The organism is Streptomyces sp. NPDC037271, from assembly GCF_055603605.1.
In genome coordinates, this window is sequence record NZ_JBVJVN010000002.1 from 104,760 (window position 1) to 162,207 (window position 57,448).

At 73.1% G+C, this 57,448-nt stretch carries 43 protein-coding genes, 3 tRNA genes and 1 pseudogene (2 of these 47 only partly in view); 23 read left to right on the forward strand and 24 right to left on the reverse strand.

Annotation, left to right across the window (positions count from 1 at the left end):
- On the forward strand, positions 1-121 hold the 3' portion of the coding sequence (locus tag ACZ7G3_RS05205) for a hypothetical protein (protein WP_470923310.1). It extends 44 nt beyond the left edge of the window; only the last 121 of its 165 coding nucleotides appear in the window; its start codon lies beyond the left edge, outside the window; its stop codon occupies positions 119-121.
- Positions 122-307: 186 nt separating this feature from the next.
- Here ACZ7G3_RS05205 and ACZ7G3_RS05210 read toward each other — a convergent pair.
- The 3 genes from ACZ7G3_RS05210 to ACZ7G3_RS05220 form a co-directional block, all read right to left on the reverse strand.
- Positions 308-384 (reverse strand) — tRNA-Ile (locus ACZ7G3_RS05210).
- Between the two features lie 220 nt (positions 385-604).
- A tRNA-Asn gene (locus tag ACZ7G3_RS05215) sits at positions 605-677 on the reverse strand.
- Between the two features lie 5 nt (positions 678-682).
- A tRNA-Asn gene (locus ACZ7G3_RS05220) sits at positions 683-755 on the reverse strand.
- A gap of 148 nt (positions 756-903) precedes the next feature.
- Here ACZ7G3_RS05220 and ACZ7G3_RS05225 point away from each other — a divergent pair.
- The 5 genes from ACZ7G3_RS05225 (at position 904) to ACZ7G3_RS05245 (ending at position 6,816) form a co-directional block, all read left to right on the forward strand.
- A complete protein-coding gene (locus tag ACZ7G3_RS05225; protein WP_470923312.1) occupies positions 904-1,209 on the forward strand; it encodes a YtxH domain-containing protein in 306 nt (101 codons plus the stop codon).
- A 76-nt stretch (positions 1,210-1,285) separates the two neighbouring features.
- Positions 1,286-2,740 carry a xylulokinase gene (locus ACZ7G3_RS05230; protein WP_426598749.1) on the forward strand — a complete coding sequence of 485 codons (1,455 nt, stop codon included), beginning with the start codon at positions 1,286-1,288 and terminating at the stop codon, positions 2,738-2,740.
- 126 nt (positions 2,741-2,866) lie between these two features.
- On the forward strand, positions 2,867-4,600 hold the full coding sequence (locus ACZ7G3_RS05235; RefSeq protein ID WP_470923314.1) for an ABC transporter ATP-binding protein: 1,734 nt from the start codon (positions 2,867-2,869) through the stop codon (positions 4,598-4,600).
- Complete coding sequence (locus ACZ7G3_RS05240; protein WP_470923315.1) at positions 4,600-6,528, forward strand: ABC transporter ATP-binding protein; 1,929 nt, start codon at positions 4,600-4,602, stop codon at positions 6,526-6,528. Before ACZ7G3_RS05235 ends, ACZ7G3_RS05240 begins: the two co-directional genes overlap by 1 nt.
- Before the next feature lie 33 nt (positions 6,529-6,561).
- Entirely contained in the window at positions 6,562-6,816 is a 255-nt protein-coding gene (locus ACZ7G3_RS05245) for a hypothetical protein (RefSeq protein ID WP_470923317.1), read from the forward strand.
- A 10-nt stretch (positions 6,817-6,826) separates the two neighbouring features.
- Here ACZ7G3_RS05245 and ACZ7G3_RS05250 read toward each other — a convergent pair.
- Positions 6,827-8,096, reverse strand: a pseudogene (locus ACZ7G3_RS05250) (RNA polymerase sigma factor).
- A 406-nt stretch (positions 8,097-8,502) separates the two neighbouring features.
- On the opposite strand from ACZ7G3_RS05250, the gene ACZ7G3_RS05255 reads away from it, so the two are divergent.
- Complete coding sequence (locus ACZ7G3_RS05255; protein ID WP_470923319.1) at positions 8,503-9,108, forward strand: response regulator transcription factor; 606 nt, start codon at positions 8,503-8,505, stop codon at positions 9,106-9,108.
- A 32-nt stretch (positions 9,109-9,140) separates the two neighbouring features.
- Here the strand turns inward: ACZ7G3_RS05255 and ACZ7G3_RS05260 are convergent, their stop codons facing one another.
- The 8 genes from ACZ7G3_RS05260 to ACZ7G3_RS05295 form a co-directional block, all read right to left on the reverse strand.
- Entirely contained in the window at positions 9,141-10,883 is a 1,743-nt protein-coding gene (locus tag ACZ7G3_RS05260) for an ATP-binding cassette domain-containing protein (protein WP_470923320.1), read from the reverse strand.
- A complete protein-coding gene (locus ACZ7G3_RS05265; protein WP_470923322.1) occupies positions 10,880-12,604 on the reverse strand; it encodes an ATP-binding cassette domain-containing protein in 1,725 nt (574 codons plus the stop codon). The genes ACZ7G3_RS05260 and ACZ7G3_RS05265 overlap by 4 nt, the downstream gene beginning before the upstream one ends.
- Before the next feature lie 147 nt (positions 12,605-12,751).
- Positions 12,752-12,883 carry a SapB/AmfS family lanthipeptide gene (locus ACZ7G3_RS05270; RefSeq protein ID WP_426519656.1) on the reverse strand — a complete coding sequence of 44 codons (132 nt, stop codon included), beginning with the start codon at positions 12,881-12,883 and terminating at the stop codon, positions 12,752-12,754.
- Positions 12,884-12,915: 32 nt separating this feature from the next.
- The gene (lanKC, locus tag ACZ7G3_RS05275; RefSeq protein WP_470923324.1) at positions 12,916-15,597 is read right to left on the reverse strand and encodes a class III lanthionine synthetase LanKC; all 2,682 of its coding nucleotides are present in this window, start codon (positions 15,595-15,597) and stop codon (positions 12,916-12,918) included.
- 384 nt (positions 15,598-15,981) lie between these two features.
- Positions 15,982-17,913: a DNA primase gene (gene dnaG / locus ACZ7G3_RS05280; RefSeq protein WP_470923326.1), complete on the reverse strand. Its 1,932-nt coding sequence runs from the start codon at positions 17,911-17,913 to the stop codon at positions 15,982-15,984.
- Positions 17,914-17,942: 29 nt separating this feature from the next.
- Positions 17,943-19,208 carry an NAD(P)/FAD-dependent oxidoreductase gene (locus tag ACZ7G3_RS05285; protein ID WP_470923328.1) on the reverse strand — a complete coding sequence of 422 codons (1,266 nt, stop codon included), beginning with the start codon at positions 19,206-19,208 and terminating at the stop codon, positions 17,943-17,945.
- A 144-nt stretch (positions 19,209-19,352) separates the two neighbouring features.
- Positions 19,353-20,627 (reverse strand): deoxyguanosinetriphosphate triphosphohydrolase, encoded by a 1,275-nt coding sequence (locus ACZ7G3_RS05290; RefSeq protein ID WP_470923330.1) that lies wholly within the window; start codon positions 20,625-20,627, stop codon positions 19,353-19,355.
- Positions 20,628-20,724: 97 nt separating this feature from the next.
- On the reverse strand, positions 20,725-21,501 hold the full coding sequence (locus tag ACZ7G3_RS05295) for a sirohydrochlorin chelatase (RefSeq protein WP_470923332.1): 777 nt from the start codon (positions 21,499-21,501) through the stop codon (positions 20,725-20,727).
- Positions 21,502-21,665: 164 nt separating this feature from the next.
- Here ACZ7G3_RS05295 and ACZ7G3_RS05300 point away from each other — a divergent pair, with 164 nt between their 5' ends.
- From ACZ7G3_RS05300 to ACZ7G3_RS05310, 3 genes are all read left to right on the forward strand, one after another.
- Positions 21,666-22,409 (forward strand): SanA/YdcF family protein, encoded by a 744-nt coding sequence (locus ACZ7G3_RS05300; RefSeq protein ID WP_470923333.1) that lies wholly within the window; start codon positions 21,666-21,668, stop codon positions 22,407-22,409.
- A gap of 47 nt (positions 22,410-22,456) precedes the next feature.
- The gene (locus tag ACZ7G3_RS05305) at positions 22,457-24,847 is read left to right on the forward strand and encodes a molybdopterin oxidoreductase family protein (protein ID WP_470923335.1); all 2,391 of its coding nucleotides are present in this window, start codon (positions 22,457-22,459) and stop codon (positions 24,845-24,847) included.
- 126 nt (positions 24,848-24,973) lie between these two features.
- Entirely contained in the window at positions 24,974-25,903 is a 930-nt protein-coding gene (locus tag ACZ7G3_RS05310; protein ID WP_470923337.1) for a LysR family transcriptional regulator, read from the forward strand.
- On the opposite strand, the gene ACZ7G3_RS05315 is transcribed toward ACZ7G3_RS05310, so the two are convergent.
- The 3 genes from ACZ7G3_RS05315 to ACZ7G3_RS05325 all read right to left on the reverse strand — a co-directional run bounded on the left by ACZ7G3_RS05315 (position 25,852) and on the right by ACZ7G3_RS05325 (position 28,246).
- Complete coding sequence (locus ACZ7G3_RS05315; protein WP_470923339.1) at positions 25,852-26,595, reverse strand: SDR family oxidoreductase; 744 nt, start codon at positions 26,593-26,595, stop codon at positions 25,852-25,854. The genes ACZ7G3_RS05310 and ACZ7G3_RS05315 overlap by 52 nt on opposite strands.
- 65 nt (positions 26,596-26,660) lie before the next feature.
- A complete protein-coding gene (locus ACZ7G3_RS05320) occupies positions 26,661-27,437 on the reverse strand; it encodes an oxidoreductase (RefSeq protein WP_470923340.1) in 777 nt (258 codons plus the stop codon).
- 221 nt (positions 27,438-27,658) lie between these two features.
- Positions 27,659-28,246, reverse strand: coding sequence for an NADPH-dependent FMN reductase (locus ACZ7G3_RS05325; protein WP_470923342.1), 588 nt, complete (start codon positions 28,244-28,246; stop codon positions 27,659-27,661).
- A gap of 289 nt (positions 28,247-28,535) precedes the next feature.
- Between ACZ7G3_RS05325 and ACZ7G3_RS05330 the strand changes: the two genes are divergently transcribed.
- Together ACZ7G3_RS05330 and ACZ7G3_RS05335 are read left to right on the forward strand one after the other, a co-directional pair.
- Positions 28,536-29,069, forward strand: a complete 534-nt coding sequence (locus ACZ7G3_RS05330; RefSeq protein ID WP_470923344.1) for a hypothetical protein — start codon at positions 28,536-28,538, stop codon at positions 29,067-29,069.
- 134 nt (positions 29,070-29,203) lie between these two features.
- Positions 29,204-29,833: a class F sortase gene (locus ACZ7G3_RS05335; RefSeq protein WP_426598734.1), complete on the forward strand. Its 630-nt coding sequence runs from the start codon at positions 29,204-29,206 to the stop codon at positions 29,831-29,833.
- A 54-nt stretch (positions 29,834-29,887) separates the two neighbouring features.
- Here the strand turns inward: ACZ7G3_RS05335 and ACZ7G3_RS05340 are convergent, their stop codons facing one another.
- The gene (locus ACZ7G3_RS05340; RefSeq protein ID WP_426598733.1) at positions 29,888-30,670 is read right to left on the reverse strand and encodes a sulfite exporter TauE/SafE family protein; all 783 of its coding nucleotides are present in this window, start codon (positions 30,668-30,670) and stop codon (positions 29,888-29,890) included.
- A 180-nt stretch (positions 30,671-30,850) separates the two neighbouring features.
- Here ACZ7G3_RS05340 and ACZ7G3_RS05345 point away from each other — a divergent pair, with 180 nt between their 5' ends.
- From ACZ7G3_RS05345 to ACZ7G3_RS05370, 6 genes are all read left to right on the forward strand, one after another.
- Positions 30,851-32,161 (forward strand): NAD(P)/FAD-dependent oxidoreductase, encoded by a 1,311-nt coding sequence (locus tag ACZ7G3_RS05345; protein ID WP_470923347.1) that lies wholly within the window; start codon positions 30,851-30,853, stop codon positions 32,159-32,161.
- Positions 32,161-34,773, forward strand: a complete 2,613-nt coding sequence (gene nirB / locus ACZ7G3_RS05350) for a nitrite reductase large subunit NirB (protein ID WP_470923349.1) — start codon at positions 32,161-32,163, stop codon at positions 34,771-34,773. Before ACZ7G3_RS05345 ends, nirB begins: the two co-directional genes overlap by 1 nt.
- Positions 34,770-35,135 (forward strand): nitrite reductase small subunit NirD, encoded by a 366-nt coding sequence (gene nirD / locus ACZ7G3_RS05355; protein WP_470923351.1) that lies wholly within the window; start codon positions 34,770-34,772, stop codon positions 35,133-35,135. Before nirB ends, nirD begins: the two co-directional genes overlap by 4 nt.
- Positions 35,136-35,183: 48 nt before the next feature.
- Positions 35,184-35,768 carry a TetR/AcrR family transcriptional regulator gene (locus tag ACZ7G3_RS05360; RefSeq protein ID WP_470923353.1) on the forward strand — a complete coding sequence of 195 codons (585 nt, stop codon included), beginning with the start codon at positions 35,184-35,186 and terminating at the stop codon, positions 35,766-35,768.
- Between the two features lie 82 nt (positions 35,769-35,850).
- Positions 35,851-36,618, forward strand: coding sequence for an SDR family NAD(P)-dependent oxidoreductase (locus ACZ7G3_RS05365; RefSeq protein WP_470923355.1), 768 nt, complete (start codon positions 35,851-35,853; stop codon positions 36,616-36,618).
- A 111-nt stretch (positions 36,619-36,729) separates the two neighbouring features.
- A complete protein-coding gene (locus ACZ7G3_RS05370) occupies positions 36,730-37,680 on the forward strand; it encodes an SMP-30/gluconolactonase/LRE family protein (RefSeq protein WP_470923357.1) in 951 nt (316 codons plus the stop codon).
- A 54-nt stretch (positions 37,681-37,734) separates the two neighbouring features.
- Here ACZ7G3_RS05370 and ACZ7G3_RS05375 read toward each other — a convergent pair whose 3' ends face one another.
- Positions 37,735-38,667, reverse strand: coding sequence for an oxidoreductase (locus tag ACZ7G3_RS05375; protein WP_426598726.1), 933 nt, complete (start codon positions 38,665-38,667; stop codon positions 37,735-37,737).
- 181 nt (positions 38,668-38,848) lie between these two features.
- Between ACZ7G3_RS05375 and ACZ7G3_RS05380 the strand changes: the two genes are divergently transcribed.
- Positions 38,849-39,319 carry an excalibur calcium-binding domain-containing protein gene (locus ACZ7G3_RS05380; RefSeq protein ID WP_470923360.1) on the forward strand — a complete coding sequence of 157 codons (471 nt, stop codon included), beginning with the start codon at positions 38,849-38,851 and terminating at the stop codon, positions 39,317-39,319.
- 40 nt (positions 39,320-39,359) lie between these two features.
- On the opposite strand, the gene ACZ7G3_RS05385 is transcribed toward ACZ7G3_RS05380, so the two are convergent.
- Positions 39,360-40,562, reverse strand: a complete 1,203-nt coding sequence (locus ACZ7G3_RS05385; protein WP_470923361.1) for an acyltransferase family protein — start codon at positions 40,560-40,562, stop codon at positions 39,360-39,362.
- 335 nt (positions 40,563-40,897) lie between these two features.
- Positions 40,898-43,636, reverse strand: coding sequence for a pyruvate, phosphate dikinase (gene ppdK / locus ACZ7G3_RS05390; RefSeq protein WP_470923363.1), 2,739 nt, complete (start codon positions 43,634-43,636; stop codon positions 40,898-40,900).
- 480 nt (positions 43,637-44,116) lie between these two features.
- Here ppdK and ACZ7G3_RS05395 point away from each other — a divergent pair, with 480 nt between their 5' ends.
- A complete protein-coding gene (locus ACZ7G3_RS05395; protein WP_470923365.1) occupies positions 44,117-45,880 on the forward strand; it encodes an alkaline phosphatase family protein in 1,764 nt (587 codons plus the stop codon).
- On the opposite strand, the gene dusB is transcribed toward ACZ7G3_RS05395, so the two are convergent.
- The 5 genes from dusB to ACZ7G3_RS05420 all read right to left on the reverse strand — a co-directional run bounded on the left by dusB (position 45,881) and on the right by ACZ7G3_RS05420 (position 54,715).
- Positions 45,881-47,044, reverse strand: a complete 1,164-nt coding sequence (gene dusB, locus ACZ7G3_RS05400; RefSeq protein ID WP_470923367.1) for a tRNA dihydrouridine synthase DusB — start codon at positions 47,042-47,044, stop codon at positions 45,881-45,883.
- 198 nt (positions 47,045-47,242) lie between these two features.
- Positions 47,243-51,601, reverse strand: coding sequence for a cation-translocating P-type ATPase (locus ACZ7G3_RS05405; RefSeq protein WP_470923369.1), 4,359 nt, complete (start codon positions 51,599-51,601; stop codon positions 47,243-47,245).
- Between the two features lie 9 nt (positions 51,602-51,610).
- Positions 51,611-52,402 carry a hypothetical protein gene (locus tag ACZ7G3_RS05410; RefSeq protein ID WP_470923371.1) on the reverse strand — a complete coding sequence of 264 codons (792 nt, stop codon included), beginning with the start codon at positions 52,400-52,402 and terminating at the stop codon, positions 51,611-51,613.
- A gap of 141 nt (positions 52,403-52,543) precedes the next feature.
- On the reverse strand, positions 52,544-53,158 hold the full coding sequence (locus ACZ7G3_RS05415; protein WP_426598718.1) for a LysE family translocator: 615 nt from the start codon (positions 53,156-53,158) through the stop codon (positions 52,544-52,546).
- Positions 53,159-53,332: 174 nt separating this feature from the next.
- A complete protein-coding gene (locus ACZ7G3_RS05420) occupies positions 53,333-54,715 on the reverse strand; it encodes a glycine--tRNA ligase (RefSeq protein ID WP_426598717.1) in 1,383 nt (460 codons plus the stop codon).
- A gap of 170 nt (positions 54,716-54,885) precedes the next feature.
- Here ACZ7G3_RS05420 and ACZ7G3_RS05425 point away from each other — a divergent pair, with 170 nt between their 5' ends.
- The 3 genes in view from ACZ7G3_RS05425 to ACZ7G3_RS05435 are tightly spaced (at most 20 nt apart) and all read left to right on the forward strand, a layout consistent with a single transcriptional unit that may run on beyond the window.
- A complete protein-coding gene (locus ACZ7G3_RS05425; RefSeq protein WP_470923374.1) occupies positions 54,886-55,941 on the forward strand; it encodes a metal ABC transporter substrate-binding protein in 1,056 nt (351 codons plus the stop codon).
- A gap of 20 nt (positions 55,942-55,961) precedes the next feature.
- Positions 55,962-56,729, forward strand: coding sequence for a metal ABC transporter ATP-binding protein (locus ACZ7G3_RS05430; RefSeq protein WP_426598715.1), 768 nt, complete (start codon positions 55,962-55,964; stop codon positions 56,727-56,729).
- Positions 56,730-56,740: 11 nt separating this feature from the next.
- Positions 56,741-57,448: the 5' portion of a metal ABC transporter permease gene (locus ACZ7G3_RS05435; protein ID WP_426598714.1), read on the forward strand. It continues 195 nt past the right edge of the window; the window shows 708 of its 903 coding nt (coding positions 1-708); it begins with the start codon at positions 56,741-56,743; its stop codon lies beyond the right edge, outside the window.

Below are 57,448 nucleotides of genomic sequence, written 5' to 3' on the forward strand. Positions count from 1 at the left end.
GCGGGACGTCCCGGACCGCCAGAGCCCGCCGCACACCACTCCCTCCCAGGCGGAGGGCGAGCGGGACGACGACGACACCACGGCCACCACGGCCACCACCGATGACACGGACGGCCGCTAGCCCGGCGCCCCGCAGACCCCGCAGCAGACCTCGCAGACCACACAGGGAACCCTGACCACACGGATCAAGCCCTGCCGCACTCGGGCCTCGGCGGCGGCCTCGGACTCCGCGAGGCGGGGTTCCAGCCGGACGGACCTGGCCGGCCTACCGGACCTACAGGTGAAAACGTTCCTGCGCCGGAGGCTGTGGTGGGGCGGGTGGGACTCGAACCCACGGCCGACGGATTATGAGTCCGCTGCTCTAACCGGCTGAGCTACCGCCCCATAGCGGCGTGTCGCGTACACGTGTGCGCGCCGTCTGCCGCAGCATAGCCGCTCATACGATCTGCTGCCTCGGATGGTCGGCTACCGCGATGCCTTCATGACCTTGAGGACTCCGCAGCGGGCCGCGTGGTTCCCGTGAGGTGCCGGGAGCCTGCCGGGAGTCCCGTGGGGCATGAATCCGGACATGAAAAAGGACCCCGTGGGGTCCTCGTTCACGATGCTCCCCCGACTGGACTCGAACCAGTAACCTGCCGGTTAACAGCCGGCTGCTCTGCCAATTGAGCTACAGGGGACCGAGCTCCTCGGACTGGACTCGAACCAGTAACCTGCCGGTTAACAGCCGGCTGCTCTGCCAATTGAGCTACCGAGGATTGTCTCGTTGCATCGAACGCATCCACCTGGGTATCCGCCAGGGGGCGCGCGCTCGCTGCGACACATACATTAGCGCAAGCAGGGGGGTGCTCCGCCAATCGGTACTCCCCGGCACCACAGAGCCAGAGCAAGGGAAGGGTGGCCGCCATGCGTTACCGGCTCACGTTCGTCGTCGGACTCGCGGTGGGATACGTGCTGGGCACGAAGGCCGGACGGGAGCGTTACGAGCAGTTGCGGAAGTCCGCCCGCCAGGTCGCGCAGAACCCCGCGGTGCGCAACACCGCCGAGTCGGCGGCCCAGCAGGGCAGGCACTTCGCCGACAAGGCGTACACCGCGGTGAGCGGCAAGGTCGGGGACCGGATGCCCGACTCGGTGGCCCAGCGGGTCCGTTCCCTGCGTGAACGCGGGACGAACGGCAGTGGTGCGGACGACTGGGGCACCAGCAACACCTGACGACATCCGGCGGCGGCCGGGGCTCGTGGCCCCCGCCGGGTAAGGACACCTCTCGCGGTGCGGCAGAATTTTGGGCATGGGGATAGTCGCCGGGTTGGACAGTTCGCCCGATTTCACTCGTATCGTCGTCTGCGACTCGGACACCGGCGCCGTGCTGCGCCAGGGTTACGCGCCGCATCCGCTGGAGAGCCCCGAGGGCGGGGGCCGGCCCTCAGACGTCGATCCGCAGGCCTGGCTGCTGTCCCTCGGGGAGGCCGCCGGCGGCGGACTGCTGGAGGGCGTGCAGGCCATCGGCGTGTCGGCGCAGGCGAACTCCGTCGTGCCGCTGGACGCGCAGGGCACCACCGTGCGCCCGGCCATGGTGGGCGGCGACAAGCGCTCCCAGGTGGCGGCGGCCGACCTGATCGACGCGCTCGGCGGGCGCGAGGCGTGGGCGCAGGCCGTGGGCTGCGTCCCGCAGGCCGCGCAGGCGGTGACCAAGCTGCGCTGGCTGGCGCGGAACGAGCCGGAGGCCGCCGCGCGGACCGCCGTACTGCTCCAGGCCCACGACTGGCTGGTGTGGCAGCTGCTCGGGCGGCCGGTCCGGCGGACCACCGACCGGGGCGGGGCGTCCGGGACCGGCTACTGGTCGGCGGCGAGCGGCGGTTACCGGCCCGATCTGGTCGAGCTGGCGCTCGGGCACCAGGTGATGCTGCCGGAGGTGATCGGTCCGGCCGAGGCGGCCGGTACGACGCCGGAGGGGCTGCTGATCTCCGCCGGGACCGGCGAGACGATGGCCGCCGCCTTCGGGCTGGGGATCGGACTGGGCGACGCGGTGGTGTCGCTGGGCGCGTCCGGGTCGGTGATGGCCGTGCACACCGAGGCGCTCGTCGACCAGTCCGGCATGATCACCTCGCTGGCGGACGCCACCGGCATGCACCTGCCGGTGGTCACCACCCTGAACGCCGTACGGACCCTGCGCGGCGCCGCCGAGCTGCTCGGCGTGCCGGACCTGGAGAGCCTGTCCGAGCTGGCGATGAAGTCCACGCCGGGCGCGCACGGGCTGGTGCTGCTCCCCTACCTGGAGGGCGAGCGCACACCGAACCTGCCGCACACCGCCGGCACGCTGGCCGGCCTGCGGCGCGAGTCGATGAGGCCGGAGCATCTGGCGCGGGCCGCGTTCGAGGGCATGCTGTGCGGTCTCGCCGACGCCCTCGACGTGCTGCGCGCCCGGGGCGTCGACGTACGGCGGGTGTTCCTGCTGGGCGCGGCGGCCGAGCTGCCGGCCGTGCAGGCGGCGGCGCCCGCGCTGTTCGGGACGCGGGTCGTCGTGCCGCAGCCGGCGGACTACGCGGCGATCGGCGCGGCCCGGCAGGCGGCCTGGGCGCTGGGCGTGTCCCAGGGCACGCTGGATCCGCGCACTCCCCCCGTCTGGCAGGGCGCGGTCGCGCAGGTGCTGGATCCGGGCGAGGAGCTGGCGGTGGGACAGGCCGTGCGCCAGCAGTTCGTGTCGGTGCGGGAGCAGACGCATCCGGGCGCGCTGCACGCGTGAGGCCGCCCATAAGGCCGGAAGTAGCGCGCTGTTGGGTTAATCGGTTGGGGTAACGCGGGTGGGGTGTCCGACGATGGGGGCCACGGGCAACCAACTGCCCCTGTCGTCGACCCCGAGAGATCCAGCGTGCTCATACGACTCCTGCGGACCTACCTCAAGCCCTACAGAAAACCCATCGCCCTGCTGGTGGCCCTGCAGTTCCTGCAGACCTGCGCCTCCCTCTACCTGCCGACCCTGAACGCGGACATCATCGACAACGGTGTCGTGCGGGGCGACTCCGGTTACATCCTGAGCTTCGGCGCCCTGATGATCGGCATCTCGCTGGCCCAGGTGGTGTGCAACATCGGCGCCGTCTACTACGGTGCGCGGACCGCGGCGGCGCTCGGCCGGGACCTGCGCGGTGCCGTCTTCGACCGGGTGCAGTCCTTCTCGGCCCGCGAGGTCGGCGGCTTCGGCGCGCCCTCGCTGATCACCCGGACGACCAACGACGTGCAGCAGGTCCAGATGCTGGCCCTGATGACGTTCACGCTGATGGTGTCGGCGCCCATCATGTGCGTCGGCGGCGTCGTGATGGCGCTCGGCCTGGACGTGCCGCTGTCCGGGGTGCTGGTCGCGGTCGTGCCGGTGCTGGCGATCTGCGTGACGCTGATCGTGCGGCGGCTGCGGCCGCTGTTCCGGGCCATGCAGGAGCGGCTGGACACGGTGAACCGGGTGCTGCGCGAGCAGATCACCGGCAACCGCGTCATCCGGGCCTTCGTGCGGGACGAGTACGAGCAGCGGCGCTTCCGGAAGGCCAACGCCGACCTCACCGACGTGGCGCTGGGCACCGGCAACCTGCTCGCGCTGATGTTCCCCGTGGTCATGACGGTGGTGAACGTGTCGTCGGTCGCGGTGGTGTGGTTCGGGGCCCACCGGATCGAGAGCGGCGGGATGCAGATCGGTGATCTGACCGCGTTCCTCGCCTACCTGATGCAGATCGTCATGGCCGTGATGATGGCCACGTTCATGTTCATGATGGTGCCGCGCGCGGAGGTGTGCGCCGAGCGCATCCAGGAGGTCCTGGAGACCGAGAGCAGTGTGGTGCCGCCGGTGGCGCCGGTCACCGAGCTGCGCCGGCACGGGCATCTGGAGGTCCGCGGGGCCGGTTTCCGCTACCCCGGTGCCGAGGAGCCGGTGCTCCGGAACATCGGCCTGACGGCCCGGCCGGGTGAGACGACCGCCGTCATCGGCTCGACCGGCAGCGGCAAGTCCACCCTGCTCGGGCTGGTCCCCCGGCTGTTCGACGCCACGGAGGGCGAGGTACTGGTCGACGGGGTGGACGTACGGACCCTCGACCCGAAGGTGCTGGCCCGGACCGTGGGGCTGGTGCCGCAGAAGCCGTACCTCTTCGCGGGCACGGTCGCGACCAACCTGCGCTACGGCAATCCGGACGCCACGGACGAGGAACTGTGGCACGCGCTGGAGGTGGCGCAGGCCAGGGAGTTCGTCTCCGGGCTGGAGGGCGGGCTGGACGCGCCGGTCTCGCAGGGCGGCACCAACGTGTCCGGCGGCCAGCGGCAGCGGCTCGCCATCGCCCGGACCCTCGTCCAGCGCCCGGAGATCTACCTCTTCGACGACTCCTTCTCCGCCCTCGACTACGCCACCGACGCCGCGCTCCGCGCCGCGCTGGGCCGGGAGACGGCCGAGGCGACCGTGGTGATCGTGGCGCAGCGGGTGGCGACCATCCGGGACGCGGACCGGATCATCGTGCTGGACGAGGGGCGGGTGGTCGGCGTGGGCCGGCACCACGAGCTGATGGCGGACAACGAGACCTACCGGGAGATCGTGCTCTCCCAGCTGACGGAAGCGGAGGCTGCCTGATGGCCGGGCCTGCGGGTCGCATGATGGCCGGGGGCGGCCCCGACCAGCGTTCGATGGACTTCAAGGGGTCGGGCAAGCGGCTCCTCGCCCGGTTCCGGCCGGAGCGGGTGATCCTGTACACGCTGCTGGCGTGTGTGGTCGTCAGCGTCGGCCTCAGTGTGGTCGGGCCGAAGATCCTCGGCGCGGCCACCGACCTGGTCTTCGCGGGGATCGTCGGGCGGGACATGCCGTCCGGGGCCACGAAGGAACAGGTGCTGGAGTCCATGCGGGAGCGCGGTGACGGCAAGGTCGCCGACATGCTCCGCAGTACGGACTTCACGCCGGGGCAGGGCATCGACTTCGGTGCGGTGGGCGAGGTGCTGCTGCTGGCGCTGGCGGTGTTCGGCGCCGCCGGGCTGCTGATGGCGGTGGCCACCCGGCTGGTGAACCGCGCGGTCAACCGGACCATGTTCCGGATGCGGGAGGACGTGCAGACGAAGCTGTCCCGGCTGCCGCTGTCCTACTTCGACACGCGGCAGCGCGGCGAGGTGCTGAGCCGGGCGACGAACGACATCGACAACATCGGGCAGACGCTCCAGCAGTCGATGGGCCAGCTGATCAACTCGTTGCTGACCATCATCGGCGTGCTGGCGATGATGTTCTGGGTCTCCTGGATCCTGGCGCTGGTGGCACTGGTGACCGTGCCGCTGTCGTTCGTGGTGGCCACGCGGGTGGGCAAGCGGTCGCAGCCGCAGTTCGTGCAGCAGTGGCGCTCGACGGGCGCGCTGAACGCGCACATCGAGGAGATGTACACCGGGCACACCCTGGTGAAGGTGTTCGGGCGGCAGGAGGAGTCGGCGCAGCAGTTCGCCGAGCAGAACGACGCGCTGTACGAGGCCGGCTTCAAGGCGCAGTTCAACAGCGGGATCATGCAGCCGCTGATGATGTTCGTGTCCAACCTGAACTACGTGCTCGTCGCGGTGGTCGGCGGTCTGCGGGTCGCCTCGGGTTCCCTGTCCATCGGTGACGTGCAGGCCTTCATCCAGTACTCCCGGCAGTTCTCGATGCCGCTGACGCAGGTCGCGTCGATGGCGAACCTGGTGCAGTCGGGCGTGGCGTCGGCGGAGCGGGTCTTCGAGCTGCTGGACGCCGAAGAGCAGTCCGCGGACCCGATCCCGGGCGCCCGGCCGGAGGACCTGCGCGGGCGGGTGGAGCTGGAGCACGTCTCGTTCCGCTACGACCCGCTCAAGCCGCTGATCGAGGACCTGTCGCTGAAGGTGGAGCCGGGCCACACCGTCGCCATCGTCGGCCCCACGGGTGCCGGCAAGACCACCCTCGTCAACCTGCTGATGCGGTTCTACGAGGTCTCCGGCGGCCGGATCACCCTGGACGGCGTGGACATCGCCACGATGTCCCGGGACGAGCTGCGCTCCGGCATCGGCATGGTCCTCCAGGACACCTGGCTGTTCGGCGGCACCATCGCGGAGAACATCGCGTACGGGGCGTCGCGGGAGGTCACGCGCGGGGAGATCGAGGAGGCGGCGCGGGCCGCGCACGCCGACCGGTTCGTGCGGACGCTGCCCGACGGCTACGACACGGTGATCGACGACGAGGGCACGGGGGTGAGCGCGGGAGAGAAGCAGCTGATCACGATCGCGCGGGCGTTCCTGTCCGACCCGGTGATCCTGGTCCTGGACGAGGCGACATCGTCCGTGGACACCCGTACCGAGGTGCTGATCCAGAAGGCGATGGCCAAGCTGGCGCACGGGCGGACGTCCTTCGTCATCGCGCACCGGCTGTCGACGATCCGCGACGCCGACGTGATCTTGGTGATGGAGAATGGGTCCATCATCGAGCAGGGCACGCACAGCGAACTGCTGGCGGCCGAGGGCGGGTACGCCCGTCTGTACGCGGCTCAGTTCGCGCAGGCGGTCGCCGAGGTCGACTGACCGCGCGGCCACGGACACGAGGGGGAACGGGACATGATGGCGCACGGGGACGGGAACCCGGGACAGGGCCCCGGGCAGCCGGACGCGGCACCGGCCGAGGCCGGCACCGGACGCCGGTCGGACACGGCGCTGGGACTGTGGCTGCCGATCGGGGTCGCCCTGGGCGTCAGCCTCGGGCAGCTCAGCGGCAACCTGGGCGCGGGCGTCGCACTCGGGATCGGGTGCGGCGTGGCGATCGGCGCCGGCATCGACGCCAGGAAGCGGCGGGAGGCGGGCCCGGGCGCCTGACCGTCCCGCCTCAGTCGAGGTAGCCGCGCAGCTGGTCCGCGTAGGCGTGGTCCCGGAGCTTGTTGAGGGTCTTGGACTCGATCTGGCGGATCCGCTCGCGGGTGACGCCGAAGATGCGGCCTATCTCCTCCAGCGTGCGGGGGCGGCCGTCGGCCAGGCCGTAGCGGAGCTGGACGACCTTGCGCTCGCGTTCGCCGAGGGTGGAGAGCACCGCCTCCAGGTGCTGGCGCAGCAGCAGGAACGCGGCCGACTCGACGGGGCTGGCGGCGTCGCCGTCCTCGATCAGGTCGCCGAGGGCGACGTCGTCCTCCTCGCCGACGGGGGCGTGCAGGGAGACCGGCTCCTGGGCGAGGCGCAGTACCTCGCCGACCCGCTCGGGGGCCAGCTCCAGGTGGGCGGCGACCTCCTGCGGGGTCGGCTCGTAGCCGCGTTCCTGGAGCATGCGGCGCTGGACCCGGATCACCCGGTTGATCAGCTCGACGACGTGGACGGGGACGCGGATGGTGCGTGCCTGGTCGGCGAGGGCGCGGGACATGGCCTGGCGGATCCACCAGGTGGCGTACGTGGAGAACTTGTAGCCGCGGGCGTAGTCGAACTTCTCCACGGCCCGGATCAGGCCCAGGTTCCCCTCCTGGACCAGGTCGAGCATGGTCAGTCCCCGCCCGACGTACCGCTTGGCCACCGACACGACGAGCCGCAGGTTCGCCTCGATCAGGCGCCGCTTGGCCAGGCGGCCCATGACGACGAGCCGGTCGAGGTCGAGGGCGAGCCGGCTGTCCAGGTCGGTGGCGAGCCGCAGCTTCTCCTCGGCGAACAGCCCGGCCTCCACGCGCCGGGCGAGGTCTACCTCCTCGGCCGCGGTGAGCAGCGGGATCCGGCCGATCTCCCGCAGGTACTGGCGGAACAGGTCGGAGGAGGGCCCACCGGTCTCCGTGCGGGTGGGCGGCGGCGGTTCGGGGGCGTCGGCCTCGAGGTCGGGGCCGGACGCCTCGGCCTCGGGGGCGTCGGCCGGGTCACCGGGGTGGCCGGCCGCTTCGGGGACGTCCGCAGCGGGCGGCTCGTCCGGCCGGTTCTCGGGGTGGTGCACGGCACGGTGCTGCGCGGGCATCGCGACGAGGACGCCGCTCACCGCGTCCGGCTCCGTGCCGTCGGTACCGGTGTCGGTCTGGGCGAGGGTCTGGGTCTGCACGGGGGCGACCTCCAGGATGGACGCGGCCGAGGGGGACGGCAGCGGTACTTCGGGAGCGGAGCCGGCTCACTCGCCGCTGTCCGTCCCGCACGCGTTGAACGGAGCCGCGGGTTCCAGGGACCCGTCACGACGGATCGGCCGCGCTCCGAGGACTCAGGCACCGCACCCCAGTGTGGGGTACGACACATCACCGCCACGAGGGGCGTGCGGCGACTTTTTGCGGCCGGGCCGACGGTGACCGGCCGGAATCGGAGTAACCCGAGCGGGCCCGGAAGCACGACCCGCCTCGGCGATCGGGCAGGCCGGTGACGGGGCTCACGCCGGGGCGTGAGGGGCGCGTTCACGGCTTGTGCGGGGGCTCATTTCCCACTGTCACGTAAAGACGATAACCAAATCAGCCATTTCACCGTAGAACCGGTGTCCTGTTGTGCTGCACTGGCTATTCGTTGACCCGGTGACAACAAATCACATCCCCGATCGCGAATGAGGGCCGGTTCATGACGACGGTGCTGCTGGTGCACGAGATCGCGCTGTGGAGGGCTTCACTTGCCTGCCTTCTGAGCACGGACGGTGAAATTCAGGTCAGAGTTACGACCAAGGGTGGGGTCAGAAACGCGGCCAAGGAGACCCTGCCCGATGTGTTCCTCACCGATCTGGACTGTCCGGACTCCGTTGAAGTACTCGCCGAGGTGGAGTCGCTCCGGTGTCCCGACGGCACAGGGGGAGCCCTCGTCGTCCTGGCCCGCGGGGACCGGCCCGGCGCGCTGCGCAGGGCCTTCGACGCCGGAGCGCGCGGATACATCGACAAGTTCGGCACGGTGAGCGGCCTGCCGGAGATCATGCACAAGATCGCCTGCGGCGGACGGCACATCGACGAATCGCTCGCTTTCGGTCTGCTTCAGGCCGCCGATGTCCCGTTGTCCCGAAGAGAACTGGGGGTACTCGCGCTTGCCGCGGAAGGGGAGTCCGTGTCGGCGATCGCCGGTGCGCTGCACTTGACGAACGGAACCGTACGGAACTACCTGGCCGCCGCCATACGGAAGACCGGAGCGCGCAACCGGCTGGACGCCATAAGACTGTCCAAGCAATTCGGCTGGCTGTGACCGGTGTGCGTACTCCCGGAGTGCGCCCCGTCCTAATGGCCGTGGACACCGGTCAGTTCGCGATAGAGCGCCGAGCACTCCCGCAGTTCGTCCGGTGTCCCGCACTCGACCCGGGTGCCGTCCATCACCAGTACGCGATCGGCGCGCAATGCCGAGGCCGGACGGTGGGCGATGACCACCAGCGTGCGGGCCCGCTCCGCGAGGGCGTTCTCCGCGCGTGCCTCGGCCACCGGATCGAGCCCGCTGCACGCCTCGTCCAGGATGAGCAGCGGGGCCGTCGCCAGATGCGCCCGCCCCGCAGCGACGAGCTGCCGCTCCCCCTGGGACAGGCTGTCCGGTACGACCGTCCTGTCCAACCCGCCCAGCCGTTCCAGCAGTGAGTCCAGCCCGAGCGCCTGCACGGTCGCGGCGATCTCCCGGTCCGACGCGCCGGGGCGCAGATAGCGCAGGTTGTCCCGCAGCGAGGCGGTGAACACGAACGCGTTCTGCGGCAGGAGCGTGCGTACGGAGGTCGGCTCCCACGACGTACTCGCCCTGTCCCACCAGCGCACCTCGCCGGTGGACGGTGCGACCACGCCCGCCAGCAGACCCGCCAGAGTGGACTTGCCGGTGCCGCTGGGGCCCATCACCGCGAGGCGCTCGCCCGTCCGGACGCGCAGGTCCAGCCGGTCCACCACCGGGCGGGCGCCGACGCCGTACGCGAAGGTCACTCCCCGCAGCTCCGCCTCGTGCCGGGGGGCCCGGGACACCTCCTGGACCGGGACGCGGCGATCCGGTCCGGCCGGGGGAGGCACCGGGTCGGTGAAGCGGTCCAGGACCACCACCAGGCGCCCGCCCGCCGTCCCCAGCATGCTCATCAGGGCGTTCACGGCCGGTGCCAGAGCCTGCGTCAGGTACGTCAGCGCGCCCGTCAGCGCGCCGCCCGACAGCCCCTGCCGCAGCAGCCAGGGCGCGGCGAACAGCAGGACCACCGGTGGCACCCGGCCGCACAGGGCCGTCGCCACGACGCGCACGGCGTTCCAGCGGGCCAGCCGCCGCGCGGCCCGGGCCTGTGCGCGGGCGAGGTCCCGGCCGGTGCCGGACACCGCCGCCCGCGCTCCGGCCGCCGCGATGTCGCGCAGGGCGGACGCGGTCTGCCCCGCATGGGCGGCGTACGCCTCGTCGGCGGCCAGATACGCGCGCTGCCGGGCCGCCATCGGTGCCAGGGTGAGCAGGAACAGCGCCAGTCCCAGGGCGATCGGGGGCAGGACGACCAGCAGCAACCGTGGTGCCAGGGCCGCCATCCCGGCCAGGGCGCCCGCCGTGGTGAAGACGAACGACCGCAGGGCCAGAACCAGGCCGGCCCAGCCGTCCCGGGCGATCTCGCTCTGATGCGTCACCTGGGACACCGCGCCGGTGGACGTCTCCCCGGGGCGGTCGAGCGCGCCGACGAGCGCACGGGCCACGGCCCGCCGCACCAGACCGTCCCGGAACGGTTCCACCAGGTCCGCGAGCCGCCCGAAGACCCCGTGGGTCGCGAGTCCCGCCGGGAGCGTGACGAGGGCGGCGAGCAGCAGCCAGAGCAGGCCGGCCGCCGGACGGCCCGCGAGGAACCCGTCGTCCAGCGCGCGGGCGACACCGTACCCCCCGGCGAAGGTCTGTACGAACTCCAGGGTCGACCAGGCCGCCAGGCGCCCCAGGACGCCGGTGCGGGCGCGCAGGAAGACCACGCCCTCCCGGGCCACCCGCCGCAGCCCCCGGTCGGATGTGTCCTCGCGGGCGGCGGGCGCCGTCATACGCGTTCCTTCCCGCCAGGCGGCCGGGGCGCCTCCTCGGCGCCTGTCCTCGCCGCGTCCTGGTGTGCCGGGGCGTGGAAGACCGACCGGTAGGCCGGATCCGCCCACAGCTCGTCGTGCCGGCCCACCCCGCGCACCGTGCCGCCCTCCAGCCAGACGACCTGGTCCGCACCGGCGGCGGCGGACAGCTTGTGGGCGACGATCAGACGGGTCGTCGTGCCGGCCAGGCCGTCGAGTTCCCGGCGCACCCGCCGTTCGGTCACCGTGTCGAGCCCCGACGTGGCGTCGTCCAGGATCATCAGGCGGCCCCGGTGCGCGAACGCGCGGGCCAGTCCGAGCCGCTGGTACTCGCCCCCGGAGAGCGGTGCGCCGGCGGTCGGGGTGTGAAAGCCGTGCGGCAGCAGTTCGACGAAGTCGGCCGCCGCCGCGCGGGCCGCCGCGCGGACCGCCCCGGGCGACGGACGGGGCACCCCGAACGCGATCGCCTCCTCCACCGTCGCCCCGGCCAGCACCGGCCGGGCGAACGCGTACGACACCTCGTGGCGCAGCCGCACCGGCTCGACGCCGTCCAGCGGCACCCCGTCCAGGACGACCGTCCCGGCGTCCGGGTCGGTGAGGCGCCCCGCGACCGCTGCCAGCACCGACTTGCCCGATCCGGACCGCCCGACCACGGCCACCGACGTACCCCCGGACACCGTGAACCCCACGTCGCGCAGGACGTACGCTCCGTCGCGTACGACGTCCACGCCCCGCAGCTCCAGCGTGCCCCGGCCGTCCGGGGGAAGGTCCAGCGAGCGGTGCGGTACGGCGGGCAGAGCGAGCAGGGGTGCCAGCCGGCGCGCCGCCGTACGGCTTCGCTGGAGCGAACCCAGCGCACCCGTCAGCGAGCCGATGCCGACGGCGAGCATGGCGTACCGCGAGGCCGCCACCAGCCCGCCGATGTCGATCGCCCCGGCCGACAGGCGCAGCCCGGCCACCCCGACGACCAGCACGGTCAGCAGGGGCAGCAGGACGGCACTGCGCGCCGACGCGCTGCCGTAGACCGCCCAGGTGCGCCGTCCGTGGGTGCCGAGCGCGGCCAGCGGTTCGAGGATCCTGGCGTACTCGCGGGCCCCGGTACCGGCCGCGCGGATGGTCGCCGCGCCGTCCAGGGCCTCGGTGAGCCGTGCGGCCAGCACGGCCTGCTCGGCCTGGTAGTCGGCCGACGCGTCCGCCGTACGGCGGGTGAACGTGCTGAGGAGGAGGAGCACGGCGGGGAAGCCGGCGAGCAGGGCGAGCGCCGTCCAGACGTCCACCAGGACCAGCCCGGCCAGGCCGCCCAGCGGCAGCAGGACCCCGGCGACCGCACCCGCGGCCGTGACGGGGGCCGCGGCCGCGTCCGGGGCGTTGGCCGTCAGACGGGTGGTCAGGTCTCCGGCGGGGACGGCCTGTGCGTGCCGGGGTTCGGCGCGCAGCACCTGGTCCAGCGCCCGCGTCCGCATCCGTGCGGCGAGCCCCGCCGTCGTGGTGCCGCCGACGACCGCGGCGGTGGCGTCGAGGAGGACCTCGGCGGCGGTCAGGGCGGCGCACAGCCACAGGGCGGCCCAGGGGACGGTGTCCCCGGCCACCACGCCGTTCACGGCGCTGCCCAGCGCGGCGGGCAGCAGGACCGCGGCCACGGCGGCGCCCGTCGAACAGGCCCCTACCGCCAGTACGGCGACGGCGCTCCGACGGGTCGGCATGCGCGGAATCAAGCGAAGGTCCCTCCGCCGGGTGCGGATACGTCTGCGCGCGGGCAGGGGCGACGGCCGGACCCGGGAACGCTCCCGGGACCGGCCGGCCGCCGGCGGGCCGTACGGTGGATCACCGTCTGGCACGCCTGCCTCGCGTCACGGGGTGCAGAGCACCACGCTGAGCGAGCTGTACTCGCAGACGAGCAGGCTGACCTGGCTGCCGGTCGCCACCTCGCCGAAGGACTCCTCCGCCGGGGTGTCCAGGGCCTGGAGGTCGAGAAGTGCCATGATGCTGTTCCTCTCTCGTGACTGATGGATCGTTATTTGTGCACGGTCCCCGAGGAGACCGGTCCATGGGCCGCGCGGTGCGGCGGTGTGGGCCGCCGGAGCGGCAGGAAGGGCAGGACCACCGGATGCCCGGCGAAGGCGCTGCCCAGCGCGAGGAGGCAGCCGGCCGTCCCGGTCGACAGGTCCATCGACAGGCGCATGAGCTGCTCCCCGGCGAAGGCGAGCCCTCCCCCGTACGGCAGGGCGTGCAGATCGAGCAGCCCGGTGTGACGGCGTACCACCCCGTGCAGTTCCGCGGGGTCGCCCGCGCCCGTGCGTGCCAGGTGCAGGATCAGTCCGGCAGTGCCCCGGAACAGACCCGGCTGGATGTAGAAGGTGGACCGGCAGGCCCGCAGCAGGGCGTGCCGGGCGGTGTCCAGCGCCTCGTCCGGCCGGTGCGCCAGGTAGTCGTCGACGACCATGGCGATCCCGGCACTGCCCGCCCCCAGGTACGGCATCGTGCGCCTGCCCTCGACCACCAGCAGGGCGTCGTCGGCGCCGGGCCGGCAGCGGGCGAGGTCGCGGTGGAGGGCGACCGCGGCGAGGTCCAGCAGAGCGGCGTCCCCGGTGGCCTCGTACCGGCGGATCAGCAGCAGGGCGATCCCGGTCGCCCCGTGCAGCAGCCCGGTGCCCGGCAGCGGGCGGTTCTCGGTGAGCGTACGGACGGCCAGGGCGGTGCAGTGGTCGGCGGCCCGGGACAGTACGGCGGCGTCGGCGGCGGACGCGGTGCGGGCGAGGTCCGCCAGGGCCAGTGCGATGCCCGCGAGGCCGCTGTGCAGGCCCGCGGAGAGCCGGCCGAAGGGCTGCCGGGCGGCGAGCAGGGCCAGTCGCGTGGCCGGCTCGGCGCGGCCGAGCCGGGCGAGCGTCCAGGCGATGCCCGTGAGCCCGTCGTACAAGCCTGGCGGAGTGCCGGGGGCCGGGTCGCAGGACCGTTCCTCCAACCAGTCCAGAGCGTCCGGACAGGAGGCGGCGCCCGTCTCGTGCAGTGCGTACAGCACACCCGCCGCGCCGTTCCCGAGGGACTGGCCGCCGGCCGGTGTCGCGAACTGGGCGATGTCACCGGGGAAGCAGCGGTCGTCGCGCTCCGGGGTACTGGAGGCGAGAATCGCGCGGGCCATGGCGTCCCGGCTGAGCGGCCAGTCGGCGGCGGCCGGCGGTACGGGGTCCGGGCCGCGGTCCGGGGTGCCTGACACGCGGGTCACGGCATTCGTACGGCCGACGGGGTCGGTGCGTTCGGGGAGCGCCTCGGGCAGGCCCCGGAGTATCTCCCCCACCGCCCCGTCCAGCGTGCCCGGTGCGAGGCCGAAGACCCGCTCCGCGTGCGCGGCCAGCGGGGCCGCCTTGCGCCGGTCGATGAAGAAGAGCGTGGTGAGCGGGAGGAGGAGCGCGATGCGCAGGCACGCCAGCGCGTAGTCGTCGATGTCCGTGCCGCGCCGGTCGGAAGGCGCCACGAAGGCCGGGTTGGCCACGATCTGCCGGCCGCGCTCACGGGCCGGGGCAGCAGCCTCGAAGTCGAGCAGGACGACCCTCGTCCCGTCGTCGGCGACCATGATGTTGCTCATGTGCAGGTCGCTGACGACCAGCCCGCGCCCGTGGACGTCCCGTACCGCCCGCTCGACCATCGTGTACATCCGGGTGGCCCACGCCGCGTGCTCCGCGAGCGCCCCCGGTGCCGGGTCGGTGCCGACCAGGGGGAAGCGCCGGGCGAAGACGGTGTTGAGCGTGTCACCCGTGATGTGTTCGAGCACGAGGAAGCGGTGCCCGCCGATGTCGAGCACGTCGCGGACGGCCGGCACGCAGTCGAGCCCGGCCAGCCGTTCGAGGGCGGTGCGCTCTCGTTCCAGCCGGACGGTCGCGTCGGCTCCGTCGGCGGCGAGTCCCGCGTGCGGGCGCGCTTCCTTGAGCACGACGGGCTCCCCGCTGCGGTCGTCCCGCCCGAGATAGACGCCCCCGCCGTTGGAGAAGTGCAGCGCGCGCTCCACGCTGTACGGCACGCCGTCCAGGCTCACCGCGGCCCGGGCCTCCAGGTGGGGCAGCAGGAAGGACGGTGTGCTCACCCACTCCGGGACGACCAGCGACGGTCCGCGCGGATCCGGGACGAGCCTGCCGTCCGGATCGGCTATCGCGGGTACCAGCCGTCCGTCCGGCATGGCACAGAAGCGCGGCGCGAACGCCCCGTACCGCACGTGCACCGGTCCGGTGCCGCAGCGCAGGTCGCTGAGGATGCCGGGGCCGTGCTCGCCCTCCAGCAGCCGCATCAGGCCGGTGCAGACCTCGGGGAAGTCGTCGTCCGCGAGCGGGTAGACGGTGATGAACTTGCCGCTGCCCGCACGGTCCGCGTACTTGGCGTTACGCAGGTGCAGCAGGCGCGGCCCGGGTATGAACTTGAACGGCAGTCCCCGGCCGAGGCAGTAGTCGGCCACCTTGCCGAGCACCGCCGGCGCGTTGTCGAGCCCGGCCGAGACGTGGATCTTCCAGCCCTGGGAGGGCACCCGGGCGTTCCGCGGGCTGAACGACATCCAGTCCCCTCGCCGCGAGCGCTCCCAGCCCTCGGGCACGGGACCGCACGCCGGACCGTACAGCGCACCGGTTTCCTCGGCGGCGTCGGAGGAACGGTGGGGCGCGTCGTAGAAGTGTCTGTCCGTCGTGCAGTACGACGCGTACTCCGGGTTCACCCTCGCTCCTCTGCTCGTACGTTTTCGTCGGCAGGGAGAAAAGTGCCACGGTGCCGAAGGGGCCGATAGTCGCGGATGTCATGACGGGAGACAGGTGACGGATATGGGAAACGCATCTGCGTCCCGCACATCCGCCCGGGCGCCGTGTGTCCGTACGCAGGCTGGGGCCATGATCCGAACAGGAGTGCCACGGATGCACGAAGGGAACAGATGTTCTGATTTCGATACTCTGTTCCCGATTCATGGCCTCCAGGCGCGGCGCCGTCGTGCCCGTCATCCGGCAGGAGTATGTCGTCGAGGTGTGCCCGGGAGCTGGATCCCGCGGTAGGCCGCCAGGCGTGACCGGGCTGGACGACGGCCGGCGCCCCACCGCACCACGGACCGCTAGAGCGCGGCGGCGCCCTGTGCGCCCAGGGTCCGGTCGTACTGCTGGAGGACCCACAGCTCGTTCTGGACGGCGGCCAGTTCGGCGGGGTCGCCGTGGCCGGCCAGGCGGGTGAGGCGGCCCGTGATGTCGCGGATACGGCGCTCGACGGCGCGGCGCCGGACGGTGACCAGCTGGGCTCCCGCGTAGACCTCGTCGACGCCCTTCACGCCCCGGTGCAGCATGATCGCCTCGACCGCGAGCTCGGTGACCATGGCGCGGACGGCGTCGTCCGGGGCGGCCTCGCGGACCCGGACCAGATAGCCCTGCGGGTCCTCGACGCCGGACTCGGCGCCGCCCGCCTCCATGATGGCCTCGCGTACGGCGGCGTAGGGCGGGGCGGTGAACTCGTCGACGCCGTACGCGTCGAAGGCCGGGGAGACCAGCTCGGGGCGCTGGAGGGCGAGCTTCAGCAGTTCGCGTTCGGTGGCGAAGACGGGGTTGCGCAGGTTCAGCGCCGGGCCGCGGGGGCCCGGCCGGCCGGGGGCGGCGTACTGCTGCGGGGCGCCGGGGCCGCCGCGCTGCTGCCGGTCCGGGGCTGGGCCCTTGCCGCCGCGGTCGCGGGCCCAGCGGGCCAGCTGGGCGATCCGCTTGACCACGAACTGCGTGTCGAGGATGCCGAGCATGCCGGCGAGCTGCACGGCGACCTCGTGCTGGGCGCCGCTGTTCTTGATGCGGGCGACGACCGGGGCGGCCTCGTCCAGCGCCGACGCACGGCCGGCCGGGGTGTCCAGGTCGTAGCGGCCCACGATCTGGCGGAGCGCGAACTCGAAGAGCGGGGTGCGCGGCTCGACCAGGTCGGCGACCGCGTCGTCGCCCTTGGCCAGGCGCAGGTCGCAGGGGTCCATGCCGTCGGGGGCGATGGCGATGTAGGTCTCGGCGGCGAACTTCTGGTCGTCCTCGAAGGCGCGCAGGGCCGCCTTCTGGCCGGCCGCGTCGCCGTCGAAGGTGAAGATGACCCGGGCCGAGCCGTTGTCCATCAGCAGCCGGCGCAGGATCTTGATGTGGTCGCCGCCGAAGGCGGTGCCGCAGGTCGCGATGGCGGTGGTGACGCCGGCGAGGTGGCAGGCCATGACGTCCGTGTAGCCCTCGACGACCACGGCCCGGGAGGCCTTCGCGATGTCCTTCTTGGCGAGGTCGATGCCGTACAGGACCTGGGACTTCTTGTAGATCGCGGTGTCGGGGGTGTTCAGGTACTTCGGGCCGTTGTCCGCCTCGTAGAGCTTGCGGGCGCCGAAGCCGACGACGTCGCCGCCGATGTCGCGGATGGGCCACATCAGCCGGCCGCGGAAGCGGTCGATGGGGCCGCGGCGGCCCTCCTGGGCGAGGCCGGACAGGAGCAGCTCCTTGTCGCTGAAGCCCTTGCCGCGCAGGAAGCGGGTGAGGTGGTCCCAGCCCTGGGGGCTGTAGCCGACGGAGAAGTGCTGGGCGGCGGCCTGGTCGAAGCCGCGGTCGGCGAGGAAGGCACGGCCGGTGTCGGCCTCGGGGCTGGTCGCCAGCTGCTCCGCGTACCACTGGGCGGCGATCTTGTGGGCCTCGACCAGGCGGATGCGTTCGCCGCGCTGGTGGGCGGGGTTGTAGCCGCCCTCCTCGTAGCGCAGGGTGATGCCGGCCTGGCCGGCCAGGCGCTCGACCGCCTCGGAGAAGGTGAGGTGGTCGATCTTCATCACGAACGTGATGGTGTCGCCGCCCTCCTGGCAGCCGAAGCAGTGGAAGAACCCCTTGCTCGGGCTGACCTGGAAGGACGGGGACTTCTCGTCGTGGAAGGGGCAGAGTCCCTTCAGGTTGCCGCCGCCGGCGTTGCGCAGTTGGAGGTACTCCGAGACGACGGCGTCGATCGGGACCGCGTCCCGTACCGCCTTCACGTCCTCGTCGTTGATCCGTCCAGCCACGTGTGAAGTCTACGGCGGCCGGCCGGAAGCTAGACGACGAGGCTTTCGAGGGACACGTGCGGGTCGGCCAGCGCCTCCGTGTCCACCCGCGTCTTCGCGCGGATCAGCTGCTGGATCGGTTCCGTGACGTCCCACACGTTCACGTTCATCCCGGCCAGCACCCGGCCGTCCTTCACCCAGAAGGCGATGAACTCGCGCTTCGCCGCGTCGCCGCGGATCACCACCTGGTCGTACGACCCCGCGGGCGCCCAGCCGGAGTACTCCATGCCCAGGTCGTACTGGTCGGTGAAGAAGTAGGGCACGCGGTCGTGGGCGAGGTCCTCGCCGAGCATCGCGCGGGCCGCGGCGGGACCGCCGTTCAGGGCGTTGGCCCAGTGCTCCACGCGCAGCCGGGTGTCGAAGAGGGCGTGGTGGAAGGAGGCCACGTCGCCCGCGGCGTGGATGTCGGGGTCGGAGGTGCGCAGGTTCGCGTCGACGACGATGCCGCCGCCGTGCACGCGGTCGGCGATCTCCAGGCCCGCGGCCTGGGCCAGCGACGTGCGCGGGGCGGCGCCGATCGCGGCGAGCACGTCGTGGGCGGGGTGTTCCTCGCCGTCGTCGGTGCGGGCGGCCAGCACCATGCCGTCCTGGCCGATGATCTCGGTCAGCTTCACGCCGAACCGGAAGCGGACGCCGTGCGCCTCGTGCAGCTCGGCGAAGACGGCGCCCAGCTCGGGGCCGAGGACGCCGTGCAGCGGGGTCGGTCCGGGCTCGACGACGGTGACCTCCGCCCCGTACTCGCGGGCAGCGGCCGCGACCTCCAGGCCGATCCAGCCGGCGCCGGCGATCACGAGGTGGCCGTTGTCCCGGCCGAGGGAGGCCAGGACGTTCCTGAGGCGCTCGGCGTGGGCGAGGCGGCGCAGGTGGTGGACGCCCGCGAGGCCGGTGCCGGGGACGTCGAGGCGGCGGGGCTCGGCGCCGGTCGCGATGAGCAGCTTGTCGTACCGGGCGCGGGTGCCGTCGTCGCCGTAGTGGACGGTCTTGGCGGCGCGGTCGATCGCGACGACGGTCTGGCCGAGGTGCAGCTCGATGTCGTGCTGGGCGTACCAGGCGGGTTCGTGCACGAAGACGCTGTCGCGTTCCTCCTTGCCGAGGAGGTAGCCCTTGGACAGCGGCGGGCGCTCGTAGGGGTGGTCGCGCTCGTCGCAGATGAGGATCACCCGGCCGGTGAAGCCCTCCGCGCGGAGTGTCTCGGCCGCCTTCGCGCCGGCCAGGCCGCCTCCGACGATGACGAATGTCTGATCCGCGTCGACCACTTGTTGCCTCCTCGTCCGGGTGCCGCCACATGCGAGCGTCCCGCACGTGGCGTGGTGCGGGAAGAGGGAGTGGCCCGATCAGGCCACGGAGGGCCGTGTTTCGGGGGCCGCCGTACCTGCCGGGTCACGCCCGTCCCGCCAGTCTCATGGATGCCCCGTCAGCCGGGCGTGAAGCGAGCGGGCCGAGGTGTCGGTGAGGGAGGCGATCTGGTCGACGATCACCCGTTTGCGGGCGCGGTCGTCGGCCGCCTGGTCGAACAGGGTGCGGAACTGGGGGTCGAGGCCGTCCGGGGCACGGGCGGTGAGCGCCTCGGCCAGTTCGGCGACGACGACGCGCTGGTCGGCGCGGAGCCGTTCCTGCTCGGTGCGCTGCATGACGTAGCGGACGGCGACCGCCTTGAGGACGGCGCACTCCATGCGGGTCTCGCGGGGGACGACCAGTTCCGCCGTGTACCGGGTGAGCCGGCCGCCGCCGTACGCGGCCCGGGTGGCGGTCTCCGCGGCGAGGCAGAAGCGGCCGATGAGCTGGCTGGTGGCGTCCTTGAGGCGGGCCTGGGCGGTCGCCGAGCCGTCGTAGCCGTGCGGCCACCAGTCCTGGGCGAGGAGGCGGTCGAGGGCGGCGGCGAGTTCGGCGTGGTCGGTGCCGGCGGGGACGTAGCGGCCGACGGCGGCCTCGAAGACGGCCTCGCGCTCGGGGTCGGCGAGCAGGCAGTTCGGGTCGATGTGGCCGGCGTGCAGACCGTCCTCGACGTCGTGCACGGAGTACGCCACGTCGTCCGCCCAGTCCATGACCTGGGCCTCGAAGCAGGTGCGGGCGCCGGGGGCGTCCTCGCGGAGCCATGCGAAGACGGGCCGGTCGTCGTCGTAGACCCCGAACTTGGGCGAGGCCGGGTCGGTGGGGTGACCGCCGCGGGGCCACGGGTACTTGGTGGCGGCGTCGAGGGTGGCACGGGTGAGGTTGAGGCCGACCGAGCCTTGCTCGGTGAACCGTTTGGGCTCGATGCGGCTGAGGAGCCGCAGTGACTGGGCGTTGCCCTCGAAGCCGCCGCAGTCCTCGGCGAAGTCGTTCAGCGCCTGTTCGCCGTTGTGGCCGAAGGGCGGGTGGCCCAGGTCGTGGGCGAGACAGGCGGCCTCGACGAGGTCGGGGTCGCAGCCGAGGGCGGCGCCGAGTTCGCGGCCCACCTGGGCGCATTCCAGGGAGTGCGTGAGGCGGGTGCGGGGGCTGGCGTCCCAGACGGGGCTGCCCTCCCCCGGCGCGACGACCTGCGTCTTGCCGGCGAGGCGGCGCAGGGCCGAGGAGTGCAGGATGCGGGCGCGGTCGCGTTGGAAGGCGGTGCGGCCGGGGCGTTTGTCCGGCTCGGGGGCGTAGCGGGCGGCTGACGCCGGGTCGTACGGGGGCTGGGGTGCGGTGCCGTCCATGCCAGGAACAGTATGCGAGCGGGCGGCGGGCGCGGCGGGGCGGAAGGGCGGAAGGTGCGGCCGTCGTGGCGCCCGTGGGGAGGCAGTCCCGGCGCCCCTAGGGAACCGCCACTGCCCGGCGCCGCGGGGCGCGGCCCGTCCTCAGTTCCTCGTCGTAGCGGTGCAGGAGCAGGCGGGCCATCGCCGGGTGGGTGCCCAGGGGAGCCGAAGCGATCCACGGCGCCGCCGCCGCGCACTCCGTCGCGAAGCGGCCCGGCGCCGTGAAGCAGGAGGCGACGGCCACCCGGCGGTACCCCCGGGCCGTCAGGGCGCGGATCGCTTCCGGGACCGTCGGGGAGGCCGCCGACGCGTACGCCGGTACCACCGGGGCCGCGAGGCGTGCGGACAGGAGGGCTGCCGTGCGGGCGGTGCCGGCGCCGGACTGCGGGTCCCGGGAGCCCGCGGCGGCGAGGACGACGGCGTCGTCCGGCTCCGCGCGGGCCGGCCAGCCGGCCTCCAGGAGGCGGGCGTGGAGGGCGTCCACGAGCAGCGGGTGCGGGCCGAGCGGGGCGGCCACGCGGGTGTGTGCCGGTGCCGCCGCGGCCGTCTCGGGGATGTCCCGCTTGACGTGGTGGCCACGGCCGAGCAGGAGCGGGACCAGGACCGCCGCGCCGTCGCCGAGGGCGGCCAGCGTGTCGGGCAGCAGGGGCGCGTTCAGCTCGATGTGCCCCAGGTGCACCGGGAGGCCGGGGCGCAGGGCGCGGACCCGGTCGAGGAGGGCGCGTACGGTGCTCAGCGCGCGGGGGTCGCGGCTGCCGTGGGCGACGACGACCAGGGCGGGGGCGCCCCCGGTGGCCGCTGTGCTCGTGCTGCCTGTCACTGTCGTCACCGTCATGCACCGAGGGTGACGGCGGCACGTTGCCTTTCCGTTGCGTGGGTGTCACAGGGACTTTCCGTCGGTCCGCACGGCACCGCCCACCGCGTGTGAGCGGCCGGTGAACCGGACGGCGCGCCCGGACGTCCCTGGTGGCAGGAACCGACCGGGGAGGGAACCGTCCGATGCGCACCCCGAGACTTCGCAGACCGCGCCTGCCGCGCACCCGCCGGGGGCAGCGGCGGCTGATCCGGGTGGTGACGGCCGGGTGCGTGCTGGCACTGCTGCCCTCGACGTGGCTGCGCCTGGTCACGGAAGACCGGCTGCGCACCACGGCCGACGTGCCCCGCACCGACGTCGCGGTCGTCTTCGGCGCCGGACTGTGGGACGGGGAGCCGTCGCCGTACCTGGCGCACCGGCTGGACGCGGCGGCCGAGCTGTACCGGGCGGGCCGGATCGAGGTGGTGCTCGTGACCGGGGACAACAGCCGTGAGGAGTACGACGAGCCGGACGCCATGCGGGGCTATCTGGTCCGGCACGGGGTGCCCGACGGGCGGATCGTCAGCGACTACGCGGGTTTCGACACCTGGGACTCCTGCGTGCGCGCGAAGAAGGTCTTCGGTGTCGACCGGGCCGTGCTGATCAGCCAGGGCTTCCACATACGGCGGGCGGTCGCGCTGTGCCAGGAGGCGGGGGTGGCGTCGTACGGCGTCGGGGTCGACGACGTCCACGACGCGACCTGGTACTACGGGGGCGCCCGGGAGATCCTCGCGGCGGGGAAGGCCGCGCTGGACGCGGTCTTCGAACCGGACCCGCACTTCCTCGGGCCGCGGGAGCCGGGGGTGGCGCGGGCCCTGGCCGACGCCGGACGAGCCGCCCCCTCACCACGGGCCGGGGGCGACGGGGAGGTCACCGTCCCGGCGGCGTAACAGACGGCCGCCCGGGCGCGTAACACGGGTGGCGCACCCTGGGCGGCATGCAGAACACCGCCACGCCCACGCCCACGCACTGCCCGTACTGCGCCCTGCAGTGCGGGATGAATCTGACGCCCGCCGCCGACGGGACCGTCGAGGTGTCCGAGCGCGCGGACTTCCCGGTGAACCGGGGCGCGCTGTGCGGCAAGGGGCGTACGGCGCCGGCGGTGCTGGCGTCGGGTGCCCGGCTGACCTCGCCGTTGGTGCGCGGCCGGGACGGGGCGCTGGTGCCGGCCACCTGGGACGAGGCGCTGGGGCGGATCGCCGGGAACCTGGCGCGCACGCGGGAGGAGCACGGCGCGGACGCGCTCGGGGTGTTCGGCGGGGGCGGGCTGACCAACGAGAAGGCTTACACGCTGGGCAAGTTCGCCCGGGTGGTGCTGGGCACCTCGCAGATCGACTACAACGGGCGGTTCTGCATGTCGTCGGCCGCGGCGGCCGGCACGAAGGCGTTCGGGCTGGACCGGGGGCTGCCGTTCCCGCTGGAGGACATCCCCAGGACCGGGTGCGTGATCCTCGTCGGGTCGAACCCGGCGGAGACGATGCCGCCGTCCCTGCGGTACTTCACCGAGCTGCGCGAGAACGGCGGCACGCTGATCGTCGTCGACCCGCGCCGCACGAAGACCGCCGAACACGCCGACCTGCACCTGGCGCCCCGGCCGGGCACCGACCTGGCCCTCGCGCTGGGCATGCTGCACCTGGTCGTCGCGGAGGGGCGGGTCGACGAGGGGTACGTCGAGGAGCGCACGACGGGCTGGGAGGAGGCGCGGGCGGCGGCGATGGCGCACTGGCCGGAGTACGTGGAGCGGATCACGGGAGTCTCCGTCCCCGAGCTGCGCGAGGCGGTACGGCTGTTCTGCGCGCCGGACGCCGCGATGGTGCTGACCGCGCGCGGGCCCGAGCAGCAGGCCAAGGGCACGGACACGGTGGGCGCGTGGATCAACCTGTGCCTGGCGACCGGGCGGGCCGGGCGTCCCCGGTCGGGGTACGGCTGCCTGACCGGGCAGGGCAACGGGCAGGGCGGGCGCGAGCACGGCCAGAAGGCCGACCAGTTGCCCGGCTACCGCAAGCTGACGGATCCGGCGGCGCGGCGGCATGTCGCCGGGGTGTGGGGGGTGGACCCGGACTCGCTGCCGGGGCCCGGGCGCAGCGCGTACGAGTTGCTGGACGCGCTGGGCACGGACATCAGGTCGCTGCTGGTGATGGGCTCCAATCCGGTGGTGTCGGCGCCCCGCGCGGCGCACGTCGAGGAGCGGCTGCGGTCGCTGGACTTCCTGGCCGTGTGCGACGTGGTGCTGTCGGAGACGGCGGCGCTGGCGGACGTGGTGCTGCCGGTGACGCAGTGGGCGGAGGAGACGGGGACCATGACCAGCCTGGAGGGGCGGGTGCTGCTGCGGCGGCGGGCGGTCACCCCGCCGGACGGCGTCCGCAGCGACCTGGAGGTGCTGCACGGACTGGCCGGCCGACTCGGCGTGGAGAAGGGCTTCCCGACCGAGCCCGAGGAGGTCTTCGAGGAACTGCGCCGGGCGAGCGCGGGCGGCCCGGCGGACTACTCGGGGATCGACTACCGGCGGCTGGCGCGGGAGGGCGGGGTGTTCTGGCCGTGCCCGGCCCCGGAGGAGACCACCGCCGGGGCCACCGGCCCGCAGCCGGCACCGGAGGAGACCACCACCGGGACCACCGGCCCGCATCCCGCACCACAGGAGACCACCACCGGGACCACCGGCCCGCATCCCGCACCACAGGAGACCACCACCGGGACCACCGGCCCGCATCCCGCACCGCAGGAGACCACCACCGGGACCACCGGCCCGCATCCCGCACCGCAGGAGACCACCACCGGGACCACCGGCCCGCATCCCGCACCGCAGGAGACCACCACCGGGACCACCGGCCCGCATCCGGGCACCCCTCGCCTCTTCCTCGACCGCTTCGCCACCGACGACGGCCGGGCCCGGTTCGTGCCCGTCTCCCACCGTCCGAGCGCCGAGGAGCCGGACGACGAGTACCCGGTGCTGCTGACCACCGGGCGGGTCGTGGCCCAGTACCAGTCCGGCGCGCAGACCCGGCGCGTGGACGAGCTGAACGCCGCCGCGCCCGGCCCCTTCGTGGAGCTGCATCCCCGGCTGGCGGCGCGGCTGGGGGCGGCCGAGGGCGATCCGGTGGTGGTCGTCTCGCGACGCGGCCGGGCGGTGGCTCCGGCGCGCATCACCACCGGCATCCGGCCCGACACCGTGTTCATGCCCTTCCACTGGCCGGGCGAGGGCCGCGCCAACACCCTGACCAACCCGGCCCTCGACCCGACCTCGCGGATGCCGGAGTTCAAGGTGTGCGCGGTGCGGGTGGAGGCGGCTGCGGCGACGGAGGCCGCGACCGTGGCTGCGACTGCGTAGGCGAGCATCAGCGCGGGTGAACGCGGGCCTGCGGCCGGTCCCGGAGGGCAACGGACGCCCTCCCCTACGCTTGCGACGAGACCACGGCGCGGACCGCGGTCCACCGCAGCGAGGGGACGGGATCCGATGAGCCTTCGTCAGTTCGAATACGCCCTGGCCATTGCCGAACAGGGCTCGGTGACGGCGGCGGCGGAGGTGCTGCGGGTCGCTCAGCCCTCGGTGTCCCAGCAGATCCGCGGCCTGGAGCGGGACCTGGGCGTGGAGCTGTTCTCCCGCACGCCGACCGGGCTGGTGCCCACCGTTGCCGGGCGCGCCTTCCTGCGGGAGGCGCAGGTCGCGGTGAGCGCGGCGCGGCGGGCGAGGGCGACGGCGCGGGCCGGTGCCGACGAACTGGTGGGTGAGCTGGTGGTCGCGGTGCAGATGGGCCTGGGCACTCGGCAGTTGCCGGGCGCGCTGGGCGCGCTGCGCCGCCGCTTCCCGCGCCTGGAGGTCACCGTCTTCGAGGAGCCGAACCCCACCGAACTGGAGCGGCTGGCGCGCGGGGGCGTGATAGACCTCGGCCTGATGGCCGGACCGTGCGAGGGCGGCCTCTACGACGGCCACCACCTCGGCGACGAGGAATTCGTCGTGGTGCTGGCCGCCGGGCACCCGCTGCTCGCCGCGGACCGCGTCGAACTGCAGGAACTGGGGCGGGAGCCGTGGGTGCGGTTCGACACCAACAGCGCGCTCGACGGCGTCCTGGTGGACGTACTGCGGGACAACGGGCTCGGCCCGACCACGGTCGCCCGCGTCTCCCAGACGGCGACGGCCGTGCGCTGGGCCGCCCACGGGCTGGGGGTCACGTTCGTTCCGGCCTCCGCGGTGCCCCCCGGTCACGAGCACCTCGTGCGCCCGGTGTCCCCGGCCGTGTCCCAGCCCGTCGTCGCGGCGGTCCGGCCCGGCGCGGGTCCCGCGGAGACGGCCCTGCTCGAGTTCCTGCGTCAGGAGACCTGGCACAAGTCCGCTCAGAGCTGGGTGGCCCCTCCGTCCACGGCGAGCTCGGCACCGGTGGTGTAAGTGGCGTCGAAGGCGAGGAACGCGGCCGCCCGGGCGATCTCGTCAGGAGTACCGAAACGCCGCATGGGGTTGTCCGCGACCCGCTCCGCCTTGAACCGCTCGGCGGCCTCTTCGGTCATCGTCGCGTCCAGGGCTCCCGTGTCGACGGGGCCGGGACTGACCGCGTTGACACGGATGCCACGCGGAAGCAGCTCACGGGAGAAGCTGCGGGCCATCGAGCGCAGCGCCGCTTTGCCGGCCGCGTAGCCGCTGGTGTCCGACATGCCGACGACGTTCGCGACCGAGGTGGTGAGGACGACGCCCGCGCCCGTGTTCAGCAGCGGGGCGAGCTTCTGCACGGTGAAGTAGGCGCCCTTGACGTTGATCGCGAACAGCTCGTCGTACGCCTCCTCGGTCGTCGCCCCGAACGGGGTGAGGGTTGCGATGCCGGCGTTGACGAACAGGGCGTCGACCGTGCCGAGTTCGCCCTTCACGCGGTCGGCCAGAGCATCCAGGTCGGTCAGTGAGGCCACGTCGCTCCGGACGGCCACCGCGTTCCCGCCGAGCCGCTCCCGCGCGGCGTCGAGCGTGGCCCGGGAGCGGCCGGTGATCACCACGCGGGCTCCGCCGTCCGCCAGCAGTTTCGCCGTCGCGAAACCGATGCCGCTGCCGCCACCTGTGATCACGGCATTCTTGCCGTCGTACTCATTCATTCTCAGGGACCCTTTTCTGTTTTCTCACGGCTGTCTGGGACAGGTGTTCCGGAATTCCGCGGTTCTCACCCCCGGGGGAATTCACCGCCGTCCACGACGAGGCTGCTCCCGGTCAGCCAGCCCGCCCGGTCGGACACCAGGAAGAGCACGGCGTGGGCGATGTCGTCGGGACTGCCGTCGCGCCCCAGCGGCACGGTGTCGCCGGCGTTGGTCCGGCCCGGCGCCGCGTTCAGGCGCGCCCACTGCTCGCGCGTCGCCTCGCCGCCGGGGGTGGCGACTCTGCCGGGAGTCACGGTGTTGACCCGGATCCCGGACGGGGCCAGCTCCGAGGCCAGCCCCCGGCTGTAGTTCTCCAGCGCCGCCTTCGCCGCTGTGTAGTGCAGGAACTGTCCCACCGGGGTACGGACGGCGGCCGAGGAGACGTGCACGATCGCCCCCGAACTCCGTTCCCGCATCCCCGGTACCAGCAGCGCGTCCAGCCGCACCGACGCCAGGTAGTTCAGGTCCAGCGCGTCCTGCCACTCCTCGTCGGGGATGGCGAGGGCGCCTTCGTGAGGGCGCGCCCCACCCGCGTTGTGGACCAGGATGTCCACCCCGCCGAGCACCTCCCGCGCGGCCGCGGCGAGCGCCTCCGCTCCGCCCCGGGTCCGCACGTCCGCCGCCACGAAGGCGGCTCCCTCCGGCGCCGCGCTCCCCGCCGACCTCGCGGTCGTGAGCACCTCGGCGCCCGCGCCCAGGAGCCGGCGGACCACGGCCGCTCCGATTCCGCGGGTACCGCCCGTGACCAGGGCCCGCTTTCCCGAGAGTTCCCGCTCTGCTGATCCGTTCTCGTTCGCGGTCATACCACCGGCCCTTTCGGAAATTCGTGAACATTCACTCGACGGAAGAGGAGTCGACGCGCCCGGATTGCGATTCCCAGGAGAAATCGCGGTGCGCGTCTCGTCGAGTTGTTTCACGGTAGATCCGGGAAAGGGCGAGGGGCAAAGACGAAATATCAGCGGGTGCCATAGGAGGTTCCTATGTCGCCGCCCCCGTTCCCATGGCGCCCCGGCCCTGCCGCGCCCTACACGTCGTCGTAGGGCCGCTTCTCCTTCGCCTCCCGCAGGGCCCGACCCCACCAGACCAGTTGGTCGAGCATCGTCTTCGCCGCCGCGTCCGGACCGGAGGGGTCGCTGAGCCTGCCCTCGTCGTCGAACGAGGCGCCCGCGTTGTGGAAGGAGACGGTGTCGCGGACGGTGACGGCGCGCAGCTCGGCGAAGACCTGGCGCAGGTGCTCCGCGGCACGCAGACCGCCGGCCAGACCGCCGTAGGAGACGAGGCCGACGGGCTTGGCCCGCCACTCGGTGAAGTGCCAGTCGATGACGTTCTTCAGGCCTGCCGGGAACGAGTGGTTGTACTCGGGTGTGAGCACGACGAACGCGTCGGCGGCCGCCAGTTTCGGGGTGATCTCCGCCAGCGCGGCGGTCGCCTCCGGGGTCGGGGCGAAGGTCGTGGGCAGGTCGGTCGCGGCGACGTCCACGACGTCGGGGACCAGGTCGTCGTGGGCCCGGAGATGGTCCAGGAGCCAGTCGGCGACGACGGGGCCGAAGCGGCCGTGGCGGTTGCTGCCGACGAGCAGGGTCACACGGAGCGGAGCGGTCGTTGTGGTCATGCGGGACAGCCTGTTACCTCGACCTTGGTTGAGGTCAAGCCGGGCGTCGGCGGGCCCGTTCGGAGGCACCGGTCACCCGTTCACACCCGCGTCCCGCCCCCTTCGGATCTTTTCCGGCGCACGCCCGCCACACGCCGGTGACCTGCCGGAACGGCGTCCGGCAGGGGGCCGCCGGACGCGCGGCCGACACCCGTTCATCCCATTCCCGGCGTGTTCTCGGGGAGCGGGCCGCCTCCGATGCGGCTTTCCTCGGTGGGGCAGGGCCACCGAAGAGCTCAAAGGAGCACCGATGCGACGTACCGCCCGCCTGCTGACCGGTACCGCGCTCGCCGTCGCGGCCGTCGGCCTCACCTGCCCGGCCTCCGTGTACGCCGGGGAGGCCGCGACGACCGGTGGGCTGGAGGTGTACCCGTCCTCGGTGGTGCCGGGCGAGCCGGCGACGGCGCGGACGGCGGCGTGCGGCGAGGGCGGGTCGGCGGCCGGTGACGCCACCGCGGTGGGCGCCGGAACGTTCCCGCTGGCACCGGGCACCGACGCGGGCGAGGCGGTCGGCCGCTTCGAGGTGCCGCCGAGCGCGCAGCCGGGGACGTACGAGATCGTCGCGACCTGCGGGAGGAGCGGCCTGCGGGTGACGGGCGACCTGGTGGTCACCCTGACCTCGGCCCGCGAGCCGGTGCATCCCAAGGGAAGCGTGAAGACGGGGGTCGGCGGTGCTCTGGGCCCCGACCCCGTGCAGACCGCGGCCGGTGTGGCGGCTCTGGCCGTCGCCGCCGCGGGCGGTACCTGGCTCCTGCATCGCCGGGCGAGAGGCGACGGGATCTGACGGGCACCCTCCGCTGCCCGTCCGCAGGTACCGCACTTCCCCACCCCCTCCGGGTCCGACCGCCCCTCGCGGCCCGGAGGGGGCCGGGGCTTTCGGCAGGGGGCCTCCACCGGGCCCGAGGGAGAGGGGACGCCATGCGCAGGGTCGGCGACACCGCGATAGCGGCCGTCACCGCGGTCGCCCTCTGCTCCGGGACCTGGCTGCTGCTCGACGCCCGTACCGGAGCCCCGCCGCAGCCCTCCACCGCGCAGGCCCGCACCGCACAGGCCCGCACCGGGCAGGCCGGCGAGGCCGCCGCTCCCGCGCTGCCGCCCTCCCCGCCCGACCGCGTCCGCATCCCGGCGATCGGCGTGGACGCCCCGATGACGGGCCTCGGCCTGACGCCGTCCGGCAGCCTGGACGTGCCGCCCGCCGAGGAGGAGAACCTCGCCGGCTGGTACGAGGCCGGCACCACTCCCGGCGAGACGGGCACCGCGATCGTCGCCGGGCACGTCGACAACGCCGAGGGCCCCGCCGTCTTCTACCGCCTCGGCGCCCTGGAGAAGGGCGGCACCATCGAGGTCGACCGGCGCGACGGCGGCGTCGCGGTGTTCACCGTGGACGCGGTGGAGGTGTACGCCGCGCGGAACTTCCCCGACGCGAAGGTGTACGGCGCGGCGGACCGGCCCGAACTGCGCGTCATCACCTGCGGCGGCGACTACTCACGCGCCACCGGTTACCAGGGGAACGTGGTCGTCTTCGCGCACCTCACCGGCAGCCGGTGAGGCGTCCGGCGGGCCGGCCGCACCGCTCGGCCCGCGGCGCGGCGACCAGGACGCCTAGGCGAGCCACTGCTCGTACGCCAGGTTCGCCACCAGGGCGAAGACGACCGTCAGCAGGACGACGCGGACGAAGCCGCTGCCCTTCTTGAGGGCGGTGTGCGCGCCGAACATGCCTCCGGCCAGATTGAAGACGGCCATCAGGGCGGCCAGCTGCCACAGGACGGCGCCCTGCCAGGCGAAGGTGGCGAGGGCGCCCGCGTTGGTGCAGCAGTTGACGATCTTGGCGGTGGCGGAGGCGGCCACCAGGTCGAGGTGGAGTACGGCGGTGAGGGCCAGGACCAGGAACGTCCCTGTTCCCGGGCCGACGAGACCGTCGTAGAAGCCGATGCCGAGGCCCGCGAGGCCGATCGCGGCGAGGATCCGGCGGCGGGAGGCCGGGCCGGTGGCGGGGGCGGTGCCGAAGGCGGGGCGCAGGATCACGAAGGCCGCGACCGCCAGCAGCACCACCATGATCACCGGCTTGAGCACCTCGGTGCTCATCCCGGCCGCGAAGAAGGCCCCGCCCGACGATCCGGCCAGCGCCGCGAGCCCGATGCGTACGGCGGTACGGACGTCCACCGGGGCCTTGCGGGCGTACGTCACCGCCGCGCCCGTGGTGCCGACGATGGCGACCGCCTTGTTGGTGCCGAGCGCGTGCGCGGCGGGCGTCCCGGCGGGCAGTCCGAGCAGCAGCGCCGGCAGCAGCAGGAGTCCGCCGCCGCCGACCACGGCGTCGATCCAGCCGGCCGCGAGGGCCGCGAGGCACAGCAGGACGACCGTGGTCAGCGATATGTCGGGCATGATCGTGACCCTATGGACGCCACGGACGCCCCGTCCATCGAGATGAGCGACTTCTGAGGTTGCCCGGGTGCGCCCGCCGGACGCCCTCACACCCGCCCCCCGCCCCCGCTGAGGGCAGCGTTCCCCGCGGGAAACAGACGCGATGCCACCGGGTAACACCCGCACCGCACGCTCGGTGCCATGACCTCGAATACGCGTGTGGTGGTGATCGGCGCCGGACTCGCGGGCGTCACGCTCGCCCGGCGGCTCGGTGAGCTCGGCACGCCCGCGCTGGTCGTCGGCGACGAGGAGCACCGCCCGTACAACCGGGTGCTGCTCGCCGAGGTGCTGGCCGGCCGGTACGGCCCCGAGGTGACCGCCCTGCCCGCGCCCGCCGGGCTGCTGCGCGGCCGGGTCACCGGCATCGACCGGGCCGGGCGGACCGTCCGGTGCGCCGACGGCTCCGTGATCGCGTACGACACGCTCGTCCTGGCCACCGGTTCCAACGCCGTGCTCCCGCCGCTGCGCGGCCTGTTCACGCCGGACCGGGAGCTGCCCGAGGGCGTGCACGCGTTCCGGACGATGGACGACTGCCTGGGGCTGTCCAAGGCGCTGCGGCCGGGGGTGCGGGCGGTCGTCGTCGGGGGCGGGCTGCTCGGGGTCTCCGCCGCCCGCGCGCTGGCCGTGCGCGGCGCCCGGGTCGTCCTCGCCCAGCAGTCCGAGCGGCTCATGGAGTGCCGGCTCGACCCGGCCGCCTCCGCGCTCGTCCGGCGGCACCTGGAGAACCTCGGCGTCGAGGTGCACACCGAGTGCCGGGTGCGGGACGTGCGGAGCGTCGGCGGAGCGGTCCGGTCGGTGGAGATGGCCGACGGGTACGCCCTCGGCGCCGACGTCGTCGTCCTCGCGTGCGGGGTCCGGCCGCGCGTCGGGCTCGCGCGGGAGGCGGGCCTGGAGGTCGGCAAGGGCGTGGTGGTCGACGACGAGCTGCGCACCAGTGACCCGCACATCCGCGCGGTCGGCGACTGCGCCCAGCACGCGGGACGCGTGTACGGGCTGGCCGCGCCCGCCCTCGAACAGGCGGGCGCGCTCGCCGGACTGCTCGCCGGGGACGGCACCGCCGCCCGCTACACCGGCACCCGCTCCCTGACCCGGCTCACCCTCACCGGGTCCGGCAGCTCCTCCGGGCCAGGCACCCCTTCCGGGTCCGGCACCCCTTCCGGATCCGGCAGCCCCTCAGGATCCGGCAGCCCCTCCGGGCCCGAGAGCCCTTTCGACCTCGCCGCGTTCGGTGAGACCGACCCCCGCCCCGGCGACGACGTCGTGCAGCTCGCCGACGCCACCCGGGGCACCTACCGCAAGGTCGTCGTCCGCGACGACCGGCTGGTCGGCGGGGTCCTGGTCGGCGAACTCGGCACCGTCGGCGCGCTCGCGCGCGCCTGGGAGGGAGCAGAGCCGCTCCCGTCCGACGGCGGCCCCCTGCTCCACCTGCTCACCCATGACGGAGGCTCCTGATGACCGCCACCCCGGGGCCCGCCCCCACCATCGTGCTCGTCGGCCACGGCATGGTCGGCCAGCGTTTCCTCGAAGCGCTCGCCGAGCGCGGCCTGACCGGCACGCACCGCGTGGTCGTGCTGTGCGAGGAGCCGCGCCCCGCCTACGACCGCGTCCAGCTCACCTCGTACTTCTCGGGGAAGACCCCCGAGGACCTGTCGATGACCGACATGGCCTTCATCGAGGAGCACCGCATCGAACTGCGCGTCGGCGACCCGGCGGAGAGCGTCGACCGTGCGGCGCGCAAGGTGACCGCCCGCTCCGGGCTGGTCGTCGACTACGACGTGCTGGTACTGGCCACCGGCTCCTACCCGTTCGTCCCGCCGGTCCCCGGCAAGGACGCCGAGGGCTGCTTCGTCTACCGGACGATCGAGGACCTGCTCGCCATCGAGGAGTACGCGAAGACCGCGACGACCGGCGCGGTGGTCGGCGGCGGGCTCCTCGGCCTGGAGGCGGCCGGCGCGCTCCAGGGCCTCGGACTCACCTCGCACATCGTGGAGTTCGCGCCCCGCCTGATGCCCGTACAGGTCGACGAGGGCGGCGGCGCGGCGCTGCTGCGCACCATCGAGGACATGGGCCTGTCCGTCCACACGGGCGTCGGCACCCAGGAGGTCCTGACCGGCGAGGACGGCGCCGTCACCGGCATGAAACTGTCCGACGGCTCCGAACTCGCCACCGACCTCGTGGTGTTCAGCGCCGGTGTCCGCCCCCGCGACCAGCTGGCCCGCGACTGCGGTCTCGCGGTCGGCGAGCGCGGCGGGATCAGCGTGGACGAGCAGTGCCGCACGGTCACCGACGAGCACGTGTTCGCGATCGGCGAGTGCGCGCTGGCGGCCGACGGGCGGGTGTACGGGCTGGTGGCGCCGGGTTACGAGCAGGCCGAGACGGCCGCCGCGACCATCGCGGAGCGGGAGGCGTCCTTCACCGGCGCCGACCTGTCCACCAAGCTGAAGCTGCTCGGCGTGGACGTGGCCTCCTTCGGCGACGCGCACGGCACCGCCGAGGACTGCCTGGACGTCGTCTACTCGGACTCCCGGGCGGGCCTGTACAAGAAGCTGGTCGTCGGCCGCGACGGCACGCTGCTCGGCGGCATCCTGGTCGGCGACGCGGAGGCGTACGGCACGCTGCGCGCCTTCACCGGCTCGGTCCCGCCCGTCTCCCCCGAGTCCCTGGTGCTGCCCGCCGGGGCCGGAGCGCCCGCCCAGCTCGGCCCGGCCGCGCTCCCCGACGACGCGGTGATCTGCTCCTGCCACAACGTCACCAAGGGCACCATCCGCGGCGCGGTGACGGAGCACTCCTGCACCACCGTGCCCGAGGTGAAGAAGTGCACCAGGGCCGGCACCGGCTGCGGCTCCTGCGTCAAGGTGCTCGGCCAGCTGGTCACCGCCGAGCTGGAGGCGAACGGCGTCGAGGTCGACAAGGGCCTGTGCGGCTGCTTCTCGCAGACCCGCGAGGAGCTGTACGAGATCGTCAGTACCCTGCGGATCACCTCCTACCGGGAGCTGCTGGACCGGCACGGCCGCGAGGACGCCCGGGGCGGTGACGGCTGCGAGGTCTGCAAGCCGGCGGTCGGCTCGGTCATCGCCTCCCTCGCCCCGGCGATCGGCGCCAGCGGCTACGTCCTGGACGGCGAGCAGGCCGCGCTCCAGGACACCAACGACCACTTCCTGGCCAACCTCCAGAGGAACGGCTCGTACTCCGTCGTCCCGCGCATCCCCGGCGGCGAGATCGCCCCGGAGAAGCTGATCGTCATCGGCGAGATCGCCCGGGACTTCGGGCTCTACACGAAGATCACCGGCGGTCAGCGCATCGACATGTTCGGCGCCCGCGTCGAGCAGTTGCCGGTGATCTGGGCGCGGCTGGTGGACGCCGGCTTCGAGTCCGGGCACGCGTACGGGAAGTCGCTGCGGACGGTGAAGTCCTGCGTGGGGCAGACCTGGTGCCGCTACGGCGTCCAGGACTCGGTGCGCATGGCGATCGACCTGGAGCTGCGCTACCGGGGGCTGCGCTCCCCGCACAAGCTGAAGTCGGCGGTCTCCGGGTGCGCCCGCGAGTGCGCCGAGGCCCAGTCGAAGGACTTCGGCGTGATCGCCACGTCCAACGGCTGGAACCTGTACGTCGGCGGCAACGGCGGCGCCACCCCACGCCACGCGGACCTGCTCGCGCAGGACCTGTCCGACGCCGAACTGGTCCGCCTGATCGACCGGTTCCTGATGTTCTACATCCGCACCGCCGACAAGCTGGAGCGCACCTCCACCTGGCTGGAACGCATCCCGGGCGGCCTGGACCACGTACGGGACGTGGTCGTGCACGACTCGCTCGGCATCTGCGACGAGCTGGAGTCCCTGATGCGGGCCCACGTCTCGCACTACCGCGACGAGTGGGCCGAGACCATCAACGACCCGGAGAAACTGGCCCGGTTCGTGTCCTTCGTGAACGCGCCCGACACCCCCGACCCGGTCGTGGGCTTCGTGCCCGAACGCGACCAGATGAAGCCCGACCTGCCGCTGCTCGACATCGGCCTGCGGCGCCCCTCGGAAGACGACCTCCTGGAAGGAAGCACCCGGCGATGACCCTGGCACCCGAGTCCCTGGCACCCGAGACGACCGACCTGAAGGTACGGCTGCGCCTGACGGACGACTGGTTCACGGCCTGCGACCTCGGCACCCTGCTCCCGGGCCGCGGCGTGGCGGCCCTGCTGCCGGACGGCGGCCAGGTGGCCCTGTTCCGGGACCGGAACGGCGAGCTGTACGCCATCGGCAACCGGGACCCGTTCACCGGCGCGGCGGTCCTCTCCCGCGGCCTGACCGGCACCCACCAGGGCCGCCCGTTCGTCGCCTCCCCGCTGCTCAAGCAGCGTTTCGACCTGGCGACCGGGCAGTGCCTGGACGACGAGGCGGTGCGGGTGGAGACGTACGAGGTGAAGGCGGCCTGAGACCACTGTTCTTGACCGGTCGTTCCAGAACGCCCTAGGCTGCGTCACGTGGCCAGGACCAAGGAGTTCGATCCGGACGCCGCGCTGCGGGCAGCCCTGGAGCTGTTCTGGCGGCGCGGCTACGAGGCGACGTCGATGTCCGACCTCGTCGAGCACCTCGGCATCGGGCGCGCCAGCATCTACGCGACCTTCGGCAACAAGCACGAGCTGTACCTGAAGGCGCTGGAGCGCTACGAGCAGGGACTGCTCCCGGAGCTGCTGGAGGAACTCGCCCGGCCGGGCCCGGCCCTGCCGGGCGTACGGTCCCTGGTGCGGCGCTACGCCGTCGAGGCGGCCGCCGATGACCTGCGGGAACGCGGCTGCTTCGTCACCAACACGGCGGCCGAGCTGGCCCCGCGCGACCCGGTCGCCGCGCGGCGGGTCGAGCGCAACTGGGACCAGCTGGAGACCGCGCTGCACGCGGCGCTGATCCGGGCCCGGGCCCAGGGCGAACTGCCCGCCGGCCGCGACCCGCTGGCCCTCGCCCGCATGCTGCTGGTCCTGCTCCAGGGGCTGCGGGTGGTCGGCAAGGCGTCGCCGGACCCGGCGCGGGTGCGGGACGCGGCGGACCAGGCACTGGCCCTGCTCGACTGAGGCGCGGGGACGCTCCCCTCTCCGGAGGGGTGTTTCCCACGACCTCATAATGAACCGTTCGGTCAAGAAAAAGGGGAGATTCATGACCACCCAGCGCTTCACCGACAGGACCGCCCTCGTCACCGGCGCGGGCTCCGGCATCGGACGGGCCGTCGCCCTCGGCCTCGCCGCCGAGGGCGCGCACGTCGTCGTCGCCGGGCGCGGGCGGGAGCCGCTCGACGAGACGGTGGCCCTGATCGAGGAGGCGGGCGGCAAGGCACTGGCCGTCACCGCCGACGTCACCCGCGCCGCCGACGTACAGGCCGTCGTGGACGCCGCCGTGGAGCACTTCGGCTCCCTCGACGTCGCCGTCAACAACGCGGGCGTCTTCCGCGGCGGAGTCCCCCTGGCCGACCTCGCCGAGGAGGACTGGTACGCGCAGCTCGACATCAACCTCAGCGGCGTGTTCCTCGCCGTCCGGGCGGAGGTCCGCCGGATGCGCGCCCAGCCGGCCGGCGGCGCCATCGTGAACATCGCCTCCACCTTCGGCCTGCACAAGCGCAGTCCGGGCGCCACCGCCTACGCGGCCACCAAGGCGGCCGTCTCGGTGCTCACCCGGGGCGCCGCCCTGGACCACATCGCGGACGGCGTCCGCATCAACGCCGTCAGCCCGGGCGCCACGGCGACCTCCATGTCCCTGCTGCCCGGGGAGACGGAGGCGGGGCGGGCCGAACGGATGAGGAGCGAGACGCCGCTCGGCCGGGTGTCGGAGGTGGCGGAGGTCGCGGCGGCCGTGCTCTACCTGGCGTCGGACGACGCGGCGTCGGTGGTGGGCACCGACCTGGTGGTCGACGGCGGGCAGACCGCCTGACTCCCGGGGCGACTGTCGGTTTCCTGCCAAACCCGGCCGACGCCTCGAATTCGCCCCGGCCGTCGGGTTTCATCGAGTCCCCACGCCCCTTCTCCGACGGAGGCCCGCACCATGACTCGGACCCACCCACCCCGGCCGTCCCGGCGCACGGTGCTCGGCGGTGCCGCTCTCGCCGCGCTGACGGTGGCCGCCGGTACCGGCCCGGCCGAGGCCACCGCCCCCGGGGCGACGTGGCCGTCCCAGTTCCCGCTTCCCGACGGCTGGCTGCCCGAGGGCATCACCATCGGGCGGGGACCGTACGCCTACCTGGGTTCGCGGGCCGACGGCGCCGTCTACCGCACCGACCTGCGCACCGGCGAGGGCCGCGTCGTCCACGAGGGCGCCACGGGCCTCGCCGCCATCGGCCTGAAACTGGACCACGACGGCCTGCTGTACGTCGCCGGGGGCGGCGGCGGCACCGCGCGGATCATCGACTCCCGCACCGGCAGACTGCTGCGCACCCACCAGCTCACGGACACCACCGGCCACTTCGTCAACGACGCGGCCCTGCTCGGCGACCGCGCCTGGTTCACCGACTCGTACGGGCCCGTCCTGTACGGCGTCCCGCGCGGCCGGCACGGCGGTGTACGCGCCCTGCCGCTGACCGGCGACTGGGAGCACACGCCGGACGTCATCAACGCCAACGGCATCGTCTCCACCCCCGACGGGCGGGGCCTGATCGTCGTCAGGATGACGGCGGGCGAGCTGTACCGCGTCAGCCTCAGGACCGGCCGCGCCACCCGCATCAGGCTGGTCGGCGCGGACGACGTGGTCCACGGCGACGGCCTGGTCCGTGTCGGCCGCACCCTGTACGTCGTCCAGAACCGGCTCAACCTGGTCAGCGTGTGGGACCTGGACGCGAGGGCCGGCACGGCGACCCTGCGCCGCACGATCACCGACTCCCGCTTCGACGTCCCCGCGACCGCCGCCCGCTTCGGCGACCGCCTCTACCTCGTCAACGCGCGCTTCACCAGCCCGCAGACTCCCGAGACGACGTTCACGGCGGTGGCGGTGGCCCGCTGAGCCACCCGGGCCGACCGGGCCGACCGGGCCGTCCGGGCCGACCGGGTTCCGGCCTCAGCCCTTCAGCGCCTCGTACGTGACACCCGTCAGCCGTTCGGAGGCGGCCCACAGCCGCTCCCCCATCGCGTCGTCGGTGGTCCAGGGTGCCCGCCAGGAGGGGGCGGGCGCCCCGCGCCACATCGCGAAGGACGGGCCGGTGAAGGAGTCGGCGGGCACGCCGGGCGCGGTCGCCGCGTACAGGACGGGCAGCGCGCCCGCCTCGGCGGGCTGGGCGACGACCCGGCCCGCGAGCGTCATCAGCCGCTCGGCGACCCGGCGCCCCTCGGCACGGGGTCCGGCGGTCAGCAGACCGGTCTCCGCGTACCCCGGATGGGCGGCGACCGCGCACACGTCCGCCCCGCCGTCCCGTGCCGCGAGCCGGCGGGCCAGCTCGTGGGTGAAGAGCAGGTTGGCCGACTTCGAGCGGGCGTAGGCGGTCCAGCGCCCGTACCGCCGCACGTTGTTGAGGTCGCGCGGATCGACGTTGGCCAGCGTGTGCATGAGGCTGGAGACGGTCACGACCCGGGCACCGGGCGTGGCGAGCAGGGTGGGCAGCAGCAGCCCGGTGAGGGCGAAGTGCCCCAGGTGGTTGACGCCGAACTGCGTCTCGAAGCCGTCCGCCGTCGTCGCGTAGGGCAGCGCCATCACGCCGGCGTTGTTGACGAGGAGGTCGACCCGCTCGTAGGGCAGTGCGTACGCGAACTCGCGGACGGAGGCCAGGTCGCCGAGGTCCAGCCGCGCCAGTTCCACGGCGGCGTCCGGCACCTCGCCCCGGAGGCGCTCCACGGCGTCGCTCCCCCGCGTCCGGCTGCGGCAGGCGAGCACCACGCAGGCCCCCTTGCGCGCCAGTTCCCGGGCCACCACGTAGCCGAGGCCGCCGTTGGCACCGGTGACGACGGCGACGCGCCCGTCCAGGCCGGGCATGTCGCCCACGTTCCAGCCGGTCATCCGCGGCTCCTTCCCTGGTCCGGACCTCTCTCACCGTACGCGCCGGCGCTTCGGAGCGGAGAGCTACCGTCCGGTCACGTCACGTTCGCGTCACGAGTCCTCCATATGCCCACCACATCATCTGCACCTCAATACGTTCGTCACCTCATATCCGCTCATCCACACCATCCCGGGACTCTCGATGAACCTGCTCCGCAAGCCCGCCGCCGTGGCCGTCGCCGCGCTGGCCCTGGCCGCCCTGCCGACCGCCGCCCAGGCGCACGAAGGCACCCACCCGTTCAAGAACTGCACCGAGGCGTACGACGCCGGGTACTCCAACATCAAGAAGGGCGACGAGCACTACGCCGAGCGCCTGGACCGCGACCAGGACGGCGTCGGCTGCGACAAGCCGCCCGCGGACTTCGTGCCCGCCGGCGACAAGGACACCGACGACAAGGAGACCGACGACGGTGCGGGCTCCGGGAGCGCGGAGAAGTCCGGGAGCGGCGAGGCGGGCGCGAAGGAGGCCGCCGGACAGCAGGGCGCCGGCCTGGCCGAGACCGGCGGCGACGACAGCACGCCGTACCTCGCGGCGGGCGGCGCGGCCGTGGTGCTCGCCGGCGGCGGGCTGCTGCTGGCGGTGAACCGGCGCCGGAGCAACGCCGCCCGCTGACGCGGCACTCTTCCGGCGGCGCCACCCCTCCGCGGGGGGCTCAGCGGCGCGGCGGCGGTTTCAGGCTGAACGCGGCGCTGCTGAGCCAGCGCCGCGCGGCCCGGGCCACCGGGCGTTCGACGAACCGCTGCGCGACGTAGGACAGCGCGACCAGGGCGGCCACGGTGATCCCGACCATGACCCAGGGGTCGGCGCGGTCGCCGAAGCGGTGCAGGACGGTCACGCCGATGATGTCGTGCAGCAGGTACAGCGGGAAGGTCAGCGTTCCGGCCACGGTCAGTCCGCGCCAGCGCAGACGGCTGGTCCAGCCGAGCGCGATCGCGGCGATCAGCAGGAAGAACACCGTGATCAGCAGGACCAGCCAGCCGCGCCAGGGCGCCCAGTCCCCCCAGCTGTTGCGGCCGCCGCCCGGCGCCAGCAGGAAGTGCAGCGCCAGCAGCCACGACATGGCGACGATGCCCCACAGCAGCGGGGTCGGCCGGTAGCGGTACATCAGGTAGAAGGCCATGCCCGCGATGAAGTACGGGGCGGACGGCGGGTTCACCAGCAGCGTCAGCAACGGCATGTCGGCGCTGGGTGCCAGCACCGCGGCGACCGTCCACAGCCCGCAGAAGATCACCACTCGCTGGTAGGTGAGGCCCTTCCACACCACGACGGAGAAGGTGAGGTAGAAGCAGAGCTCCGGCCAGAGCGTCCAGTAGACGGAGTCGAGGTTGTCCACCCCGAGCGGCTTCTGCAGCATCGTGAAGTTCGCGAAGAGCTCCCGCGGGTTGGGGTGCCCGAACGGGGTGTCGACGAGGTAGATCACGCTCGCGGACACCACGATCGCCACCCAGTACATCGGGTACAGACGGGTGACGCGCGATATGAAGAAGTCCCGCGGGGTGCGTCCCCACGCGCTCATGCAGATGACGAAGCCGCTGATCAGGAAGAACAGGTCGACGCCGAGCCGTCCGAAGGCGAAATAGCCGTGCGCCTCGGGGAAGATCTCCTGGTACGGGCGGCCCCAGATCCACTCCATCGTCTTGGGTTTCTGACCGACGAAGTGGAAGAAGACCACGGCCAGCGCCGCCAGGAACCGCAGCCCGTCCAGCGCCGCGAGCCGGTTCTTGTGCACGACCGGTCCGGCCTCGGCCGCTTTCGCCTCCACAGCGCTCCGCGCCGACGGTCCCGACGCGATCCGCTCCGCGCTGCCGCCCGAATCAGCCGCGGGAACCGACTCGCTGTAGTTCGTCTGGGTCATTCCCCACCCGTTCCGATGAATCTCGTTCTGTCAGAATTCCCAAACTGTACGCACAGGCGCCCCCGGTCATTCCCCCAGGGTTCCGGCGGCCCCGGACGCGCCTCCCGCGGGCAAGGCGGCCCACCCCCGCAGGGCAGCCGCCGCCCGTGCGAGAGGCGGCACCCCCGCACGGGTGCCGCCTCTTCTCGTGGTCCGGAGCCGCCGCCGATCGGTGAGGGTGGTCGGGTGACAGACGGCGGCTCCGGGGTCTTCGCCCCGCGCCCCGAAGGGCGCGGGGAACTGCGCGACCAGTCACAGCGGGCCCGCTGTGACGTACCGGTCTCCCGGCGGAGCGCTCAGCGGTGGTCGCTGCCCTTCGACCGGGACGCCGCGCGGCCGGCCTCCAGCCGGGCCACCGGGATCCGGAACGGGGAGCAGGAGACGTAGTCCAGACCCACCTCGTGGAAGAAGTGGACCGACTCGGGGTCACCGCCGTGCTCGCCGCAGACGCCGAGCTTCAGGTCGGGGCGGGTGGCGCGGCCGGCCTTCGCGGCGGCGGCGACCAGGGAGCCGACGCCGTCCTTGTCGATGGTCTCGAACGGGGAGACGCCGAAGATGCCCTTCTCCAGGTACGCCGTGAAGAACGAGGCCTCCACGTCGTCCCGGCTGAAGCCCCAGACCGTCTGGGTCAGGTCGTTGGTGCCGAAGGAGAAGAACTCCGCGGCCTCGGCGATCTGCCCGGCGGTCAGCGCGGCGCGCGGCAGCTCGATCATCGTGCCGATGGACAGCTTCAGCTTGGCGCCGGTGGCGGCCTCGACCTCGGCGATGACCTGGTCGGCCTCCTCGCGGACGATCTCCAGCTCCTGGACGGTGCCGACCAGCGGGATCATGATCTCGGCGCGCGGGTCGCCCTTGGCCGCCCGGCGCTCGGCCGCGGCCTCGGCGATCGCCCGGACCTGCATGGTGAACAGGCCGGGGATGACCAGGCCGAGGCGGACGCCGCGCAGGCCCAGCATCGGGTTCTGCTCGTGCAGCCGGTGCACGGCCTGGAGCAGGCGCAGCTCGTTCTCGTGCGGCTCCTGCCGGGACTCGGCGAGCGCGACGCGTACCGACAGCTCGGTGATGTCCGGCAGGAACTCGTGCAGCGGCGGGTCCAGCAGGCGGACGGTGACCGGGAGGCCGTCCATCGCCTCGAACAGTTCGACGAAGTCCCGCTTCTGGAGCGGGAGCAGCGCCTTCAGGGACTCCTCGCGCTCGGCCTCGGTGTCGGCCAGGATCAGCCGCTCCACCAGCTCGCGCCGGTCCCCGAGGAACATGTGCTCGGTGCGGCACAGGCCGATGCCCTGGGCGCCGAAACGGCGGGCCCGCAGCGCGTCCTCGGCGTTGTCGGCGTTGGCGCGCACCCGCAGCCGGCGCTTGCGGTCGGCGAAGGCCATGATGCGGTGCACGGCCTCGACCAGTTCGTCGGCGTCCTCTGCGCCCGCGTGCATGCGGCCCTCGAAGTACTCGACGACCGGCGACGGCACGACCGGCACCTCGCCCAGGTAGACCTTGCCGGAGGAGCCGTCGATGGAGACGACGTCGCCCTCCTCGACGACGTGCCCGCCGGGCACGGTCATCCGGCGGCGCTTGGTGTCGACCTCGAGCTCCTCGGCGCCGCAGACACAGGTCTTGCCCATGCCGCGCGCGACCACGGCCGCGTGGGAGGTCTTGCCGCCGCGCGAGGTCAGGATGCCCTCGGCGGCGATCATGCCGTCCAGGTCGTCGGGGTTGGTCTCGCGGCGGATCAGGATGACCTTCTCGCCCGAACGCGACCACTTCACGGCGGTGTACGAGTCGAAGACGGCCTTGCCGACCGCCGCGCCCGGCGAGGCGGCGATGCCCCGGCCGACCTGCTCGACCTTGGCGTCGTCGTCGAAGCGGGGGAACATCAGCTGCGCGAGCTGGGCGCCGTTGACGCGCTGGAGCGCCTCGGCCTCGTCGATGAGGCCCTGGTCGACGAGCTGGGTGGCGATGCGGAAGGCCGCGCCCGCCGTGCGCTTGCCGACGCGGGTCTGGAGCATCCACAGCTGGCCGCGCTCGATGGTGAACTCGATGTCGCAGAGGTCCAGGTAGTGGTTCTCCAGCGTCTCCATGATCTGCATCAGCTGGTCGTACGACTTCTTGTCGATCGACTCCAGCTCCGCGAGGGCGACGGTGTTGCGGATGCCCGCGACGACGTCCTCGCCCTGGGCGTTCTGGAGGTAGTCGCCGTAGACGCCCTGGTGGCCGGAGGCGGGGTCGCGGGTGAAGGCGACGCCGGTGCCCGAGTCGGGGCCCAGGTTGCCGAAGACCATGGAGCAGACGTTGACGGCGGTGCCGAGGTCGTGCGGGATGCGCTCCTGGCGGCGGTAGAGCTTGGCGCGCTCGCCGTTCCAGGAGTCGAAGACGGCCTTGATGGCGAGGTCCATCTGCTCGCGCGGGTCCTGCGGGAAGTCCCGGCCGGCCTCGGTCTTGACGATCTTCTTGAACTTGGTGACGAGCTTCTTGAGGTCGGCGGCCTCCAGCTCGGTGTCGACGCTGACCTTCTTGGCCGCCTTCGCCGCCTCCAGCGCCTCCTCGAAGAGGTCGCCGTCGACGCCGAGGACGGTCTTGCCGAACATCTGGATCAGGCGGCGGTAGGAGTCCCAGGCGAAGCGGTCGTCGCCGGCCTGCTGGGCGAGGCCCTGCACCGACGTGTCGGAGAGGCCGATGTTGAGGACCGTGTCCATCATGCCGGGCATGGAGAACTTGGCTCCGGAGCGGACCGACACGAGGAGGGGGTCGTCGGCCTGGCCGAGCTTCTTGCCCATCTTCTCTTCGAGGGCGTCGAGGTGCGCACTCACCTCGTCACGCAGTGCCGCCGGCTCCTCGCCACTGTCGAGGTAGGTCTTGCAGGCCTCGGTGGTGATGGTGAAGCCGGGAGGGACCGGCAGACCCAGGTTGGTCATCTCGGCGAGGTTGGCGCCCTTGCCGCCGAGGAGGTCCTTGAGGTCCTTGTTGCCCTCGGTGAAGTCGTAAACGAACTTCGCCGCATTCGCTGCGTTCGCTACGTGGGGATCTTTGTTTTCCGACACGGGTCTCGACTCCTCGAGGACGCGGTGGCTGCCCTGACGGCGAGGAATGTACCCAGATCAAAGGCTCATGGGTACGTCCACTTGCGCGTCATGCGCCCGTAACCACTCGTCCGCCAGCGGATCGAAAGTCAAGGCTTGGCAAGCGAACGACGGCCTGTGTTTTCACTTCTTGAACGAATGAACGCCCAGATGCGCCAAGCGGCGCTCATTCGAGCAGTGACCTCCCCGTTTGAGTTCGATCGATGAACGATCAAGGTATGGCACTCAGTGCCACCCTTTGGAGAAGTGGAACCGCCCAAGATCCGCTCATCTGAGCAGCACCTCTATCAGAGGTGGCGAGAATCACGCTGCCACAGACCCCCGGATTTCACCATGCGGACGTCTGAACGGACCGCTTCCGGCGGACGTACGACAGTGCGGCGGACCCCGCCCCCTCGCCGGGTCCGCCGTCCACCGGGTTTCGTACGGAAGGACCTCCGGGTGCCTGTCATCACGCCTTTCCACCGGCCACCGGGGACCGCCGACGACCCCGGCAGCACACCCGGACCCGCCGGGCCCCCGTCCCTCGGGGCCCGCCTGCGCCACTGGCGTGCCTGGCGCACCCGCCACCCGCGCGCCGCCGCGGCGGTGCGCGGGACCACGACCGCCCTCGCCGCCGTTCTCGTGCTCGGCGCGCTGCTGCTGCCCGACAGCCTCGCCGCCCTGGAGCCGAACCGGTTCGCGCGGATCCCGGTGGAGGCGGTCGTCGCGGCGGTGCTGCTGCTCCGCCTGCCGCGCGTGCCCCGCCTGGTGCTGGCGGCGCTGTTCGGGGCCGGCCTGGGCGCGCTGACCGTGCTGAACCTGCTCGACATGGGTTTCACCGAGTACCTGGGGCGGGGCTTCGACGTCGTCCTGGACTGGGGCCTGCTGGACGACGCCCACTCGTACGTGGCGGACTCGATGGGCGAGGCGGCGGCGACCTGGGCGGCGGTGGGCGCGGTCGTGGGCGTCCTGCTCCTGCTGGTGCTCATGACGCTGGCGGCGGTCCGGCTCGGCGAGCTGCTCGCCGCGCACCGGGAACGGGCGGCCCGGGGCGCGCTGACGGCGGCCACCGTGTGGATGACCTGCGCGGCGCTGGGCGTGCAGACCTTCGGCGTGCCGGTCGCCACCAGGAACGCCTCCGCGGCCGTTCAAGAGCAGGCGCGCCGGGCGGTGGACACGCTGCGGGACGAGGCGGCGTTCGCGAAGGAGGCGGAGGCCGACCGCTTCGGCGCCACGCCCGGCGCGCAGCTGGTGCCGGACCTGCGCGGCAAGGACGTGATCTTCACGTTCATCGAGAGCTACGGCCGCACCGCCCTCGAGGACCCCGTCGTGGCACCGAGTGTCGGCCGGACGCTCGACACGGGTACGAAGGCTCTGGCCGGGGCGGGCTACCGGGCGCGGAGCGGCTGGCTGACGTCGGCGACGTACGGGGGCGGCAGCTGGCTCGGCCACTCCACGTTCATGTCGGGCCTGTGGGTCGACAACCAGCAGCGCTACCGCACCGTCACCGCCGGCGACCGCCTCACCCTCACCGAGGCGTTCCGGAAGACCGGCGCCTGGGACACGGTCGGCGTCATGCCTGGTGTGCGGAAGGCCTGGCCGGAGGCGGAGTGGTACGGGCTCGACAAGGTCTACGACGCGTTCGACGTCGGCTACGAGGGCCCGAGGTTCAGCTGGTCGACCATGCCGGACCAGTACGCGCTGGAGGCCTTCCAGCGCCTGGAGCACGGCAGGGAGCGCGACCGGCCGCTGATGGCGGAGATCATCCTGACCTCCAGCCACCAGCCCTGGGCACCGCTCCCGGAGCTGGTCGGCTGGGACGAGATCGGCGACGGCTCGGTGTTCGACGGCATCGAGGCGCGGGGCGTGCGGGCGTCCGACGTCATCGCCGACCCCGCCCGGTCGAAGGAGGAGTACGGCAGGTCGGTCGAGTACTCGCTCACCAGCCTCGTCCAGTGGCTGGAGCGCTACGGCACCGACGACACCGTCCTCGTCTTCCTCGGCGACCACCAGCCGCTCGCCCGCGTCAGCGGCAGCGGGGCGGGCCGGGACGTGCCCGTCTCGGTCGTCGCCAGGGACCCGGAGGTGCTCGACGCGATCGACGACTGGAACTGGACGGAGGGCCTCCAGCCCGCCCGGGACGCCCCGGTGTGGCGGATGGACTCCTTCCGCGACCGGTTCCTGACGGCGTACGGCTCCACCCCGCACCCCACCCGGGGCTGATCAGCCGCCGGAGGTGTCCAGCTCCGCGTCCTCGCCGACGCCCGCGCAGTCGTACGGGTCCTTCAGCCAGCCGTCCGGCAGGACCACCCGGTTGTTGCCGGAGGTACGGCCGCGGGGGCCGTCGGCGCCGGTGGGCCAGGGCTGGTCGAGGTCGAGCTCGTCGAGGCCGGCGCGCAGTGCCTCCAGGGAGGAGGTGATCGCGAGCCGCTTGCGCATCTCGGAGCCGACCGCGAAGCCCTTCAGGTACCAGGCGACGTGCTTGCGGAAGTCGATGACGCCGCGCGCCTCGTCGCCGATCCACTCCCCGAGCAGGGTGGCGTGCCGCACCATCACGTCGGCGACCTCGCGCAGGGTGGGCCGTACGTAGTCGCCGCGTCCCTCGAAGGCGGCCACCAGATCGGCGAACAGCCACGGCCGCCCCAGGCACCCGCGTCCGACCACGACACCGTCGCAGCCGGTCTCGCGCACCATGCGCAGCGCGTCCTCGGCGGACCAGATGTCCCCGTTGCCGAGGACGGGGATCTCCGGGACGTGCTCCTTCAGCCGGGCGATGGCGTCCCAGTCGGCGGTGCCGCCGTAGTGCTGGGCGGTGGTGCGGCCGTGCAGGGCGATGGCGCTCACGCCCTCCTCCACGGCGATCCGTCCGGCGTCGAGGAAGGTCAGGTGGTCGTCGTCGATGCCCTTGCGCATCTTCATGGTGACGGGCAGGTCCCCGGCGCCGGTGACGGCCTCGCGGACGATGGCCCGCAGCAGGTTCCGCTTGTACGGGAGGGCCGAGCCGCCGCCCTTGCGGGTCACCTTGGGCACGGGGCAGCCGAAGTTCAGGTCGATGTGGTCGGCGAGGTCCTCCTCCGCGATCATGCGGACGGCCTTGCCGACGGTCACCGGGTCGACGCCGTACAGCTGGATCGAGCGCGGCGTCTCGGTCGCGTCGAAGTGGATCAGCTGCATGGTCTTCTCGTTGCGCTCGACCAGCGCCCGGGTCGTGATCATCTCGCTCACGAACAGGCCCTTGCCGCCACTGAACTCCCTGCACAGGGTGCGGAACGGCGCGTTGGTGATCCCGGCCATCGGCGCCAGCACGACGGGCGGCGCGACGGTGTGCGGGCCGATCTGCAACGGCCGGGCGGTGGTGCTGGGGGCGGGCGTGGTGGGCGTGGACATCTCTCCATTGTCACGTACGCGGGACGGTGCTCGCCGCGCCCCGGCGCGGGGGCCACGTACGGCGCGGGGGCCACGTACGGCGCGAGGGCCACGTACAGGCCGTGGCCGACCGCACCGGGCCGGCAGCCACCGGGCACCGACCCGCCGTGCCCGGTGGGGAGCGGCCCGGTGCGGGCGGCCCGGTGGCGGTCGGCCCGGTCACCCCCGGGCGGGCAGCCGTTCCGCCACCTTCGGCCAGTACGTCACGACCGCCTCCTCCACCGCCGGCAGCGCCCGCTGCCCCGCCAGCGCCAGGACGATCGCCGCCGCCACGCCCGCCCAGGCCAGGGGCCCCAGCGGTGTGCAGCCGAAGAGCTGGCTGGCGCCCGGCGTCTGGACCAGGGCGACCAGGGCGGCGGCGGAGCCGAGGGAGGTGACCTGGACCAAGCGGCTGCCGCGGCGGTCGGCGAGGGTCTGGGCGAGCTGGGTGCCGACCACGGCGCACAGGGCCATCGTCGTGGAGCGGCGCCGCGTGCCCGGTGTGAAGCGGCCGAAGAGCCAGGCCGCGGTCGCGCCGAGGGCCGTGGTCATCGCCCGGTGCCGGATCTGGCGGATCAGGGGCTCGCCCAGCACCGCCGTGCCGAGCGGGGTGCCCGCGTCGTCCTCCTCCTGCTCGGGGTCGCCGGTCTCCGTGACCGCCACCGCCATCGCGGGGAACAGGTCCGTGAACAGGTTGACCAGCAGCATCTGACGGGTGGACAGCGGGGCGGAACCGCCCAGCACGGTGCCGAGGATGCCGAAGCCGACCTCGCCCGCGTTGCCGCCGATCAGGATGGCGATGGCGTCGGCGACGCTGTGCCACAGGGCACGGCCCTCCCGTACCGCCTCCACCAGGACCAGCAGGTCGTCACCCGTGACGACCAGGTCCGCGGCGTTGCGGGCGGCGGCCGAGCCGCGGGCGCTGATGCCGACGCCGATGTCGGCGGCGCGGATGGCGGCGGCGTCGTTGGCGCCGTCGCCGACCATGCCGACGACCCGCCCGGCGTCCCGCAGGGACTCGACGACCTGGAGTTTCTGCTCGGGCGCCACCCGGGCGACGACGTCCGCGTCGCGCAGCATCCGGGAGCGTGCCGTGCGGTCGGCGGCGGCGAGTTCGTCGCCGGTGACCACGACCGCGTCCTCGGGCCAGCCCAGGTCGACGGCGATGGCGTGGGCGGTCTGCGGATGGTCGCCGGTCAGCACGACGGGCCGTACGCCCGCCTCGCGCAGCCCGCGCACCAGCGCCGGGGACGTCTCGCGGGCCACGTCGGCCAGCCCGAGCATCCCCGTGAACTCCAGCTTCTCCGGCTCCTGTTCGAGGACGTCGGCGGCCTTCTCCCCCTTGCGCAGGGGCCGGCTGGCCACGGCGATGATGCGCAGTCCGTCACGGGCCAGGCCGTGCGCCACCTCGGTGGCGTGCGAGGGCAGGTCGGCGCAGGCGGGCAGCACGGTCTCCGGGGCGCCCTTGACGACCAGCACCGGCGCGCCGTCGCCGGCCCGTCCGACGGCGGCGGCGTAGCCGCGCGAGGTCTCGAAGGGCAGGCCCTCCTCCTGCGTCCATTCCGGGTCCGGACCGGCGGCGTCGAGTACGGCCTCGTCGGTGGCGTGGGTGGGGCGGGCGCCGTCGCCGTTGAGGCGGGGGCAGGCGCGCGCGGCGATCCGTACGGCGTCGGCGGCGTCCGGGTCGCCGGCCTTGCGGACCGTGCCGTCGGCGCCGGCGACCCGGGTCAGCCGCAGCTTGTTCTCGGTGAGCGTGCCCGTCTTGTCGAAGCAGATGGTGTCCATGCGGCCCAGCGCCTCCAGGGTGCGCGGGGTGCGCACGAGGACACCGTGCCGGCTGAGCCGGCGGGCCGCCGCCAGCTGCGCCACCGTCGCCACCAGCGGCAGCCCCTCGGGCACGGCGGCCACCGCCACCGACACGCCACCCGCGACGGCCTGCCGGATCGGCGTCCCCCGCAGCAGTGAGAGCCCCGTCACCGCGGCCCCGCCGGCGAGGGTGAGCGGGAGCGCCTTGCGGGTGAGTTCCTGGAGCCTGGCCTGCACTCCGGCCGCCGAGGGCGTACGGGCGGCCAGCGAGACCGCCCGGGCGGCCTCGGTGTGCTCGCCGGTGTCCACGACGACGGCCTGGGCGCGGCCGGCCACCACGGTCGTGCCCTCGAAGACCATGCAGTGCCGCTCGGCGACGGGCGCGTTCGTCACCGGGTCCACGCACTTGTCCACCGGCAGCGACTCACCGGTCAGCGCGGACTCGTCGACCTCCAGGCCGTCCTCCCACAGCAGCCGGGCGTCGGCGGGCACGACGTCGTCGGCCTTGAGGTCGACGATGTGGCCCGGGTGGAGCTTGGTGGCGTCCACGACGCGGGGCTCGGCCGACGGGTCGTGCGTCTCCTCCTCGGCGACCCGCGCCTTCTGCTTCTGCTGCGCGAGCAGCCCGGACAGAGCCCGCTCGGCCCGCAGCCGCTGGAAGCCGCCGACCAGCGCGTTCAGGTCGAGCGCGCCGACGACGAGCAGCGCGTCCATGACGGAGCCGAGGATCGCCTCGGCCGCCGAGCCGACCGCCAGCACCGGGGTGAGCGGATCGTCCAGCTCGCCCCGCACGGCCTGCCCCAGCTGCCACGTCCACTTCACCGGCGCGAGCACGGGGACGCGGCCCGCCCGGTCGGCCGCCGCCTTCGTCCGCGCCGTCAGCTGTTCGGCGAGGGACGGCTCCGGTTCCTTCTCCCGCGCCAGGCGCTCCCGTACGCCCGTGGGGTCCAGCGTGTGCCACGCCACCCGTGCCCGGGGGTGCGGGGCGCGGGCCATCGCCACGGTGAGCGCGGCGCGCGTCCCGGACAGCAGGGCCGCCGCCGCGCTCACGTCGACGGGCGCGTGCCGCAGTCCGGGCAGCGCCGAAGCGCCGCCCCCGCTCCCCTTCTTGCCCTTGGTGCGCGCCTCGCCGACCGCCACCAGCAGTCCGGACAGCGCGGCACCGGACCGGGCCAGCGTCTGCGACCGGCGCCCGATCGCGCGGGCGGCGGGCACCGCCCGCAGCAGCCGCCACACGTCGGCGAGTCCTTGCGGGGCGATCACGTCCGCGCCCCATGCCACGGGGGCGTCCTCGTCGGCCAGCGCGACGGCCACGTCCCCGCCGAGCAGCCCGGCCAGCAGCGCATCCTCGTCGCCGGGCCGGGGCCGTACGACGGTGATGACGCCGCCCTCGGCGCGCAGTTCGTCCACGACCTGCCGCAGCGGCCGCGTCCCGCTGACCACCTGGTCCGCGAGGCCGGTGAAGTCGGCCAGCGCCGGGTCCTCCACCATCACGACGCGCAGTCCGGCGCGCCGCGCGGCGTCCAGGACGTCCTCGGTCCACGGGTCCGCGCCCGCGTCCGGCGCCCGCAGCGCGCTCGGGTGCAGGACGACCGTGGCGGCCATCTCCAGCTGCCGCAGCCGTTCGGGGTCGCGCACGAGGACACCGGTACGCGACAGCGCGGCGCTCAGTACGGCGTGGAAGGCGGCGGGCCCGTAGCGCGCGGCCTTGGGCGAGCCGGCCAGCACCGCCTCGGCGGCCTCGGCCACGTCGTGCTTGACCAGCAGGGTCGCCACCGCGCCCGCCACGCTGCCGGTGGAGGCGTGGGCGGCGTAGTTCTGCGCCGGGGAGGACCGCAGCGGCGGTCGCAGGGCGGGGTCGGCGGGCAGGCTGCCCCGGTCCGGCAGGCACAGCCGGTCGTGCACGACCTCGAAGGTCGCCGTCCGGGTCACCGCCTCCGTGAGCTGGCAGGCGCGCAGCGCGCCGTCGAGCACCAGTGAGGTGTAGCTCTGGCCGGCGCCGTGGACGGCCGCGTTGGCGGCGGCCAGCGCGACGTCCATGCGGTGGTCGCCGAGCCGTTCGCGCAGCCACGCGCGGAAGGTCGGGTTCTCGCGCAGCAGCGTCGCGACGGCCGTCACCAGGCGGGGCGAGGGCGGCAGCCGCAGGCGGGCGCCGGTCACGGCGGCGGCGATGCCCAGGACGTCGGCGCCGAGGGCGGTGGCCGCGACGCGCACCGAGGCCGGGTCGCCGGGGTGGGCGAGCTCCTCCACCGGATCTCCCGGGCCCCGTTGCTCCGCCCGGGTCAGTCCGTGCTCCTCGGCGAGTTCGGCGGCCCGGTCCACGACCCGGTCGGTCAGCGCCTCCTCGGTGGCGGTCACGACGAGCCGGGCGAGGCCGGTGTCCCAGTAGGCGAGCACCACGTCCGGGTGCTCGGCCAGGGCTGCCGCCACCCGCCGCGCGACGCGTTCGGTGCCGCCCGCCCGGCGCACCTTCTCGGTCGCGGCCGGCCGGAGCGCGAGGTGTGCCCGGTGTCCGCCCCGCCAGTCCGGGGTGCCGCCCGGCAGTGCGGCGCGGGCGACCCGTGCCGCGCGCGCGGCGAAGTCGGCGCCGCGCACACCGGCCCGTGCGGTGCCCGCCACGGCGCCGGCCGCGGCGCCCACCGCGGGTGCGGTGCCGCGGGCCAGCAGCCGGGGCCCGGCCAGGACGAATCCGGTGACGGCGCCCTGGGAACGCGTCAGAAGTCCACCGACCATCGTTGTCCCTCAGCCCGCCTTCCGCGTGGACGTGGTCGTCTTCCGGCTCCGGCCGCCCGAGGCACCGGCGGGCCGGCCGGCGGACGCCTTGGCCTTGGAGGTGGCGCGCGAGGCGGAGGTGCTGCGGGAAGCACCGGCCGTCGTCTTCTTGGCCGTGCCCTTCTTCGCGGGGCTCGTGGCGGCGGTGCTCTTCCTGGCGGGCCGCGTGGCGGCGGTGCCCTTCTTCGCCGCGCTGCTCGCCCTCTTCGCCGCGCTGCCCGTCTTCTTCGCGGCGCTCGTCCCGGCGCTGCCCGTCTTCTTCGCGGCGCTCGTCCCGGCGGTGCCCGCCTTCTTCGCGGCGCTCGTCCCGGTGGTGGTCCTGGCCGCCGGGCTCTTCCTGGCGGCGGCCTGCGTGCCCGCGGTCTTCCTGGCGGTGCTGCGCCGCGCGGAGCTCTTGTCCGCCGTACGGGACGCGGCCGTACCGGACTTCCCCGCTCCGCCGTCCCCGCCGGAGGTCTCCGCCCCGTTCTGCAGCACCCGCGCGGCCTCCGCCTCCGGCGACTTCTGCGGCCGCGGCCGCGTCAGCCACGCCACCGCCGCCCCGGTGGCCGCCACCGGCCACTCGACCAGCCCGGCGATGCCCAGCACCCCGGCCCCCGTGTACACGACCGCGCGCCGCCCGCGCGGCGACACGGCCCCGATCCTGTCCAGCGCGCCCTCGGCGGCCCTGCCGACCGTCCCGGCGCCCGGCACCTTCCGCAGCGCCGACGCGGCCGCGTGCAACGGCCTCGGGAGCGTCTGCGCCGATTTCTGCTCAGCCATGACTGTTCGTCCTCGCCCTGTGCAAGCTCGTGCAAGCTGTGGAAACCCTGGGAACATCACCTTCCGCATTTATCCGGGTTCCCGCACTTCGGGCACTCATCCCGACGATGTCGGCGCGCGCTCCGGAAAGGCCGCTGAGCGCTATCGCGCCGTGAACGCCAGCTTCGCCCCCAGCGCCACGAACGACCCCGCGAAGCTCCGCCGCAGCCACGCCATCACCCTCGGCCTGGAGATGACGTGGCTGCGCACGGACGCGGCCAGGACCCCGTACCCGGCGAACACGACGAACGTCACCAGCATGAACACGCCGCCGAGCAGCAGCATGCGCGGCAGGGCGCCGGCCTGGCCCGGGTCCACGAACTGCGGCAGGAAGGCGAAGAAGAACAGGGTCAGTTTCGGGTTGAGGATGTTGATCAGCACACCTCGCAGGATCACCCGCCCGGCCGGAACGGGCCCGGCCCGGTCCCCGGCCACCACGAGCGCCTCCTTGTCCCGGAGGGTGGCCCACGCCATGTACAGCAGGTAGGCCACACCGGCGTACTTGAGGACCTGGAAGGCGGTGGCGCTGGCGTGCAGCACCGCCGCGACCCCGGTGACGGTGGCCAGCAGGTGCGGCACGATGCCGAGCGCGCACCCGAGGGCGGCGACGACGCTCGCGCGGCGTCCGCGCGAGAGGGCGGCGGCGAGGGTGTAGACGACTCCGGTGCCGGGGGTGGCGACGACCACGAGGGTGGTCAGCAGGAACGCGATGCTCATGGCCACCACCCTGGCGCCGGGACGGCCCGCCCCACAGGGCCAATCAGTCACCGCCGTAGGGGACCACTACCGAAAAACGCCCGCCCTCCACCCGACCGAGTCGGATGGAGGGCGGGCGAAGGCCGGGGGCCCAGGAGGCGGAACAACCCCCTGGTGCGCCGACGTCGGCGAAGGTCAGCAGCCGGCCAGGCGGGAGGCCAGGTACCCCTCGATCTGGTCCAGCGACACGCGCTCCTGCTTCATCGTGTCCCGCTCGCGCACCGTCACGGCGTTGTCCTCGAGCGTGTCGAAGTCGACGGTCACGCAGAACGGCGTGCCGATCTCGTCCTGACGACGGTAGCGGCGGCCGATCGCGCCGGCGTCGTCGAAGTCGATGTTCCAGTTCTGCCGCAGCGCCTGGGCGAGGCCCTTGGCCTTGGGCGACAGCTCCGGGTTGCGGGACAGCGGCAGCACCGCGACCTTCACCGGCGCCAGGCGCGGGTCGAGGCGCAGCACCGTGCGCTTCTCCATCTTGCCCTTGGCGTTGGGCGCCTCGTCCTCGATGTACGCGTCGAGCAGGAAGGCGAGCATCGCCCGTCCGACACCGGCCGCCGGCTCGATGACGTACGGCGTCCAGCGCTCGCCGGCCTCCTGGTCGTAGTAGGCGAGGTCCTGGCCGGAGGCCTTGGCGTGCGAGGAGAGGTCGTAGTCCGTCCGGTTGGCGACACCCTCCAGCTCGCCCCACTCGCTGCCGCCGAACTGGAAGCGGTACTCGATGTCGGCGGTGCGCTTGGAGTAGTGGGAGAGCTTCTCCGCCGGGTGCTCGAACCAGCGCATGTTCTCCTCACGCATGCCGAGGCCGGTGTACCAGTTCCAGCGCTGCTCCATCCAGTACTCCTGCCACTTCTCGTCCTCGCCCGGCTTGACGAAGAACTCCATCTCCATCTGCTCGAACTCGCGGGTGCGGAAGATGAAGTTGCCGGGCGTGATCTCGTTGCGGAAGGACTTGCCCATCTGGGCGATACCGAACGGCGGCTTGCGGCGGGAAGTGGTCTGCACCTGGGCGAAGTTGGTGAAGATGCCCTGCGCGGTCTCGGGCCGCAGGTAGGCGACGGAGCCGCTGTCCTGGGTCGGGCCGAGGTGGGTGGAGAGCAGACCGGAGAACTGCTTGGGCTCGGTGAAGGTGCCCTTGTTGCCGCAGTTGGGGCAGTTGAGGTCCGCGAGGCCGTTCTCCGGGGCGCGGCCCTTCTTCTCCTCGTAGGCCTCTTCCAGGTGGTCCGCGCGGAACCGCTTGTGGCAGGAGGTGCACTCGGTCAGCGGGTCCGTGAAGGTGGCGACGTGGCCGGAGGCGACCCAGACGTCGGGGGCCAGGATCACGGACGAGTCGAGACCGACGACGTCCTCGCGCGAGGTGACCATGTACCGCCACCACTGGCGCTTCAGGTTCTCCTTGAGCTCGACACCCAGCGGTCCGTAGTCCCAGGCGGCCTTCTGACCGCCGTAGATCTCACTGCACGGGAATACGAAGCCACGGCGCTTGCTCAGGCTGACGATGGTGTCGATCTTGTCGGCGGCCACGGTGCTCTCTTCATTACGACGACGGGCGACGAAGCGAGATGCTTCCAGAGAATGCCTCAGGTTACCGGCGCGGACTGCCCCCCGGCCAAATCGGGGGCCCACCTGGCCTCCGCCCGGCGTACCGGACCGTTTGTTGACAACCGTTTCCATATTTGTTGAAAATGAATGCCATGAACGTACGACGACGACACATATCCGGCATAGCAGTCACCGCGGCCGCCGCGCTCGGCCTCGGCACCCTCTCCGCCTGCTCCAGCGACAGCACGGCGGCGGGCAACACGGACAAGTTCGACGTCGTCGCGTCGTTCTACCCCATGGCGTTCCTCGCCGAGCAGATAGGCGGCGAGCACGTCAACGTCAGCAGTCTGACCCAGCCCGGCCAGGAGCCGCACGACCTGGAGCTCAGCACCAAGCAGCGCGCGCAGCTGGAGGAGACCGACGCCGCGCTCTTCCTCAAGGGCCTCCAGCCCGCCGTCGACGAGGCCATCGGCCAGTCCGGCGTCAAGACGAAGATCGACGCGGCCACGCTGACCTCCCTGGAGGAGCACGGCACCGAGGCCGGCGGCCACGCGGCCGAGGAGGGCCACGCCGAGGAGGGCCACGCCGAAGAAGGCCACGCCGAGGAAGAGCACGCCGGGGAGGGCCACGCCGAGGAAGAGCACACCGAGGAAGAGCACGGCCACGACCACAGCCACGAGGCCGGCGGCAAGGATCCCCACATCTGGCTCGACCCGGTCAAGTACGCCGAGGTCGCCGAGGGCGTCGGCAAGGCCTTCGAGAAGGCCGACCCCGACCACGCCGCCGACTACAAGAAGAACACCCAGGCCCTGGTCGGGAAGCTCGGCGAGCTGAACACGAAGTTCGAGACCGGCCTGAAGGACACGAAGACCAAGGTCTTCATCACCACGCACTCCGCCTTCGGCTACCTCGCCGAGCGCTACGGCCTCACCGAGGAGTCCATCAGCGGCCTCAGCCCCGAGTCCGAGCCCAGCGCCGCCCGGGTCAAGGAGCTTGAGAGGATGGCCAAGGCCGACGGCGTCTCCACGATCTTCTACGAGACGCTCGTCAGCGACAAGACCGCGAAGACGGTCGCCAAGGACGCGAACCTCAAGACGGACGTCCTCGACCCGCTCGAGGGCATCACCGACAAGTCCCGCGGCGACGACTACTTCCAGGTCATGGAAGCCAATCTCAAGGCCCTGCGGACGGCCCTGGGAGCCAAATGATCGACCCATCGGAGGGCGGCATGAGCGAGCCCGTCATATCCCTGCGCGGCGTCCGCGCCGAACTCGGCTCACGCCCCGTCCTGCGCGGCATCGACCTCACCGTGGGCCGCGGCGAGGTCGTGGCCCTGCTCGGCGCCAACGGCTCGGGCAAGTCCACCGCCGTGCGCACCGTCATCGGCCAGGTGCCGGTCACGGCCGGGGAGATCGAACTGTTCGGCACCCCGCGCCGCCGCTTCCGCGACTGGGCGCGCGTGGGCTACGTCCCGCAGCGCACCACGGCCGCGGGCGGCGTCCCCGCGACGGTGACCGAGGTCGTCTCCTCCGGCCGCCTCTCCCGGGCCCGCTTCGGCATCCTGCGCAAGGCCGACCACGAGGCCGTACGCCGGGCCATCGACCTGGTCGGCATGGCGGACCGGGCCAAGGACTCCGTGGACGCCCTCTCCGGCGGCCAGCACCAGCGCGTGCTGATCGCCCGCGCGCTCGCCTCCGAACCCGAGCTGCTGATCATGGACGAGCCGATGGCGGGCGTCGACCTGGCCAGCCAGGAGGTCCTCGCCGCCACCCTGCGCGAGCAGGTCGCGGCCGGCTCCACCGTCCTGCTCGTCCTGCACGAGCTGGGCCCCCTGGAGCCCCTGATCGACCGGGCCGTGGTGCTCCGCGACGGCTGCGTCCTGCACGACGGCCCGCCCCCCAAGGCGGTCGGCCAGCACGCGCTGCCCGGCCACGACCACGTACACCCGCACGCGGCGGCCGGCGCCGAACCGATCCGCACCGGACTGCTGAGCTGAGAAGGCCCCCCATGGAATTCCTGAACTACGCCTTCATGCAGCGGGCGCTGCTGGCCGCCGTCCTGGTCGGCATCACCGCCCCCGCCGTCGGCATCTACCTGGTCCAGCGCCGCCAGGCCCTCATGGGCGACGGCATCGGCCACGTGGCGATGACCGGCGTCGGCCTCGGCTTCCTGCTCACCTGGTCCCCGGTGTGGATGGCCACCCTGGTCGCCGTGCTCGGCGCGGTCCTCATGGAGCTGATCCGCTGGTACGGCAGGACCCGCGGCGACATCGCCCTCGCCATGCTCTTCTACGGCGGCATGGCCGGCGGCGTGATGTTCATCAACCTCGCGCCGACGGGCTCCAACGCCAACCTCAACTCGTACCTCTTCGGCTCCCTGTCGACGGTGAGCGAGTCCGACGTCACGGCGATCTGCGTGCTGGCCGCCTTCGTGGTCCTGGTCACCCTGGGCCTGCGCCGCCAGCTGTTCGCGGTCAGCCAGGACGAGGAGTTCGCCCGGGTCACCGGTCTGCCGGTGCGCGCGCTGAACCTGCTGACCGCCGTCACGGCGGCGGTGACGGTGACCGTCGCGATGCGCGTCGTCGGACTGCTGCTGGTGTCGGCGCTGATGGTGGTCCCGGTGGCCGCCGCGCAGCAGCTCACCCGCAGCTTCGCCGCCACCTTCGCGATCGCCGTCGCCATCGGCGTCAGCGTGACGATCGGCGGCACGGTCACG

Excerpts from the sequence above, each read along its gene's own strand:
- ACZ7G3_RS05225 (WP_470923312.1), top strand. The coding sequence starts at position 904 with ATGCGTTACCGGCTCACGTTCGTCGTCGGACTCGCGGTGGGATACGTG.
- ACZ7G3_RS05230 (WP_426598749.1), top strand. The coding sequence starts at position 1,286 with ATGGGGATAGTCGCCGGGTTGGACAGTTCGCCCGATTTCACTCGTATC.
- ACZ7G3_RS05240 (WP_470923315.1), top strand. The coding sequence starts at position 4,600 with ATGGCCGGGCCTGCGGGTCGCATGATGGCCGGGGGCGGCCCCGACCAG.
- ACZ7G3_RS05245 (WP_470923317.1), top strand. The coding sequence starts at position 6,562 with ATGATGGCGCACGGGGACGGGAACCCGGGACAGGGCCCCGGGCAGCCG.
- ACZ7G3_RS05255 (WP_470923319.1), top strand. The coding sequence starts at position 8,503 with ATGACGACGGTGCTGCTGGTGCACGAGATCGCGCTGTGGAGGGCTTCA.
- ACZ7G3_RS05260 (WP_470923320.1), bottom strand. The coding sequence starts at position 10,883 with ATGACGGCGCCCGCCGCCCGCGAGGACACATCCGACCGGGGGCTGCGG.
- ACZ7G3_RS05265 (WP_470923322.1), bottom strand. The coding sequence starts at position 12,604 with ATGCCGACCCGTCGGAGCGCCGTCGCCGTACTGGCGGTAGGGGCCTGT.
- ACZ7G3_RS05270 (WP_426519656.1), bottom strand. The coding sequence starts at position 12,883 with ATGGCACTTCTCGACCTCCAGGCCCTGGACACCCCGGCGGAGGAGTCC.
- ACZ7G3_RS05290 (WP_470923330.1), bottom strand. The coding sequence starts at position 20,627 with ATGGACGGCACCGCACCCCAGCCCCCGTACGACCCGGCGTCAGCCGCC.
- ACZ7G3_RS05295 (WP_470923332.1), bottom strand. The coding sequence starts at position 21,501 with ATGACGGTGACGACAGTGACAGGCAGCACGAGCACAGCGGCCACCGGG.
- ACZ7G3_RS05300 (WP_470923333.1), top strand. The coding sequence starts at position 21,666 with ATGCGCACCCCGAGACTTCGCAGACCGCGCCTGCCGCGCACCCGCCGG.
- ACZ7G3_RS05305 (WP_470923335.1), top strand. The coding sequence starts at position 22,457 with ATGCAGAACACCGCCACGCCCACGCCCACGCACTGCCCGTACTGCGCC.
- ACZ7G3_RS05310 (WP_470923337.1), top strand. The coding sequence starts at position 24,974 with ATGAGCCTTCGTCAGTTCGAATACGCCCTGGCCATTGCCGAACAGGGC.
- ACZ7G3_RS05315 (WP_470923339.1), bottom strand. The coding sequence starts at position 26,595 with ATGAATGAGTACGACGGCAAGAATGCCGTGATCACAGGTGGCGGCAGC.
- ACZ7G3_RS05320 (WP_470923340.1), bottom strand. The coding sequence starts at position 27,437 with ATGACCGCGAACGAGAACGGATCAGCAGAGCGGGAACTCTCGGGAAAG.
- ACZ7G3_RS05325 (WP_470923342.1), bottom strand. The coding sequence starts at position 28,246 with ATGACCACAACGACCGCTCCGCTCCGTGTGACCCTGCTCGTCGGCAGC.
- ACZ7G3_RS05330 (WP_470923344.1), top strand. The coding sequence starts at position 28,536 with ATGCGACGTACCGCCCGCCTGCTGACCGGTACCGCGCTCGCCGTCGCG.
- ACZ7G3_RS05335 (WP_426598734.1), top strand. The coding sequence starts at position 29,204 with ATGCGCAGGGTCGGCGACACCGCGATAGCGGCCGTCACCGCGGTCGCC.
- ACZ7G3_RS05340 (WP_426598733.1), bottom strand. The coding sequence starts at position 30,670 with ATGCCCGACATATCGCTGACCACGGTCGTCCTGCTGTGCCTCGCGGCC.
- ACZ7G3_RS05345 (WP_470923347.1), top strand. The coding sequence starts at position 30,851 with ATGACCTCGAATACGCGTGTGGTGGTGATCGGCGCCGGACTCGCGGGC.
- nirB (WP_470923349.1), top strand. The coding sequence starts at position 32,161 with ATGACCGCCACCCCGGGGCCCGCCCCCACCATCGTGCTCGTCGGCCAC.
- nirD (WP_470923351.1), top strand. The coding sequence starts at position 34,770 with ATGACCCTGGCACCCGAGTCCCTGGCACCCGAGACGACCGACCTGAAG.
- ACZ7G3_RS05365 (WP_470923355.1), top strand. The coding sequence starts at position 35,851 with ATGACCACCCAGCGCTTCACCGACAGGACCGCCCTCGTCACCGGCGCG.
- ACZ7G3_RS05370 (WP_470923357.1), top strand. The coding sequence starts at position 36,730 with ATGACTCGGACCCACCCACCCCGGCCGTCCCGGCGCACGGTGCTCGGC.
- ACZ7G3_RS05375 (WP_426598726.1), bottom strand. The coding sequence starts at position 38,667 with ATGACCGGCTGGAACGTGGGCGACATGCCCGGCCTGGACGGGCGCGTC.
- ACZ7G3_RS05380 (WP_470923360.1), top strand. The coding sequence starts at position 38,849 with ATGAACCTGCTCCGCAAGCCCGCCGCCGTGGCCGTCGCCGCGCTGGCC.
- ACZ7G3_RS05385 (WP_470923361.1), bottom strand. The coding sequence starts at position 40,562 with ATGACCCAGACGAACTACAGCGAGTCGGTTCCCGCGGCTGATTCGGGC.
- dusB (WP_470923367.1), bottom strand. The coding sequence starts at position 47,044 with ATGTCCACGCCCACCACGCCCGCCCCCAGCACCACCGCCCGGCCGTTG.
- ACZ7G3_RS05405 (WP_470923369.1), bottom strand. The coding sequence starts at position 51,601 with ATGGTCGGTGGACTTCTGACGCGTTCCCAGGGCGCCGTCACCGGATTC.
- ACZ7G3_RS05410 (WP_470923371.1), bottom strand. The coding sequence starts at position 52,402 with ATGGCTGAGCAGAAATCGGCGCAGACGCTCCCGAGGCCGTTGCACGCG.
- ACZ7G3_RS05415 (WP_426598718.1), bottom strand. The coding sequence starts at position 53,158 with ATGAGCATCGCGTTCCTGCTGACCACCCTCGTGGTCGTCGCCACCCCC.
- ACZ7G3_RS05425 (WP_470923374.1), top strand. The coding sequence starts at position 54,886 with ATGAACGTACGACGACGACACATATCCGGCATAGCAGTCACCGCGGCC.
- ACZ7G3_RS05430 (WP_426598715.1), top strand. The coding sequence starts at position 55,962 with ATGAGCGAGCCCGTCATATCCCTGCGCGGCGTCCGCGCCGAACTCGGC.